Below are 46,879 nucleotides of genomic sequence, written 5' to 3'. Positions count from 1 at the left end.
TCGCGCCGCCTGCGCTGCGTCCTCTTTCCGCGAAAAGCAAAGTGCGGCGGACGACGCGGATTCAGGGGGCGGAAACCTGAAATGTTCCCGCAGCCCATAGAACCCGGTTCTTAACCGGGCGGGTGCAGTAAGATCAAGCCTTTACAGCCTCCCGTTCCGGGCGCTCGGAATTCCGAGGATTCTTTTTTCCGCGAAAAGCAAAGTGCGCCCGGCTAAAAGCCGGGTTTCAGGGGCGAAGGAGCGAGTGAATGGTTTCCGCAGCAATTCCGCGCCTCGACCGTCAAGGCGCGGAACTGTTTTTCATATTCATAAATTGTGCGGGGCGGCTTTGATTATTCGAGCGCGCCGGCGATCCGCTCGGCAAGGAAGGTCATCAGCGGCTGCCCGTCGCAGTGCGAGAGCGACGTGATGCCCCGGTGGTCGGTGAAGAAGAGCTCCTCGATGCGCCGCAGGTCCGCCGTTCCGAACGGCTCCTCGCGGAAGGTCAGTCCGACGGCCTGCACGGCCCGCCGCGTGATGGACCGCTCGACGCTCTCCGGACCCGGGCCCGCCGGAGCCGCCAGCACCGTGCGCCCCGTGACGGCGAAGAGCGGAGCGTCCTCGGCCGCGTGGAAATATCCTTCGAGGTCGCAGCGTATGGCAACCTCGGCTCCGGTCCGTTCGGCGGCCCGGCGGGCCCAGACCGCTGCGGCTTCGCGGACCGATGTCGGGAACTCGGAGAAGGGAACCTCATACGGGATCGTTGCCGCCGTCGGTTGCAGGCTCCGGTAGGCGTAGCCGTCGTAGAGCGACACGCCCGCGGGCAGGAGCCGTTCCAGCCCCTCCTCCGTGAGCTCGATGCGCACGAACCCCGAAACCCCGGTCGGGTAGCGCTCCGCCGCCGCAAGGGCCTCGATCCGGGCGGCAAGCGTCGCGGCAGCGGGCGTGTAGGGGCGCCCGAACCACTCGCGCGATGCGGCGTCGAGCACCGCGGCGTGCTCCGCGACGTGGAGGGCCCGGCCGCGGGCCACGTGCACCGTCTGATAGAGGTAGAGGTCGGTCACAGCAGGAAGATTTTCAGAAGCAGTTCGCGCAGCAGCTCGCCGTCCGAAGCGCCGCCCGACCCCATGCCCTTGCTCTTGGCGTCGTACTCGCGCAGCAGCCCCAGCACCTGGAAGACCTTCCGGTTGTCCCACAGCGCGGCGTTCTGCTTGATCTCCCCGAGAATGAAGGTGTTGTTCTTGCGCAGGAGGCGCATCAGCTCCTGATCCGACGGGAAGGGCTGGTTCCGACGCCGCGAGAGCCACCGCAGGTAGTTCACGACGAACAGGTCGCGGAACTGGCTGAACAACGCCATGACGGTCAGCAGCAGCGGGTTGTCCTTCGGGTTGCGGGCGAAGTGGTCGGCGATCATCAACGCCCGGGCCATGTCGCGCGTGACGACGGCCTTGCACAGCTCGAAGTTGTTGAAATCCTTCGAGATGCCGATGTTGGCCTCGATGTCGCGGTCGGTGATGCGCCGCGTCCCCTCGGGGAGCGAAACGGTGAGTTTCTGCAATTCGTTGGCGATCTTCGCGATGTCGGTGCCGAGGTGGTCGGTGAGCATCGAGAGCGCCTTGGGGTCGATCTCCATGCCGCGGCGGCGGATGAACTGCTGCAACCACGCCGCGATCTCGTAGTCGCGCGGACGAACCGATTCGAGCACCACGCCGTGGGCCGCACACCCCTTGTAGAAGGCCGAACGCCGGTCGACGTTCTTCTCCTTGTGGCAGATGACGAGGATCGTCGTCGGCGAGGGCTTCTGCGTGTAGAGCGCGAGCTTGTCGAGCCCTTTGAGCTGCTGGGCCTCCTTGACGATGACCACCTGGTACTGGCCCATCATGGGCATCTGGCGGCAGAGATTCACGACCTGCCCGGCATCCGAGTCGCGTCCGTAGACGGTGATCTGGTTGAAGGCCCGCGCGGCCTCGTCGAGGATCGACGCGGCGAGCTGCTCGGCCACGGCGTCGATGAAGTACCCCTCCTCGCCCATCAGCAGGTAGATGCCGGCGAATTTCCGGGCGGCGATTTCGCCCGTGATCCGTTCGAAGTCGGCGACCGAGTCCTTGAATTTCAGCGTACCTTTGGCCATGTCAGACAATCTCTTTGGTGATGCGCAGCACGTTCTCCGTCTCGGAGGTCAGGCGGTAGCGGTCGTCGATCCTCCGCCCGACGAGCCAGACGATCTCCTCGCCCGACAGCAGCACGAACTGCCGCTGTTTTTCGGGCAGCGATACCTTCGCGTCGATCAGAAAGTCGCTGACCTTCTTGCGGCCGGTCATGCCGAAGGGGATGAACCAGTCGCCCTCCCTCCAACGGCGCAGCGTCAGCGGGAATTGCAGCCGGTCGGCGTCGACCTGTGCGATCTGCTCCGGGACGCCGAAGTTCTTGATCGTGTCGATGTCGCAGTATTCGTAGTAGAGGACCGCATTTCCGCAGTAGCTGCGCGGGGCACCCTTTTCGACGGTCGTCAGACATTCGTCATCCGGGGCGATCGGCGCCACGAGGATCTTTCCGCGGTCGGTCACGGCCACGTGGTCGCGGGCATAGAAGCGGCGTCCGGAGGCTCCCTGCCCGAGGGCGCGGCACAAGGCGTCGATCACGTCGCCCTTGAATCCGTAGGCCGAATTGAGCAGTTCGTAGATCACGAACTCCTGCGGGAAGGCCGGGTCGATGCGGTCGAGATGGATCGTGTCGATCCCCTCCGAGGAGGTCACGGCCGTCTCGCGGATGCGCTCGATGCCGTGGTTGATGAAGAGCTGGGCGTCGGTCAGCCGCGCGAGGTTGCGGCACATCAGGCTTGTGAATTTGGGGTTGATTTCGCGGATGCGGGGGATCAGACCCAGCCGGATCTTGTTGCGCAGGTACTTGGTCGAGCGGTTCGACGAATCCTCGCGGTAGGGGATGTGGTTGGCGGCGGCGTATTCGAGAATCTCGCGGCGCGAGGCGAACAGCAGCGGCCGGACTACCTTGCCCACCTGGATGGAGATCCCCGTCAGGCCGCGCAAGCCGGTTCCGCGCAGCAGGTTGATGAAGAAGGTCTCGATCGAGTCGTCGGCATGGTGGGCAATGGCCACGGCGGTGTACCCTTCGGCATGGCTCAACTCGTCGAACCAGGCGTAGCGCAGCCTCCGGGCAGCCATCTCCATCGACTCGCCGGTGCGCTCCATCTCGGCCGCGGTCTCGAAGCGGCGGTTGTACCAGGGGACTCCGTACCGTGCGGCCTCGTCCCGGACGAGGAGTTCGTCCTCGTCGCTCTCGGCGCCCCGGAGCTGGAAGTTGCAGTGCGCGACGCCCACCGCGTACCCGCAGCGGACGAAGAGCGAGAGCATGACCATCGAGTCCACGCCGCCCGAGACGGTCAGCAGGATGCGGTCGTCGTGCGTCACGAGGTTGTTCTCGTCGATGTAGCGTTGAAAGGCTTCGATCAGTGTCATCTCTCTTACAGTATGTTCACTTCGGTGTCGATTTCGATTCCGAACCGTTCGCGGACCCGCTGCCGGACCCGGTGTGCGAAGGCGATGACCTCGCCGCCCGTAGCGCCGCCGTAGTTGACCAGCACCAGGGCCTGGCGCTCGTGTACGCCGACGTTCCCTTCGCGGTGTCCTTTCATCCCGGCGCGGTCGATGAGCCACCCCGCGGCCAGTTTCACGCGACCCTCGGGGGCGGGGTAGTGGGGCATGTCGGGGTATTCGGCCAGCAGGGCCTCGGCCACCGGGGCCTCCACGACGGGATTCTTGAAGAAACTCCCGGCGTTGCCCAGCACGGCGGGGTCGGGGAGTTTCGAGCGGCGGATGGCGCACACCGCCTCGCGGATGTTGCGCAGCGTGGCGCCGCCGCGGGCTTCGACCTCGCGTTCGACGTCTCCGTACCCGAGCCGGGGGCGGGGTGTGCGCGAGAGTTCGAGTTCGACGGCCGTGATGACGACGCGCCCTTTGAGGGCGTGCTTGAAGACGCTCTCGCGGTATCCGAATCCGCAGTGTGCGGCGTCGAGCGTGAGCATCGTCGCGGTTTCGACGCAGAACATCTCCACGCGGCGGATCGTGTCGGCGGCCTCGCATCCGTATGCCCCGATGTTCTGCACGGGGGCGGCGCCGGCCTTGCCGGGGATGAGCGAGAGGTTTTCGACTCCCCAGAGTCCTCGTTCGACGGCCCATTCGACCAGATCGTCCCATTCGACGCCGGCCTCGGCGCGCACGCGGATCGTCTCGCCGCGCTCTTCGAGGATCGTGATCTGCCGGGCGACGGGCGTCAGGAGCAGACCATCGTAATCCTCCGTGAAGAGGACGTTGTTGCCTCCGGAGAGGACCATCCAGCGCGGGGGGATGCCGCGGGCAAAGATTTCGCGCAGGTCGTCGGGCGTTTCGAACTCGACCAGATGCGCCGCCCGCTGTTCGACGCCGAAACTGTTGCGGTCGCGCAGGCTGATTTGGTGAAATTCTCGGATCATGATGCGCAAAGTTACGAATAATTTGCGTAACTTTATTGCACAAAACCCATAACCGATATGTTTACCGAACAGGATTTACAGCAAATTGCCGACCACGGGCTGACACTGGCCCGGGTCGAAACCCAACTGGAAAATTTCCGCCGCGGCTTTCCGTGGCTGAACGTGGTGCGTGCCGCCTCGCCCGGGGACGGGATCGCGGTGCTCGACGACGCGCAGGCCGAAGCCGCCGTGGCGCGATACGAAAAGGCGGCTGCGGGACTGGGGATCGTGAAGTTCGTGCCGGCGTCGGGGGCCGCGACGCGGATGTTCAAGGAGCTCTTCGAGTTCGTCAACGAGGGCAAGCGCGGCAAGGGCATCGACACGCTGCTGTCGAACCTCGACAAGTTCGCCTTCGCACCCGAATTGAAGGAGGTGCTTCCCGAGGGTGCCGACGACCGTGCGACGGTGAATGCCATCGTGAACGAGGGGCTCAACTACGGCCATAAACCCAAAGGACTGGTGACGTTCCACGCCTACCCCGAAGGGGCCCGCAAGGCCGTCGAGGAGCATCTGGTGGAGGGTGCCTCCTACGCATCGTCGAACGGCGTGGCGTGCATCCACTTCACCGTCTCGCCCGAGCACATGGAGGGCTTCAAGTCGCTGCTGGCGGAGAAGGTCCCCCTTTATGAAAAACGCTTCGGCATCCGCTACGACATTTCGTTCTCGGTGCAGAAGCCCGCGACGGACACCATCGCCGTGAACCCCGACAATACGCCCTTCCGCCAGGAGGACGGACGCCTGCTGTTCCGTCCCGCGGGCCACGGCGCGCTGATCGAGAACCTGAACGAGATCGACGCCGACGTGATCTTCATCAAGAACATCGACAACGTGACGACCGATGCGCAGCGCGGCGATACGGTCCGCTACAAGAAGGTGCTGGCGGGTGTGCTGCTCGACTTGCAGGAGCGGGCGTTCGAGTACCTGCGGGCGCTGGATGTCGAGGGCTGCGAGCTGGCTCCGATTGCGGAGTTCATCGAGAAGCGGCTGTGCGTGAAGCTGCCGGCGGATTACGATTCGGCGCTGCTGCGTGCGGTGCTCGACCGTCCGATCCGCGTCTGCGGCATGGTCCGCAACGAGGGCGAGCCGGGCGGCGGCCCCTTCTGGGTCGGGAACCCCGACGGCACGGAGTCGCTGCAAATCGCCGAGTCGAGCCAGATCGGTCCCGACGACATGCCGCTGATGAAGTCGGCTACGCACTTCAATCCGGTGGATCTGGTCTGCGGGGTGAAGACTTCGAAAGGAGGCAAGTTCGACCTGCGGCAGTACACCGACCCCTCGACGGGCTTCATCTCGTCGAAGTCGAGCGGCGGCCGCGAGTTGCGGGCCCAGGAGCTTCCGGGGCTGTGGAACGGTGCGATGGCGCGCTGGAACACGCTCTTTGTGGATGTGCCCATCACGACCTTCTCGCCGGTGAAGGTGGTGCAGGACCTGCTGCGCCCCCAGCACCAGTAGTCGGTTTAAGAAACCGCCCGGCTAAAAGCCGGGTTTCAGGGGCGGAGGGGCCTTTGCGGGGTTTCCGATCCGGTTCCGCGCGTCGACCGTCGACGCGCGGAACCGAATCCGATCCTTTCGTACATCCCTTCGCCCATAGAACCCGGTTCTTAACCGGGCGGATTCACGATCCGGAACCCCTTCACGGGTTCAGCAGCCCTTAAAACCGGTTTTTTAAACCGGTACCTTTTGGTGTCAAAAGGTACCCAAAACCAGCCGCAAGTTGCTTTTTGCGGGAATCCTCGGAACTCCTCGCTGAACGGGTGCAGTAAGATCAGGCCTTTACAGCCTCCCGTTCCGGGCGCTCGGTTTTCCGAGGATTCTTTTTTCCGCGAAAAGCAAAGTGCGGCGGACACCAAACGATGCGGATTCTGGGGACGAGAACCATTTTAGCAGGTTTGTGCGCTGGAAAATCTCCGGCTTGATGAAAAAACCGAAAAGAAAGATGCGGACTAAAAATGCGAGCGCCGAGGACGGTTTGCTTGCAAACCCGCGAATAGTCGCCCGCCCGGTTAAGAACCGGGTTCTATGGGCGGAGGTATGTCCGAAAGGTTCGGATTCAGGTCTGCGCTTCGAACGTTGGACGCGGATTCACGATTCGGAAACCTCGTGAGTTTCCGCAGCCCACAAATCCCCTTTCTTAAAGGGGCGGTTTTTGCGGCGCTTTTTGCCGATTCAAAAAGCGCCATAAAAGGCAACCGTTCCGGTTGCAGATTCTTGTACCTTTTGATGGCAAAAGGTACCCAAAACCAGCCGCAAGTTGCTTTTTGCGGGGCCGCAGTTTGGCGTCGCGGAAACGGGCGCCTGACGCGGGTTTGCAAGCAAACCGGCCCCGTTTCTTCTCGCGCCGCCTGCGCTGCGTCCTCTTTCCGCGAAAAGCAAAGTGCGGCGGACGACGCGGATTCAGGGGGCGGAAACCTGAAATGTTCCCGCAGCCCATAGAACCCGGTTCTTAACCGGGTTATTGGGCTACTTCGTTGTTTTTGGCGCGTTTGCGGGTGTTGATGGTCAGATACCGTTGCAGGGTCTGCTGCAATCGGGCCGGGTCGAGGTGCTGGCGGATGTCGCCGCCCTGTGCGATGGAGATCTCGCCGGTCTCCTCCGAGACCACGATGATGATGGCGTCCGAGATCTCGCTCATGCCGATGGCCGCACGGTGCCGGGTCCCGAACGACTTCGGAACGTCGCTCTGCGTCACCGGGAGGATGCATTTCGCCGCAACGACCCGGTCGCCTTCGATCACGACGGCTCCGTCGTGCAGCGGGGCATTCTTGAAGAAGATGTTTTTCAGCAGCGGTGTGGAGACTTTGGCGTCGAGGGCAATGCCGCCCTCGGCGATCAACCGCAGGTCGCTCTGCTGCCCGATGACGATCAGCGCCCCGGTCTTCGTGTCGGCCATTTCGCGGCAGGCCGTAACGATCGGGGCGATGTTCGTCTGCACGGTGTCCTCGCCCGTGGAGAAGATCCGCGTGATGAAGTTGAAATGCTTCTGCCGCATCCCGATCATTTGCAGAAACCGCCGCAGCTCGGGCTGGAAGACGATGATCAGCGCGATGGCGCCCACGGAGATCAGCTGTCCGAGGATGGTCGAGAGAAGCTCCATGTTCAGCGTGCGCACGACCACCCACAGCAGGTAGACGGCGATGATTCCCGAAAGGATGTAGGGTGCGTTGGTGCCTTTGGTCATGCGGTAGATCCAGTACATGATGAGGGCAACGAGGACGATGTCTATCAGGTCGACGAATGTGAACGGAACGAATCCCATCGCAAGCGTAGGTTTAATTGGTCGGGTGTCGGTATTGACAGCGCAAATGTATGAAAAAAAACCGACTTCCCGAAAGCGGGGGAAGCCGGTTTTTGTGCCAGTCGGGCGGAATTACTTCTTGGCGCTCTTCTGGTCTGCGGCGTAGAGCTCGTTGACCTTCGCCAGCACGGCGGGCGTGATGTTGAGCGTCGTGTCGGCGTCGATGAGTGCCGAAGCGTTGATGATGAGCTTGTATTTTCCGTCGGCGTTGATCTCCTTGACGGCGCGTTGGAGCAGGTCCTGGGCGCGGTTCGAGAAGACGAAGTTCTCCTCGTCGAGCGTCTGGGCCTCTTTCTGGGCGTTGGCCTGGTAGGAGGCGACCCGTTTCTGGATGCTCTCCTGCTGTGCCTGGGCGTCACGCGAGGTGATGAGCCCCTTTTCGTATTTCTCCTGCAACTGTGCGGCCTCGGCCTGGAGGCTCTTTTCGCGCTGGGCCCAGCTCTTCTGTGCCTTCTGGGTCTTCTCTTGCAGGGCCACGCCTTCGGTCTGGTAGAGATCGCACTGGGCAAGTACGGCTTCGACCTGTACATAGGCGATGTCGCTCGGCATCACCTGCCGGGTTTCGGCGGTTTCGGCGGTGTTTTCGGCCTGGTCGGCGGATTTCGTGCCGCAGGCCGTCAGAACGAGGGCGGCGGCCAGCGCCGGGAGTAACATTTTTTTCATGTCGTTATCGCAATGTTTGGTTAAAATTCGGCATCAGGTTCACAAAGGTAAAAAAAAATCTTTATTTTTGCCTTACGGATCATAAATTTATCGTTTGCGCGGGAATTTCGGCCCGGCAGCATCATTGTTGGAAGCATGTACGAATACATCAGCGGAACCGTTGCCGAGGTGGCGCCCGCCTACGCCGTGATCGACGTCGGGGGCGTCGGTTACTACCTGCATATCTCGCTCGAAACCTTTTCGGCGATCGAGCACGCCCCGTCGGCGAAACTCTTCGTCCACTACATCGTCCGCGAAGACGCGCAGCTGCTCTACGGCTTTTCGACGAAGGTCGAACGCGAGTTGTTCCGCCTGCTGATCAGCGTGTCGGGCGTGGGCGGGAACACGGCGCGGATGATCCTGTCGACCTACTCGCCCCGGGAGTTGCAGGGGATCATCTCGTCGGGAAACGCCGTGCTGTTGAAGAACGTCAAGGGCCTGGGACTCAAAACGGCGCAGAAGATCATCGTCGAGTTGAGCGGCAAGCTCATGACCCTGGGCGCGGAGGCCGGAAGCGCACAGTCCGCAGGCCCCGACGGCGGTGTGGTCGACGAGGCGCTGGAAGCGCTCGTCATGCTGGGCTTCTCCCGTGCGGCGGCCGAGAAGGTCGTCCGGGCCATTGTCCGCGAACAGCCGGACATCGCCGTCGAGGAGCTGGTGCGCATGGCGCTCAAACGACTCTGATAGGCCGGAAAGTCCCGTTTGCGGAACGTTCGGACATCCGGCTGCTTTTTCGGTCCCAAGCGATCCGGTTCGGTTTGCCGTGGCAAGGTAATTGCGCCATCTTTGGCGTGATTAAGTCGTAAAAATTTGCCATATGGAAACGTTCCCTTCCGGATTTCTGGTCATTTTGCTCGGCGTTTTCGCCGGAGCCGTCGTTCTGACGCTTCTCGCCCATGCGTGGAAACAGCACAAACTCCAACGCCTGAAAGATCCCCATCGGGATTACTACCGCAGATGAGAGGGTGGCGATGCCTCCCTCTCTCTTTTTTTGACTTCCCGGATACCGGGGAGTCGTTTTTTTGCGTTTCTTGTTCGTAAATCGGATTGTTTTTGTAAATTTGCACGATTATATGCCGATGAAACGCTTGCTCGTCATATCGTTTTTCGTGGTTGCGGCGCTGTCGTGCGGGTGCTCCCAGGAGGAGGATACGCTTTCGAATCAGCGCGAGAAACTCGTGTCGTATCTCGAACGCACCCACTCGCCGGCTCTGGTCGCGGAATCCTCGCTCGAAGAGGGCAGCCAGCTGCCGTATTACTCCGTCGCGGGCAATACGGTCTGCCGCTACATCAAGAACGTCTATGATCCGAACCGTGTCGGGCAGCCCGAGGTGGGGGAGCACTCGACGGTCTCGATCACCTTCCGCGCCTATGTTTTCGCCTTCTCGAACATCTCCGATTCGACGTTTCCCTTCTGGTCGAACGACCCGTTGCTGGAAAGCGCCTACGAAGGGTTGGGACTGACGGTCGCCGACGGCGTGTGGACGTTCGAGCCGTTGGTCCTTCAAATGGACGGCGATATACTAAAAGGGCTCCGGCTTGCGTTATTGGGGTGTCGGGAAGGCGACGACGTCGAGGTCTACATGACCTACAACATGGCTTACGGCGACGGACTTTTCAGCACCATTCCGCTCCAAAGTCCCGTGGCGTGGTTTTTTACGGTGGATGCCGTCGAATGATAAAATATTGATTTAGAACGCAGAACGAAATATGAAGCTGATCTCCCGTTTGCTGTATCTTCCGGTTGCCGGAATGCTGATGCTGGGCTCGTGCGCCAAGAACGAGTCTGAATCGTACGACAAGTTCGAGGACCAGGCCCTGGCGGCGTGGATAAAGCAGAATCACGAGGAATTGGAGCATAACTTGCAGTCCGAAGGTGGTTACTATGTGGATATCATCGAGGCCGGCGATGCGGACGCTTCGGTGATCCGGGATCAGGACTGCTGGGTGCGGTTCGACTTTTCGGGCCGGGATCTGAACGGGAACATCGTCCTGACGCGCCGCGCCGCAGAGGCCAAACTGGTCAATACGTTCACGCGCTATACGCACTATGTCCCGTTCTACCGCTATTGCGGCGCGACGAATACGAGCCTGCTCGAAGGCTCCTACCTGGCCATGCGCAACGTCCTGCACCTCGGCACGGAGTATGCCGAGCAGCGGGGGCTCGATCCGGAATTCAAGTTGCGCGTGGGTTCGAAGATCCGCCTTTACATGCCGTCGCGCATCGTGGGGTCCAGCGGCGTGGAGGGCGACGGCGGTTACGAAGGACAGTACTCGTTGAGTTCGAAGCGTCCGTTCATCGTGGAGATGGAGATTTTGAGCATGGTCGAGAACCCGTTGGAGTTCGAGGGCTCGGAGGTGGACTCCTTCTGCCAGGCCAACGGCGGGCTGTGGCTCTACACCGAAGAGGGTGACGAGGCGGGCTCGTCGAAGATCCCGACGGGCTACGACGACGAAAACCACCCCTACAAGCTCCGCGACAAGGGGTATCGTTGGGTGAGTGCCTGCGATACGCTGGCGCAGGTCTATGTGGATGTGCTTTTCGACCCGACAAAGAGCGATGCCGCGGAGAACGACTACCTGACGTTCGAATTCCCGATCCGGGACGAGGAGGGCAATTCGCTGGGTGATAGCCCCCGTTACGAGACGGGCTTCGCACCGTACGACGGGAGCAATCTGGAACAGGAGATCGCCGAGGCGCTCAAAGAGCGTTTCCATGCCGATGCGGATTACGTGCATCCGGGTGTGGACCATCCCGATGCGGACTCGGTGGGGATGAGCGGCGAGGCGAAGATCTGGTATATCGGGCGGTTCCTCGACGGCTTCATCTTCGATACGAACATCGACGAGGTGAAGGAGATCATCTACGGCGAGGTGGCGTCCGAGGGGTCGGCACTGACCTATACGCCGGAGAAGGACCAGAGCAGCCTGATTACGGCCTTCTACTATACGATTCCCAATCTGCTGTACGGCCAGTGGGCGGAGTTCGTGACGATTTCGAGCCAGGCCTACGGCGCCACGGGGCGTTCGGGCAGCACGACGACGAGCGGCGGATCGTCGGGCTACACGTCGAGTTATCTGGATTACCTGAACTATTACAACTACTACAACAGCTATTACGGGAACAGCTATTACGGCAGCTACTACGACAACTACTATTACAACTATTATAACAGTTACTACTACAACTACGGCTACAACACTTCGACGACGACGGAGACCACGACGAGTGTCTTGACGGAGATTCCGCCCTATACGCCGTTGATTTTCCAGATCTACATCGAGCCGGCCGACGAATAGCGGCCGGGGCCGGGCGGCCGGACCGGCGGAGGTTTCTCTTTTTTCCTCCCCTCCGGGCACGGGTACAATCATCTGCCGGACAATCGTCCGGGGCCGCAAAGCCCCGGACGATTCTTTTGCGGGAGTGAGGTGCCCCGACCCGCCGCATTCGCGCTCCGCCTCCCCCTCCCGCAAAAAAAGCCTGCGTTTCCGCAGGCTCATTTCCGGCATGTGCCGAACAAATCCTTTTATTTATTGCTGTTGCTCGCTCAGGATACGCATCGCAACATCGAGGATCGTCGTATCATCCAACGTGACGACACCGCCGTCCGGTCCCGGTTCGAAGTGCACGCCTACGCACTCTTTTGCCGCGTGGCTGCCCCCGAAATAGTTGCGGACCGTCTCGACATCGATTCCTAACTCATCTGCAATGCGCTGCGAACTGCCGCTGGGCAGCCGATCCTTGATACGGCGCAACTCGTTAAATGTGATAATCATATCCGTAGAATTTTTGGTTGATGGTTCTTGAACACTCTAAATTAATACATTTTTGCGGAATTGCAAAATTTCCGATTCAAAAAGCGCCAAAAAATGCAATACGAATGACAAGGAAATGTAATTGGGGACCCGAGGAAAGCGGAAGTCGCCGACGCGGAACTCCGGCGGCGTTAAATCGACAGATTCAGACGATCCCATGAAGCATCTCTGTCTGTTGGCAACGGCCGCAGTCGTGTACGACGATTCCGGATCCGCCGCCGAGTGGCTGACCGTCTCCCAGGGCCTGTCCGACGAGACGGATTTCTCCGCCCTGTCCGACCCGGGCTTTGCGCAGGCGTTGAAGGAACTGGAAATTATCTCCGATGCGGAAAATATCACGCGGCAAGAGATGGAGGAAATTGCCGCAATGACCGGACGACTGGATGTCGTGAACAGCAATCCGACCTCCCTGCATGGGATCGAGTATTTCGAATCGCCGACGGGGGCGGACTGCGCCCTCAATGAGCTGCTGTCGCTGGATGTGAGCAAAAACACGAAACCGTATCAGCTTTACTGTGAAGATAATCCCGGCAACGGTTCGACCTTCCGGGTGACGGTCTGGGATGATTTCAACCGGAACAATATTCCCTCCGGCTTCACCAAAGAGGGTTGGGAATACGGCGGCCAGACCATCGCCCCGTCTACGAGAAAGCAGAGCAACCCCGGTTTGGGAACGCGGCGGAATCCGATCCCGGTTTCCGTCGCTTTTTTTTGCGCCGACTTCCGGTTTTCAATCCGCTTTTCCGCGGAAATCCCTATCTTTGCATCGGAAAACAGCGCACGCCATGAAGGATTTTGCAGCCATCGACTTCGAAACGGCCAACGGCCAGCGCACGAGCGTCTGCTCGGTGGGCGTCGTGGTGGTGCGCGACGGGGAGGTGTGCGATACGTTTTACAGCCTGATCCGCCCGCGCCCGAACTATTACAGCCGCTTCACGACGGCCATCCACGGCCTGACCTACGAGGATACGGCCGAGGCTCCGGATTTCGCCGAGGTGTGGCGCGAGGTGGCGCCCCGCATCGAGGGGCTCCCGCTCGTGGCCCACAATTCGCCCTTCGACGAAGGGTGCCTGCGTGCCGCGTTCGATCTCTATGGCATGCCTTACCCGGGCTATACGTTCTACTGCACCTGCCGGGCTTCACGGCGTGTCTTCGGCCGTCAGCTTCCCAACCACCAGCTGCACACCGTCTCGGCCGCCTGCGGATTCGACCTCGAACACCATCACCACGCGCTGGCCGACGCCGAGGCCTGCGCCCGCATCGCACTGAAAATCCTATAATCCGAGTTCCAGCTGGAAGCGGAACTCCCAGCCGTCGCCGGGCAGCTTGCCCGCAGGGTTGGCCACCCGGTCGTAGAAGTGGTACGACAGGTCGGCCTGCACTTTCAGCGAATGGCCGATGATGTAGCGCGTGACGCCGAAGGTCGACTGGTTGCGCCGGCTGTATCCGGTCAGGGCATGGATTTCGCGTTCGGGGAAGAGCGTGGAGTTGCGCAGGGCGATCTCCCATTTCTTGTCGAAGAGGTAGCTGGTCTGGACGTTGAGCCCGCAGCCGCTGTACACGAAGTCGGAACTCCCGGTTCCGAAGCGCGGGTCGGCGCACGTGCGGCCCATGAAGTCGGTGTAGAAGGCGAATCCGCGGTATTTGAGGATGAAATCCACGAAATAGGAGCCGATGTTGCGGGTGGCGCCGTCGGGCATGACGTCGCCGCGCTGTCCGCCGAGGCGCGAGGCCTTGTGGTTGAAGGCGTAGGCGCCGGCCACGAGGATCCGGACCTGCTCCTCGCCGGCGAAGTCGCCTTCGATGACGTCGCCTTTGGCCGAGAAGTGCCCCAGCGGGTAGAGTTCCAGACGTCCCGTGTAGGCGAGTCCGCCGTTGTCGGTGGAGCCCCAGTTGCGGCCCTCGCCGAGCGTCACCGAACCCTTGAACGCCAGGTCGAAGCCCTCGGTGCGGTCGAGGTTGTACTCGCCGAAGAATCCGAAGTCGCGGTCGAGGTTGAACTGGCTGTTGACGATGCTGCGGTCGACGAATTGCAGGGCGCTCGACGAGTTGATCCGGGCACGGTTGGCCTTGATCTTGGTCTGTCCGAATCCGATGTTCCATTTCGGGCTGGGGACGTAGTAGACGATGGCGTCGCGGACGATGTTCATGTTGCCGTTGGGAAGCACCTCGGCGTCGTAGCCGGTGAATCCCAGCTGGATCGAATAGACGAGTTTCGGGGAGTAGACGTATCCGTCGAAGCGCAGGCGGAGGCGTTTGACGCGGGCGTCGGTCTTCGCGAGCGAGAGGTCGTCGTCGAACGTGAGGGCCAGCAGGTTCTGCATGCGGAAGCGCATGGTGAGCTCGAACCGATCGTTCTTGGGGCGGAAGGTGATCCCTTTCCCGACCTCGATGTTGGGCATGTTGCGCAGCTGTGCGAGGAGTTCGCCGGTGGAGTCGGTCTGAAAGAGGTCACCGGAGGGCGACTCCGTGCGGGCAGCGGCGGGAGCCGTGCAGAAGAGGAGCAGAAACAGCGTCGGAAGAAGGACGTGCGGCAATTTTTTCATCGTGGAATCTTTCTGTTGGTTTGCAGGTTCGGCCGGGAACAAATGTACAAAAAAATAGGCGAATCCCGGATTTCGTAGAGCAAAGATCGGGCTGGAATCTGAAAGGAATCTGGAATGGCGTTTTTTTGTCGCTTTTTTCGTCCGGGCGGAGCGGCGGATTGCTCCGGCGGCGGACCGTTTTTTCGGCGGAATGGTTATCTTTGTCGTACGAAAACACTTGAAACCATGCTTGCCTGCACCTATCTCGGACCCGGACGCATCGAACTGCGCGAAAAACCGAAACCCGAATTGCTGGATCCGCGCGATGCGCTGGTCCGCGTCACGCTGGGGAGTATCTGCACCAGCGACCTGCACATCAAACACGGCAGCGTTCCGCGGGCCGTTCCGGGCGTGACGGTGGGGCACGAGATGGTGGGGGTGGTCGAGACGATCGGGAGCGCCGTGTCGACGGTCCGCCCGGGCGACCGCGTGACGGTCAACGTGGAGACCTTCTGCGGGGAGTGTTTCTTCTGCCGGCACGGCTACGTGAACAACTGTACGGATCCGCAGGGCGGCTGGGCGCTGGGATGCCGCATCGACGGCGGACAGGCCGAATACGTGCGGGTTCCGCACGCCGATCAGGGGCTGAACCGCATCCCGGAGGGGGTGAGCGACGAGCAGGCGCTCTTCGTGGGCGACATTCTGGCGACGGGGTTCTGGGCGGCGCGGATCTCCGAGATCACGGAGGAGGACACGGTGCTGATCCTCGGGGCGGGGCCGACGGGGATCTGCACGCTGCTCTGCGTGCGGCTGCGGCACCCGAAGCGGATCATCGTCTGCGAGGCCTCGCCCGAACGGCGGCGCTTCGTCCGGGAGCACTGCCCGGAGGTGCTGGTGACGGATCCTGCGGCGTGCCGGGAGTTCGTGGCGGCGCACAGCGATCATGGCGGTGCCGACCGTGTCGTGGAGGTGGCGGGCGGTGAGGATACGTTCCGGATGGCGTGGATGTGCGCGCGTCCGAATGCGATCGTGACGGCCGTGGCGCTCTACGACCGGCCGCAGACGCTTCCGCTGCCGGAGATGTACGGCAAGAACCTCACCTTCAAGACGGGCGGGGTAGACGGCTGCGACTGTGCGGAGCTTCTGCGCCTGATCGGGGCGGGGCTTCTGGATACGACGCCGCTCATCACGCACCGCTTCCCGTTGAGTCGCATCGGGGCGGCCTACGAACTGTTCGAGCATCGGCGCGACGGGGTCATCAAGGTGGCGATCCGCGCCGACGAATAACTTGGAAGCGGAGCCCGTGCAGGCTCCGCTTCCGCAGTCTCCGGAGACCTTTCCCGGAGTTTTTTATGTTCAGAACACGATGGCCCGGAAGCTTCCGGTGCCGAATTCCGGGGTCTCCGTTGCGAAAGGGAGGTGCGTCGGGAGCCGTTTCTTATCTCCGGGATTTCGTCGCTCCGGGTTTTTGGGTGGCAAGGTATTGTCGCAGTACTCCGGACCAGATCCCATACCCCTCCTCCGTGAGATGGGTTCCGTCGGTGGTGTATCGGGCTTTCAGACCGTTGTCGTCCGTCAGTCCGCGGTTCAGGTCGAGCCAGTCGATTCCCTGTTCCGCGCACCACGCCGCAAGGTCGGTGTTGAGGCTCCGGATACGGGCATTGAGCGCTGCATTGCCGTGCACGAGGAGCACCGACTGGACGACGGGTTTGATCCCGGCCTCCCGCAGCCGGGTAACGATCCGCTGCTGGTTGGCGAGGATCCTCTCCGGCGGGATATCGTTGAACAGATCGTTGATGCCGCCCAGCACGAAGCAGATCGCGGGCCGGGCCGCCAGCACGCAGGTGTCCAGCAGCCAGCGCATCTGCCCGGTCAGAAAGCCGCCCTGCCCGGCATTGCGGACATCGTGGCGTCCGAGACGGGGATTCCAGTCCCCGCCGTTGGCTGTCAGGGAGTCTCCCAGCAGGACGATCCGCACCTCCCGGGGCGATGCCGCCAGGATGCGGCGGACAACCCCGTCGGCGAGGGCTGTGCAGGCTGTCGCCGGAGGCCTTGCTCCGTCGCCGTACATCGTCCGGAGGAAATCCCGCACTTCGACGACGAGGATCTCCTGCCCGGCGGCGTTGAGCATCATTCCGTCGGAGGTATATGCCGGGGCGAGCGTGCCCTTCTCGCAGAGCCGATCCGTAGGGTCGAGCCAGTCGATTCCCTGTCCGGCGGCCCACGATCGCAGGGTGTCGTTGAGTTGCCGGATCCGGGCATTTACGGCGGGATGTGCGGCCGAAACCGGCGTTGTCAGGAGCAGCACCGGCCGGATGCCCGTCGTGTCGAGCCGCATGCAGACCGAACGGAAGGCTTCCAGAATACGCGGCAGCGGCTGCCCGAGGAGGATCTCCGGCAGGCCCGCATGGAGAATGCACCCATCCGGCCGACGGTCCAGCAGGCGGCGGTCCAGATCCCAGTGCTGCTGGGAGAGGAGAAACTGCCCTTCACCGGCTTCCGTGACGTCGTATTCCGGAAGTCGTGCTTCCCAGTCGATGCGGCTCCCCTCTCCGTTCGTGAGGAATCCCACGACCGGTCGGGCCGCAAGGGCGTCGCCCGCGGCAAGCAGACTCCAGGCTGTCAGCATGAAAAACAGCAGACGTTTCATGATTCCTGTGCGTAAAAGGGAGGCCGGGCGGAACCGTTCCGCCCGGCCTCCGTGCCGGCTAATCGCGGTCGCGGACACAACGGACGTTGACCAGCATGGATGCCGTACCGTCGCCTTCGCTCCACGGACGCGAGTTGAACTGCCACGGTAGGATTTCGTTGCTCCATCCGAATACCTCGAACATCTGTGCCGTCGTGGCGTCGGCCTTGGTCGTGGTCCAGAAGCTTGCCTTGTCCACGGCATTGTCCGGAGCCCCGACGTTGCCATGCCAGAACTTGCCCGCCGGAACGATGTTCAATCCGAGTTCGTTCGTGCCGGTGTTCCCGGTCCAGTATTGTGCCGACTTGATCCGGGTGGCGTCGCTGCCCGCAGCCGTCTGCAAGGCCCGCCACTCCTGCATCGTCGATACGTGCCATCCGTCGGGACATACGCCCTGCATCCGGGTGTCTTCGGCATCGGTCGCCTCGTCGTAGGTCCGCAGGGCCGTCGGCCAGCTGTAATAGACGCCGCGGATCTTCGGATCGTCGATCAGCGCATCGGTGTAGCTCTTGGCCGCGGGATTTCCGTAGATCTCGTCGACGGTCGTGAAGGCCGTTCCGTCGCTGTACTTCATGGCCCGCAGGTTTTCGGCCATCCAGAAGTCCTCGCCGATCTTCACGACCTCGTATACCTCCGGATTCTCCGGATCGCGCAGGTCCGTGTAGGGACGCAGCATGCCGGTGAGCCGGAGCGAACGGATTTCGGACGGCGTCGTCTTGATGTTGACCGTCGAGGTGATGCGCCAGTAGATCGTGCGGGTGAGGTAGGCGCCGCCCAGATCGGAGAGCAGTTCGTCCAGCAGCGCGTGGGTCATCTCCACGGACTTCCCGGTCGTCAGCGGATGCATCTTCGGGGCATTCATCTCGGCGTCGAGGCTGTATTCGAGAGCATAGGTGACGTTGCGGGCGTTGCACTCCCAGGCGGCCGTCGCCAGCACTTCGTCCCGGCTGCCGTAGTTGAGCTGGTATTCCGCACCGTCGGCCGGACCCCCGGTGAGCGTGATGGGATCGGCTGCCGTCACGGCCTCGAACCGGCGGATGAATACCGTTTGTCCCTCCTCCTCGGCCGTGGCGCGCTCCGGGTCGCTCGGAACCACATTCCAGACGAACTTTTTCTTCTGGGAGGCCACCATGCCGAAGGTCTGTTCCAGCAGCAGGTCCAGATCGCTCTGCGAAATCTCGAAACGACACTCCTCACCTGTTTCGAACGTCGCCTCCTTCTCGAACTCCGCGTCGTAGAGACGCAGGGTGTAGTCGACGCCGGTCGTGTCGCACGACCACTCGAAGCGGACGCTCTCCTCGGCCAGATCCGCATCGAGCAGCACCTCGCCGTCGGCTTCGGGCGCAACGAGCGTCAGCGCCACCGGATCCTTCGTCACCCGGCGGATCGAGACTTCGCGGACCGAGCTGTTCTCGATCGGGTTGTTCAGGTCGCCCGTGCCCGTCACCTTCCAGTAGACCGTGGCCGCGGTGTTCTTTTCGACTCCGCCGGCCGCGAGCCATGCGTCCATCTCCTGCGTGGTGAAGGTGTGCGACGTCTCGCTTCCGCACTCCGTCGACAGGGTTCCCTCCTCGGGGAAGAGCGGGTCGAGGCTCAACAGCAGCTTGTAGTCGGGGACCGTCGAGGCGCATTCCCACGAGAAGGCGACTTCGGCCTCGGGGGTCTTCTTGTCGAGGAGGATTTCAGCCTCGTTTTCGGGACTTGTGAGCAGGATCAGCCCCGTGGGGAGATCGCAGCGCGTGATGGTCAGCTGCCGGACCTCGTCGCACCAGCCGACCGTCGGATCCACGACCGTCACGGTCCAGTAGAGACGGACCGTCTCGCCGATCCCGACCTTCATGGAGCTCAATACGGAGTCCAGCTGCATGGTCGTCAGTTTCCACGACTCGCTCACGCCGGGATCCTGTTCGCAGGAGGTCGTGAAGGCCTCGTCCAGTCCGAAATGCAGTTTGTAGTTGATGAAGTGCCGCCGCGAACTCCACGCGAAGGTGAAGAGCGAATCGGGGTGTTCGTAGTCGAGGATGATCACCGTGTCGGCCTGGGGCCGGGTCAGGGAGACCGGCTGCCGTCCGACTTCGTAGAAATCGTTCTCCTTGTTGCAGCTCGATGCCCACAGCGCACTGATGAACAGAGCCGCGATCGCGATATTTCGAATGAGTCTGTACATGGTCGAAGGTGTTTTTTAATGGTTGTAGGCTCCGATGTTGCGGGCTTCGCCGAGAGGCTCGCCCCAGAAGTCCGTGGAGAACGGGAAGATCGGATCCTCGGGAATCTCGATCCCGGCACCGATGCAGGGCGAACCCGTTGCCAGGCGCAGTCCTTCGAGGATCTCCTCCCGGTCGACGAGGTTGTCGTTGGACGAGAACTCCTCGATCAGACGGACGAATGCCGGGTCGGTCGGGATGTTGGCCGTGTTGTGCTCGCCGCTCCCGGGGATGGTCCCCTCCTGGTAGCCGCAGATGCAGTTGTTGCGCAGGATCAGCCCCTGATTGTCGATGAACTCCCCGGTTCCGACCTTCGTGAAAGGGTTGGCCGTGGCGGTCGTGTTGTAGAAGATGTTGTTGGTGAAGAGCAGCGAGCCGGGAATGTTCGTGTAGCTGTCGAACGTGATGGCCGTATTGTCCGCATGGGTTGCGGCCGAACGGGTCTTGATGATCGTGTTGTTGTAGAAGTGGCACGATCCGACGCGCCCCACGACGTCGATCGTCGACGAAAGGGTCTGTCCGTTGCCCTTCACGTAATCGCGCGTGCCGTCGTTGATGCTGACGTTGTAGCGCACGACGGTCCCCTCCTGCGAGACGTAGTTCTTGTCGAAGGAGACGTCGCTGGGGCACAGCATCAGCCATCCGCCGACGTTGTTGTAGGAGATGTTGTATTCGAAGAGCGTGTTGCGGCAGTTCTGGTCGCAGTCGAAAGCCTGTCCGTCCCACGTGGCCTTGTGGTCCTGCACGATGTTGTAGCGGAAGACGGTTCCGTCGCTGTGGATGCACCACAGCGCTGCGGCGGCCTCCATGCGGTTCGGGATGCTTTCATCGGCGAAGTCGCCCGGAGCGCAGTTGCGGACGATGTTGTATTCGACCAGCGCGTCGTCGCAGCCGTTCACGATGATCTGGTCGCCGGGAATCCCCTCGAAGACGTTGCGCCGGAAGACGAATCCCGTGTTGGCCTTGCGCTGGGTGCGGTCGCCGGTGGCCAGATAGCCCGTCAGACCGTCCCGCTGGCAGTTGACGATGCGGCAGTCCTCGACCACCAGGTCGTTGAACGACGAGGGGTTCGCGCCTCCGATGACGTTGTAGTAGAAGATGCCCGAACCGCCGCCTTCGTTGTGGTGGGTTTTCGTGCCGTAGACGTCGGCGATTTCGCACCGGCGGATGTGGATGTGGTTCATCACGCCGCCCTCGATGTTGTCAGCCTCGATCCGGATGCCGGCGATCTTGGCCCGGGGTTCATCCCCCTTGTTGGTGATTTTCAGATCCTGCAACACCCAGTACTGCACGTTGCGGATCAGAATGGTCTCGTAGCTTCCGCCGCCTGCGATTTCGGGCAGCGGCAGGCTTTCGTCGCCGTAGGATCCGAGGACGATCGGCGCTTCGGCCGTTCCGCTGCCGCGGAGCGTGAGCGTGCCGTTGTAGACCGTACCCCGTTTGATGAGGATCGTGTCACCGGCCTTCCAGGGCTGTTCCATGATGCGGTCCACGCTCTCCCAGGCCTGTTCCGGGGAGTGCCCTGTATTGTAGTAGGCTCCGTTTTCGGGGTCGATGTAATAGCGGTGCGGGTAGGAGACGCCGCCCTTGTCGTTTTCGTTTTTCCAGGTCTCCTCTTTCTGGCAGGCGGCCAGCTGGCTGATGCCCAGCAGCGCCGCGATTATGATGGTGTACATTTTCATTTTTTTTCGGATTTAGCGGATTACATCGGGTCCATCACGCAGCGGATGGGATACATGTGGTTCTCGACGGTCGGGACGACGCTGTACGACTGGATGTTGAGCGACGAGGCGTCGTCGTAGATCGACAGCAGTACGGCTTTCGTCGGGTCGTCGGCCGATGCCGTGTCGCCGTAGGCGAACTGCATGCCCGCCAGCCGGGGCGTCGAGCTCCAGAAGCGGGCCGTGAAGGTCGGGTCGGTGAGGAACGTGAGCCCCTCGTGCCAGTAGAATCCCGACACCACGATGTTCATCTTGGCGCTGTTCGTGATGGAGGCCGTCGTCGGCCAGTAGGAGGGATCCTTCACGGCATCGGCGCCCGTGTCGGCCCCGAGGTATTCGCGCAGGGCGTTGAATTCGTCGATCGACGGCAGGTGCCACCCTTCGGGGCAGACGCCCTGAACCGGCTCGCCGGCTTCGTAGGCGGCCTTGGCCTCGTCCCAGGTCATGCGTGTTGCGGCAGCCCACGTGTAGTAGCGTCCGACCTTCTGCACATAGAGCGGATCGCTGCAATAGCCGTCGCCCATGGCGGTCTTGGCCTCGTCGGGCAGCGGCTCCCCGTCGGCGTAGGTCGTGGCGCGGAGGTTTTCCGACATGATGGTCATCAGCGAACCGTCGTTGAGAATGAACTGGCAGGCCCCGTAGGTCTGGTTGTCGCGGGGGTCGGTGAAGCTCTCGACGAGCGGAATGGCGCTGAAATGGCGCCAGACGCTGCGGACCTCGCCGTTGCGGGTCTGCTCGACGCGCCAGAAGAAGCGCTTGTTGCCCGAGAAGTCGGGCCATATCTCGCGCAGCATGTCGAGCGTCTCGGCATTGGTCAGCACGAGCGAATCCTTGTTCCCCATGTCGAAGGTGACGGCGTTCTCGAAGTACATGTTCACATCGAACGAGATCCGGTACGTGGCACCGGGCCGTACCTCCCAGGTGAAGACCTGTTTGTCGTCGGGTTTGAAGAAGTCGATTTTCAGCGTCGCGCCTTCGGCGGGCGAGATGGCGCGGGCCCAGGTCGGATTGACATAATCGACCTTCTGTTCGCAGGAGGTCGCCGCCAGGGTGAGCGCCGCAGCGAACGGAATGCAGTATGTTGCAAGTTTTTTCATGTCTGTTCGGATTGTGGATTAGTAGCCTGGGTTCTGGTCGTTGCGGATCAGCGGGTTGGCATTCAGCTCTTTGAGCGGAATGGGCCACAGGTAGTCGCGGTCCTTGTTGAAGGAGCGCTTGTCGACGACCACTTCGACATACTGCCAGTAGGGCGTCGGTTCGCCGCTCACGGGGTAGTATTGGAGTTGGGAGACGTCGAGTCCGTGGGCGTCGGTCATTACCTTTTCGGCGATCTTCCAGCGGCGGATGTCGTGCCAGCGCTGCCCTTCGTGGAAGAGTTCCACGCGGCGTTCGTTGCGGATCAGCTCCCGCATGGTCTCCTTCGTGAGGTTGGGCAGCGACTCCGTGAGCGTGATCATGCCGACGCGCCGGCGCAGCGGGTCGATCAGCTCGTAGACGCCTGCCGGACCGTTCAGCTCGTTCTCGGCCTCGGCCCACGCCAGCAGCACCTCGCCGTAGCGCATCAGGATCTTGTCGCCGCCGTCGTTGTCGAGATTCAGCAGCGTTTCGTTGGCGCCCTTCTTGGCGGCGAACCCGGTCTTGTTGTCCCAGTTGGCGGGCTGCCAGTGGGCCTGGTAGCGGGAGGTTCCGTCGCAGCGGTACTCGTCGCCGGGGCAGAGGACGGAGAGTTTCAGCCGCGGGTCGCGGTTGTCGAACGGATGATCCTCATCGTAGGTCGGGTCGGCCGGAATCGAGCCTCCGTTGTCGGCTTCGAGCGGTTTGACGGGCAGTCCGTTGGCCGTGAAGAAGCTGTTGACCATTTCGAGGGTTGTGTTGAACGAGAACCAGTTGTACCACAGCTGGGTCATGTAGCTCGATTGGAGATCCTCGGCGTAGTTGACCTTGAAGATCACCTCCCGGTTCGCCGGGTCGTTGATGCCCTCGTCGAGGAACAGTTTGCGGAAATCGCCGTAGAGGTCATATCCCAGCGCCTGGATGGCCCTGGCGCATTCGATGACCGTCTCGTGGTCGTACTCGTACTGGGCGATTTGGAGTTTGAGCATCTGCGCCGAACCCTGGCAGGCCACCTCGCCTCCGAGAATGTTGTCGAGATAGGTGACGGCGTACTTCACATCCTCCTTGATGAAGGCCAGCACCTTGTCGAGATCTTCGCGGGGTGCGTTCTCCTGCGGGGAGTTTTCGTCGACGAGCGGCACACGGCCGTAGAAACGAACCAGATCGAAATAGAACCAGGCGCGGAGGAACCGGGCTTCGGCCAGGATCTTCCGGCTGTCCGTCTCGCTGATGCCCGACGCCAGGGCCATCGATCGGATCAGTGCATTGGCCCGGGAAATGGCCTGCCAGTCCTTGGTCCATTTGAGTTCGGCCCACCAGCTGGCGGCGGTCTGCGTGCCCTGTGCGAATTCGGCGCTGAACTCCCAGGTGTGGTGGTTGTAGGAGTTGTCGCACATGTTCTCGTAGGTGTAGGGCGTGATGTAGGCCGGGGAGTCGTCGTAGAAGCAGTAGTAGATGCCGGCGAGCATGCTTTTGGCCTGTTCGATGCCTTTGAGGAAGGTGTTGGGCGAGGACTTGTCCACGGGAATCGTGTCGAGATACCCGCTGCAACCGCCCGCGACGCCGAGCAGCAGCGTCAGGGCGAACATCTTGAATGTATTCAGGTTTTTCATGGTCGGAAAGGCTTAAAAAGTGACGTTGAGTCCGGCCGTGAAGGTGCGGACCAGCGGATAGTCGTAGATGTTGGTGGCGTTGACGCCGGCGCGTTCCGGATCGAAACCCTTGTAGCGGGTGAGCGTGAAGAGGTTCTGCCCGCTGACGAAGACGCGCAGCCCCGAGATGCGGATCTTCGCGAGCCACTCCCTGGGGAAGGTGTAGCCGATCTCGAAGTTTTTCAGCCGCAGGTAGGAGAGATCTTCGACGTAGTATGCCGACTTGATCGCAGCGCGCTGGCTGTCGATGTAGACCCGCTGGTAGGTGTTGTTCGGTTTTTCGGGGGTCCAGCGCTTGGTCATCCACGCCGCGGAGTTGTATCCGTTGAAGAAGGGCGACACGAGCTCGCCGGAACTCCAACCCTCGCCGCCGTAGACGCCCTGGAAGAAGGCCGTGACGTCGAGTCCCTTCCAGCGGGCCCCGAGGTTGAACGAATAGAGGAAGTCGGGATTGGGATCACCCAGCGCGACGCGGTCGTGGTCCATGTCGATGATGCCGTCGCCGTTCTGGTCCTTGAAGCGGATGTCGCCGGGTGCGGCGATCAGCCCCGAGTAGGAGTTCACGGGATTTCCGTCGCGGTCGAACGTTTGCAGATGGTTGTGTATCTCCTCGTCGCTCTGGTAGATGCCTTCGACGGCGTATCCGTAGAGGGTGTTGATGGGCCGCCCCTCCTCGAGGAGAATGCCCGTCGTGGAGTTGAGGATCGGGCTCTGGCCTTTCAGGTCGAGGATCTCGTTGCGGTTGAACGAGATGCTGGCCCCGGCCGAGAACTCCCATTCGCGGAAGGTCTTGTTGTAGGCGAGGGCGAACTCGCAGCCGACGTTGCGCATGCGTCCGGCATTCTTCCACGGGTCCTCGGTGAATCCGAAGATGCCCGAGACGGGGAGCTGCATCAGGATGTCGTCGGTCTCCTTGACGTAGAAGTCGCCGGTGAAGGAGAGCGATCCGAAGAGGCGGAAATCGACTCCGACGTTGTATTGCGTGGTGGTCTCCCAGGTCAGGTCCTTGTTGGCGATGTAGGAGGTGGCGGCTCCGGTGACCTGCTGGTTCTCCCAGATGTAGTTGCACGAGCCGATCGAGAGGATGTCGATGCCGGCGTAGGAGCTCCAAATCTTCTCGTTGCCGAGTTGCCCCCACGATGCGCGGAGTTTCAGTTCGTCGATCCAGCGGACGTCCTGCATGAACTTCTCCTCGGAGATGCGCCATCCGGCCGAGAACGAGGGAAAGAGACCCCACTTGTGCCCGGCGGCGAATTTCGATGATCCGTCGTAGCGGACGTTGGCCTCGAAGAGGTACTTCTCCTTGTAGTCGTAGTTGAAACGTCCGAACAGGGAGAGGCTCGTCACCTCGGTCTCCCAGCTGGAATTCTTCTGCGTCGCGGGGTCGCCGACTTCGAGCGACGGGAGGTTGGTCGTCAGGCGCGTGCGCGAAGCCTTGTAGTACTTGTTGTTCCACTGTCCCTGCTGCCATCCGGCCATTGCCTTGAAATGGTGGTGTTCGCCGGCCGTGGCCCAGTAGGAGAGGGTCACATAGCTGGACAGATTCCCGTATCGGTAGGTCGACTCGGTGATCGACGATTCGCGGGAGTTGCTTTCGCCGATGGTCTGCGATCCGTCGGCGCCGGTGAAGACCGTATAGAGTTCGACGTCCGGGGCGTAGATCTGTCCGGTTTCGGTCGTCCGGTCGAAGTTTACGGCCCCTTCCAGTTTGAGGTTTTTCAGCAACGAGAGCTGGATGTTGATGTTGCCGCTGAAATTCCCGATGTCGGTCTGGTTGTATCCGCCGGCTTCGCGTGCGGCGTCGTCGTAGAACCAGTCGGTCCATCCGTATCCCTCCATCCTGGCGTTGACCATCGGGGTCATGGCGACGATCCGGTAGAGCGTGTTCCCGGTGCCGTCCACGAGGTCGGTCCGGACGCCCGAATAGCCGGCGATGTTGGTCGAGATTTTCAGCCGGTCGTTCAGCAGCGAGCTCGAAGCGTTCATGCGGAAGCTGTACTTGTCGAACTCCGTCCCTTCGAGGATGCCGTCCTGCCCGAGATAACCCATCGACAGCGTGTAGGCCAGCTGTTCGGAACCTCCGGTGAGTTTGATGTAGTGGTTGTGCATCACGGCGGGCTTGAAGTAGAAGTCCGCCCAGTCGCGGTCGGGGTAGAGTGCCGGATCGCTGCCGTCGAAATGGTCGATGTAGCTCTGGCTGTACCGGAGCTGCTGTCCCGAGTTGAGGCACGCCTCGTTGTAGAGCGTCATGTAGTCGACCGCCCCGAGGAGCTCGGGATAACGGGTCACCTGCTGGACGGAGACATAGCCGTTGTATTCGACCGAGAGCTGCCCCGAGCGCCCCTTTTTCGTGGTGATCAGGATGACGCCGTTGGCGGCCTTGTTGCCATAGATGGCGGCCGATGCGGCGTCTTTGAGCACCGAGATCGACTCGATGTCCTTCGGGTCCACCTTGTCGAACGAGGATTCGAAGCCGTCGATGATGATCAGCGGCGACGAGTCGTTGAGCGTGCCGATACCGCGCACGGTGATCGTACCGCTGTCAGCGCCGGGCTGTCCGGAGGTCTGCGTCACCTGTACGCCGGTAACCTTGCCTTGCAGGGCGAGGGAGACGTCGGTGATCGGGCGGTTCTTGAAGTCGGAGGTCGAGACGGTGGCGATGGCGCCGGTGAGTTTCTCCTTGCTGGTCGAGCCGTATCCGACGACCACGACGTCGTCCAGGGAGAGGGCATCCTCCTCGAGGATGATGTCCAGACCGGTGAGGGCCCGGGTCACCTTGAACTGCTGTTTCTTGTACCCGAGGTAGGAGACTTCCAGCGTCTCGCCGATCCGGGCCAGGATCGAGAAGGAGCCGTCCGATGCGGTCGTGGTGCCGGCCTGCTGCTCCTGCACGGCCACGACGACGCCGACGATGGGGTTGAGCTGTTTGTCCGTCACCTTGCCCTGGATGCGGACCTCCGCGCCGGGTTGTGCATGCGCGGCCAGGATGAAACATCCAGCCAGTGTCGCGAGCCACAAACGCAGGTGTTTGGAATAGCTGAATTTCTTCATTTTCGATTGGTTTTAGATTGGTAAATTTTGCTCATATTCTGTTTTTTGGGTGGATCATTCCTCTTCCCAGCGCCAGCGGTCGTGCCACTCGACGCGGAAACGGTCTCCGTCGAACCGGACGGGAAGCCAGACATAGCGTCCGTCGGCGGCATTTTCGGGGTTCCAGCGGTCGCCCATGTAGATGCAGCGGTCGGTGCCGGCGACGGTGAACAGGAAGGTGCTCTGCGAGTCGTAGGTCGTTTCGGCCAGCGGTCCGGAGCAGGGGTTCCCGCACTCGGTCCACGGGCCCCAGATCGAGTCTGCCACGGCCGACCGGGCGGCATTGGGAGCCCAGCCCGTGCAGCCGGACATCATCATCCAGTAGCGGCCGTCGTGCTTGACGATGGCGGGGGCCTCCATGAACCTCCCGACGAAGAAGCGGGCATAGCGGCCGCTGTGCGAGAGGTAGTCGTCGGAGAGTTCGGCGATGTGGAGCGTGCTGTTCTCCTCGGACGAATAGATGTGGTAGGCGCGGCCGTCATCGTCGACGAAGAGTGTCATGTCGCGGGCCATCTGTCCGCCGGCCATGTCGCGCCCGACGATGTTCAGCGAGTCGGGATGTTCGGGCAGGCTGCCGCCGTCGAACCGCATTCCTTCGGCGCGGCTGGGGCCGGCGTGCTGCGGCAGGGCGTTCATCGGGTAGTGCCCGGCGTTGGGCCGCACGGCTTTCAGAAACCGGTATGGACCCGTCGGGCGGTCGCTGACCGCCACGCCGCTCATCGCACCCGTATACCCGGCCCCTTTCGGTTCGAGGTGGAACCACATGACATACTGCCCGGTCCGGGCGTTGCGGATGACCTTGGGGCGTTCGAGGATACAGCCCTTCTCGATGGGGCTTCCGGAGCCTTCGGGCTCCACCGGCAGGACGATGCCTTCATCCTGCCAGTCGTAGAGGTTCGTCGACGAATAGCAATGGACGCCGACCTGGGCGAGGTTTCCGGCCGTACCTTCGACCTTGTGCTCGCCGAACCAGTAGTAGCGGCCGCCGTCGTAGAGGATGCCGCCTCCGTGGGCGTTGATGACGGCGCCGTCGGTGTCGGTCCAGACCGCTCCGGGGCGGAATTCCGGACGCGAGCACCCTCCGAGCAGGAGAAGTGTTGCGAGGAGTGCCGTGAATCTGTTCATGCGCATGGCGTTCGTGTTTTCAAGTGGTTTCTTATTGCTTGTAGAAGAAGGTGTTGGGCTTGTTCACCACGGCGAGTGCGAATCCTGCCTGACGGGGATCCAGCCGGACCGTGTCGCAGGCCACGGCGCTGACCTCGACCGTGCGGTCGCCCTCGAAGCGGTTGCCCGAGATGTCGGCCTCCCGGCAGTATTGCAGGTCGATGTAGGAGAGCCCGTCGAAGATCGGCGGATAGTCCCGGCTCTGGATGAAGCGGTTGCCGGTGATTTCCAGCCGGTCGACGCTCAATGCGTAGATGACCTGCGAATCGAAGGTGCGGACCGTATTGCCGGTGAATACAATACGTCCGTGGTAGCGGAAGTCGCCGTTGCGGCCCGCGGTCGGGATTTCGGGGGATATTTGCAGTACCGACTGGGGATTTTCGCCGCCGGTACCGAAGTTGACGAAGGTGTTGTTGCGGATGAGCACGTCGCGCACGCTGCCCGACTCGAACCAGGAGTTGGCGTCACCGGCGATCAGTACGCCGGCCATCATCGACGAGAAATAGTTGTCCTCGATGACGACCCGGCCCGGTGTGGAGATCAGGATGCTGCGGGCGCGGTTGTTGCGCACCGTGCAGCGGCGCATCACGACGGCGGGCATGTGGCAGGGGTTCTCGACAGCGAGGAGCTCGGGCAGCGAGTCGGGAAGTTCGGCGGCGGAGCGGATCTCCCAGGTTTCGTCGTCGAGCGGCCGGGCCTCTTCCGCTACGAAGGTGCACTGCGGGCGGAGCGAGATGCGGTCGATGAGCCGCAGCGTGTCGCCCTTGCGTGCGAAGTCGAATCCCTGCTGCTGGACGTGCCCGAAACGGGCCGTCAGGAGCCGTCCTCCGCGGATCGAGTCGACGCGCAGATAGGTCCCGTGAACGTTCGTCGCATCGTCGAGCATATTCTCGAAGAGACAGCCGTCGAAGCGGATCGTGCCGCGGCAGTTGACGAAGTGGGTGGCGTCGGCCGATGCGGAGATGAAGCGACCGGAACCCTCCCGCAGGCGGACGTCGAAGCCGTTGAGCGTGATCTCCTCCGAATTTTCGCAGATCAGTGCCATGGCGCCCGAGGCGTGGATGACGGTCCGCTCGATGGTCAGGCCGCGCGTGGCGTGCACGACGATTCCCGGGCAGTGGCGGTTTTCGCGGAACGGGCCCTTGTCGGCGAAGATGGAGCCCACGGGCGGGAGCTCCGGCGAGAGGAACCCGAAGAGCCGCACCGTATCCTTGCCGGGCATTTCGGCCTTCAACCGCCCCTTCCAGTAGGGGTGCAGGAAGCGGGCCGTGTTGTAGTAGGGGGCGCGGGTCTCGGGATCGAAGACGATGTTGTCGCCCTGGGTGCGCTCCCAGTCGTATCCGGAGAAGTGCAGGACACCGTCGACAACCCGGACGGGATTCCCGCTGGTGATTTTCAGATCGACGCCCCGGATTTCGGGATGCCGGGCGATCACGCGCCCTTCCAGCACGAACGGGAGGTCGTAGTCGAACGTCAGGCCGCGGAGCGTTACCTCCTCGCAGTCGGCGATGTAGAAGGGAACGATCGCTCCGTGGAAGCGGAATTCGGTACCGTTGCCGCAGATGGCGACCCGGCGCATGCCGTTCAGCACGAAGGCGATGCGTTTGGTTCCGTTGTCGTTGTTCGAGACCCGGAGGAAGCGCTCTTCGGCCTCTTCGGGGTAGAAGTCGTAGACGCCGGATTCGAATTCCAGCCGGATCCCGCCCTGCGGATGCTCCCGGAGGATTTCGCGGATGACGGAGGTGTAGTCCGTGCGTCCGTCGAGCGGGACGGTGATCTGCCGCACGTGTTGCCCGCCGCACCCCTGAAACAGGAGGCCGAAAAGGGCTGCGAGATGCAAAAATATCGTTTTCATGGTTATCGGTCGGTTTGTTTGTGGAAGATTTCGAAGGTTCGGGCCCCGGGCTGTATGATCTCCGAGGCACGCATGTGGTCGATGCGGATGTTGCGTCCCGGGAAGTCGGGACTCAACCGGTTGCGGCCGATCCGGACTTTGCGGCAGCCGTCCAAACAGAGGTTCCAGGGACGGTAGAAGGGCTTGAACGTGCGGGTCCGTTCCAGCGTGTTCCGCGAGAAGGTCAGCCCCTCGACCGAACGGGCGAACAGCACGGCGTAGTCGAAATGGCGGAACGTGTTGCGTTTGATGCGGATGTTGCGGTGGTAGGCAGGGGTCGTCTCGTCTGCCGGCCGGAAGGAGGGCGAGATCGAGATGACACCCTCGCCCCAGCCCCACGGTGCGTCGATCAGGTTGTTGCCCGAGGTGTAGCAGTCCTCGAAGAGGTTGTCGCGGATGACCACATTCCCGACGGCGCCGGATTCGAACCACAGCTCCGTATCGCCTTCGATCAGCACGGCGGCGCCGGCCGAACGGAAATAGTTGTGCTCGATGCGTACTTTGGCGGGGGTTGTCACCAGTATCGACCGTCCTCGGTTCTGTTTGAGCATCCGGCAGTTGCGGACGATCAGCTTCGGGCAGAGCGAGGCGTTTTCCAGAATGTGCCCCGCTGCGATCCGCCCGGCGACGGGCTCCTTGAAGTGCAGGAGATAGTCGTGCGATCCCTCGATCGGAGTTGTGCCGGCGGCCGTCAGCGGGCGGCTGCGCTGCATGGTGGCCGTGTCGAGCGCCCAGACCCGTTCGCCGGGGCGGAACCCCGAGTCGCGGCCCGTGGGGGCGATCCGCACGGTGTGTTCGTCGCAGACCTCCGTAACCGGGGCGTACATGCCGTGGACGTTGGTGAAGTCGTCGCCCGAACCGCTGACCGTGCAGCCGTCGAAGCGGATCGTTCCCGTACAGCCGATGAAATGGGTGGCGTCGGCAATGGTGCTGAACATCCGTCCGGCACGCTCGTCGGCCACGATGTCGAGTCCGATCATCGCGATGTCGTGCGAGCGGACGCCGGAGACGCCGCAGCTCAACGTATGGTGGATGGTGACCTCCTCGATGCGGACCTGCTCGCTGTCGAAGATCTCGATGCCGTTGACGATGTAGCGTCCGTGGTGGAAGACGATGACCGTTCCGGAATCGGGCTTCATGGCCGGGCGGCAGTGGAACCGCACGCGGTTGCCTCCGAGGTCGGAGACCCGGGCTCGGAACATCTCCCGACCCAGCGGTACGTCGCGTGTCTGATAAACCAGTTCGCGGGTCGTTCCGTCGTAGAGATTGGCGTATTCGGGAACGATGCGCTGGATGCCGTATTCGCCGATGAAGACGAGCGAATCGCCCTGTACGGCGTAGGGATAGCGGAGCGTGTCGATCTCCATATCAAGATAGGTATCCGTGGCCCGGATGATCGTAGCCTGCGAGTTGTAGGGGTGCTGCCAGTCGATCCGCAGGTTCCGGATCGTGACGTTCCGGGACTCCATGAGCCGCAGGGGCTTCATCAGCCCGTGGAAGATCCAGTCGCAGCCCTGCCCGTCGATTTCGATGTTCCGCATCCGTTCGAGGTTCAGCGCCGTGGTGGGTTGCCCGGCGGCCTGTCTCTGCGGATCGGGGAAGAAGTCGTAGCGCCCCGGTGCGAACCGGATCTGCAATGCCTTGTCGTTGCAGTGTTCGTCGAGGATCTTCCGGATGATCGGAAGCGCGTTCTCGCCCGTGCCGGGTTGCAACCCGTAGTCGGCGACGCGGACGATCCGCCGGCCAGCGTTGCCGGCCGTGGCGTGCGGACATCGGCCGAAGAGTCCGGCCGACAGCAGGAGCAGCGAGCAAAGAAGGGTGCGCTGTGTGGAATTCATGGTCTGGTTGGGGTTTTGTTTGTAACAAAATTAAAAGAACTCCGGCGGCTCATGCTATCCCGGTGTTTAGAAAGATTGCGGCTTCGGTTAGGAGTTTGTTCGGCGGTGCGTTTTGAACAAACAGATATGCTTCGTGAACAAAAATACAAGCTTCGGATGAGCGAAAATACAAATTTATAGCTTAACTTTCGAGAAAAACCAACCGGATGAAACACTTTTCGGCCCTTTTTCTCTGTCTGCTCCTCCGCCTTCTGCCCGTCTGTGCGCAACACGAAGGCGAGATCTGGAACTACGAACATTTGAGCAAGAACGACGGGCTTTCGAGCAATCGCATCACGGCGTTGAGCGACGACCGCTACGGCCGGATCTGGGTCGGAACTTCCCAAGGACTCGATATTTACGACAGCCGTTCGCTGAAAAAGATCGAACCCTATGCCGGGCTGGAAATCTGTTCGCTCCACGATGCGGGCGATCGGATCCTCGTCGGAACGACGCTTTTCGTCGAAGCCTACGACTATGCGAGCGGCCGTTTTTCGCGCCTGACGTGGAACGACCGCGATGTGGGATATGTCCGTACGATTCTGCAAGTCGACAGTACGGTGCTGCTCAAAACCCTGAACCGGATTTTTCGCTGCGACGGCGACCGGCTGACGCTCGTCGCCGACGGTACGCCCTACGAATACATGTGCTGCGACAAGTTCGGACAGTTGTGGGGCCTGTCGAAGGACCGGGTCTATCGGATCGACCGCTCGTTCGGGGTTGCCGCGACCTACAAACTGTCGAGTGTCGACCGCTCTCCGCTGGTCGGTGTCCAGCTCTACGCCGATTCGAAGGGGTGCGTCTGGGTCGGAACCGTCAAGGACGGCCTCTACCGCTACAACCGGACGAAGGATGAGTTCCGCCGCGAACCGATCGCCGCCCGTTTCGGGGTTCCGGAGATCGAGAATATCGGCAGCATGAACGAAGATCGTTACGACCGCCTCTGGATCGGCCACAACAACGGCGTTTCGGTCTACGACTACAACAACGACTTTTTCTGCAACTACGTCTGCGAACACAACGACAACGCGGTTCTGAACACGGTGGTCGCCATCTTCCGGACCCGGCGTCAGGACATGCTGCTGGGGACCTATTTCGCCGGACTCTTTTCGATCGGCGAACTCGAATCCGGCGTCGAGTGCCATACGCTCGGATCGGCCGGGACGCACCGCTCCCGGAACGTGACGGCGAACGGCATCCTGCGCGACGAACGGGGTAACTGGTGGGTGGCGACCAACAGCACGGGAATCGACGTGCTGGATCCTTCGGGCAACCTCATCCGGCGCATTTCGAGCACGACCCGCGGCATCAACGACAACATCCTCGCCTTACGGCAGGATCGGCGCGGAAATCTCTGGGCCGGGTCGTTGTCCAGCGGGCTCTACCGGTTCCGGGCGGACGGCTCGGTCCGCCACTACACGCGCCGTGCCGATCGTCCCGGATCGCTTTCGGGAAGCAACGTTCTGGCGCTGTGTCCGCTGAATGCGGATACGATGTTCGTGGCGCACGAGAAGGGCATCGACGTCTACCGCTATGCCACCGACGACTTTTCGGTGCTGTGCGGATGCGGGTCGGAGGATTTCGCCTTCTACGACGTCTTCACGCACGGCGATACGGTCTGTTTCGTCAATTTCAAGTCGGTCGTCTGTTTCGATCGGGCCTCGGGGCGGGTTTCCGAATACACGGTACCCGAGTCGGAGGGGATCACACCCTATTTTCAGTGCGGATGGATGGACGCCTCGGGTCGGTTGTGGCTGGGAACGACCAAAGGGGAAGTGTGGCGCTTCGAGTCCGGGCACTTCGCTCCGGTGGTGCAGGGCCATCCGAAGATCAACGGCGGTATTGCCGGCATGCGCGGCGATGCGGACGGTCATCTGTGGCTGGCGGCGGGCAATGACCTGCTCCGATTGGATTCCCTCGGAGGGCTGCGCCGTTACAGCCTCGCAAAGGGAATGGGAACCAACGAATTCAACGTCCGTTCGGCCTACGTCGGGCCGGACGGCGGAATCTGCTTCGGAACGACAAACGGGCTGGTCTGTTTCCGGCCTGCGATGTTGGAAAACCGACCCCAGCAGCCGGTGACCCTGTTCCTCTCCGGGTTGAAACTCGCCGACCGTCCGGTGCCGGTGGGCGACGGCGTGCTGGACCGTCCGCTCAACGAGACCGGGGAGATCACCCTGGCCCACGACCAGACGTTCGTGACCTTCGAGGTCTCGGTGGTCGACTACGACGTTTTCCGTACGTCGTCCTATGCATGCCTCTACCGGTTGGAGAATTTCGATGACAACTGGTATGAACTGGGGCCCCGGCAGGAGATCTCCTATACGGGCTTGGCGACGGGTCGTTACCTGCTCTCGGTGCGTCTTGTGGCCGATGACGGGACCCTGCTCGAAGAGCGGCGGATCGCCGTCCGGGTCCGGCCTCCGGTGCTGTTGAGCGGGCCGATGATCGGTTTGTATGTCGTCGTGCTGGGGCTTGTGGCCTGGCAGTTCGTGCGGCTGCTCCGGCGGCAGCGTTTCGCCCGTTCGCTTGTCGAGAAGGCGCGCCGGGAGCAGGAGACGCGATCGCGGATCAACGCCCTGAAACTCGATTTTTTCAGTTTCATCACCTACGAGTTCAAAACGCCGCTGTCGGTGCTTTCGACCTTGCAGGACTCCGTGCTCCCTGCTCCGTGCGGAGATCCCGGCAGCGATCCGGAGATCTTCCGGCGTAATATCGAACGGCTCGGCTTCCTGGTCGATCAGTTGCAGGATTTCCGCAATATCGAATCGCGGAACATCGCGCTCTCGATCCGCAAATACGACTTCGTACCCTTCCTCGACGGCATATATCGGAGTTTCGAGCCCCTTTACGACCGCAAGCAGATCGTGCACGGATTCCATTCCGAGGTCGGGAGCCTGCCGATGTTGTTCGATGCGGCGAAGATGGAGATGATGCTGGGCAACCTGCTGGGCTATACGTTCAGATCGGTCCAGACAGGCGGCGAGTGCCGGCTGCGGCTTGCGGTCGACGGAGAGCGGGCCGTGATCGAGCTCTTCAACAGCGGTCCCTGCATGAACGAGGAGCAGCGTCAGGCCGTTTCCCGCTCCTATGATGCCGGAGGGTTGCCGGAGAGCGGGATCGGGCTGGCTCTGGTCAAGAGCATTGCGCAGCTGTTCGACATGCGGCTTTCGGTCGAGGCGGTTCCGCAACAGGGCAACCTGTTCCGGATCGAGATTCCGGTCGTTCCGGACGACGGGTCGGTGACCGAACGTCCGGGTGTCACGACGGGGATCGTCGACCGGATCGTGGATCATACGATCGGTTTCGAGGAGGCATCGCAACCCTGTTTTCTCGATGCCGGAGGACATCGGAAATTCCGGATCCTGCTCGTCGAGAACGATGCGGACTCCAAGCGGGTGCTGGCCAAACGTTTGCAGAAGCATTTCCATGTGTCGAGTGCAGCGACGGCCGACGAGGCGCTGTTGCTGCTCAAATCCCAGAATATCGACGTGGTCATCTGCGACATGCAGCTGTCGGGCACGAGCGGCGCGGATCTGTGTGCGATGATCAAGCAGTCGAACCGCACGCGCCACATCCCGGTGATTCTGGAAAGTTTCGAGTTCTCGGGCGAGAACCGGATTCGGGCGTTGCAGTGCGGAGCCGATGCGATGTTCCAGAAACCGATCAACTTGCAGGAGCTGTTCCTGCAACTGAACAACCTGCTGCGCACGAAGGACGTGCTGCGGGACTACTACCTGGCGGCGGGGAGCGCAGGAGTTCCGACCGGCGAGATGAACAGTACCGACGAGCGCTTCATCCTTTCGGTTACGAACTACGTTTACGGCCATCTGGACGATCCGAATCTGTCGGTCAACGATCTGGCGCAGCACGTGAACGTGAGCCGCACGCAGCTGTATCTGAACATGAAGCGCCTGTTCGATCAGACCCCTTCGGTATTTATTCTGCAAATCAAGATGCGCGAAGCAGCGAAACTGCTCCAAACGACGGACAAAACCTCGTCGGAGATCTCCTACCGGCTGGGATATTGCAATCCAAATCATTTCAGTCGTCAGTTCAAGGAGTATTACGGGGTCTCTCCGAGCGAATACAAGCGGACGCATACCCAATCGTAGCCGTGCGGGTTGAACTTCTTGCGGAGTTGCACCGGCAGGTCGGTTCCGGCGTATGCCATCGGGCAGGGTTCGGCGTTCGTCATCCATCTGACGCTCACCTTCGCAACACCGTTGCCGGAGGGGCTCGATGTCGGGGATATTTTGGAAAATAAAACGTGGAATACGGAGGAATATATCGTAAAAAACACTATCTTTCGCAACCACAGGGCCCGGAACCTGGTCATCAAGACACCGGGGCGGGTCGTTGTCCGCAACAATCTCTTCTCGTCGATGATGGCGGCAATCCTCGTCAAGACCGATATGTCTTTCTGGTACGAGTCGGGAGCCGTGGATGACGTGGAGATCGCGGACAACCGCTTCGAGGAGTGCGTGTCGGGCGGCGGAAAGTTCGGTGTGATTACGGTCGGCAACTCGCGGGAGAAACGCTTCCCGGACGGGATCATGCACCGCAACATCCGGATCGAGGGGAACCTGTTCCGCACCTTCGACAGCAACATCCTCGATGCCGAGTATGTGGACGGGCTGGTGTTCCGCAACAACCGCATGGAGCGGACCGATACCTGGGCTCCGATCAGTCCCGAACGCCCCGTGCTGCTGTTGAGGCACAACCGGAACGTGACGATCGGGGGAAACACGTACGACGGAAAAGAGAAATTTACCCAAACCATCCAATAACTCTGAACCTATGAATCGCAACCATCTGCTTTATGCCCTGCCGCCTTTGGCTCTGGCGGCCTCGTGCAGCGAACACCCCCAGGAGCCCACGCGGCCGAACATCCTGCTGATCGTGGCCGACGACCTCGGCATGGGCGATTTGGGCGCCTACGGAGGTACGGCCATCCAGACGCCGCACATCGACTCGCTGGCCTCGCAGGGTATCCGCTTCGAGAACGGCTACGCCACCTCGGCCACCTCGACTCCGAGCCGCTACGCCCTGTTCACGGGCCTCTACCCGTGGCGGAATGCCGACGCCAAGATCCTCCCGGGCGACGCCCCGCTGCTGATCCCCACCGACATCCCGACCCTTCCGAAGATGATGCAGGCGGCGGGCTACAACACGGCGGCCATCGGCAAGTGGCACCTGGGCATGGGCGACGGCAACGTCGACTGGAACCGCGAGATCACGCCGAGCGCCAACACCGTGGGCTTCGACTATACGAACCTGATCGCGGCGACGAACGACCGCGTGCCGACCGTCTACGTGAAGAACGGACTTGTCGAGGGACTCGATCCCGAGGATCCGATCCAGGTTGACTATGAGAAGAACTTCGAGGGTGAACCCACGGCCCTGACCAACCCCGAGATGCTGAAAATGAAGTGGCACCACGGGCACAACTGCTCGATCGTCAACGGCATCCCGCGCATCGGCTTCATGAAGGGCGGAGAGAAGGCCCGCTGGGTCGATGAGGAGATGGCCGACTATTTCGTTGCCGAAGTGGAGAACTTCCTCGACCGGCAATCCTCTGAAAAACCCTTCTTCCTCTACTACGGGCTGCACCAGCCGCACGTGCCGCGGGCTCCGCATGCCCGGTTCGTGGGCAAGACCGACCTGGGGCCGCGCGGCGATGCCGTGGTCGAGGCCGACTGGTGCGTGGGTGAGGTGATCGCCCACCTCGAAGAGAAGGGGCTGTTGGAGAACACGTTGGTGATCTTCACCTCGGACAACGGCCCGGTGATCAACGACGGCTACTACGACGATGCCGAGGAGCGTTTGGGCGACCACGACCCGAAGGCCGGGACGCGCGGCGGGAAATACAGCCTCTACGACGGCGGCACGCACGTCCCGATGATCGTCTGCTGGAAAGGCCACATCGCCTCGAAGGTCTCGCCGGCGCTGGTTTCGCAGCTTGACTTTTTTGCATCGCTGGGCAAGCTCGTCGGAGGAGAGGTTCCGGAGGGGCTCGACAGCCGGGACTATCTGGATGTTCTGCTCGGAAAAACCGATGCCGGACGTGAGGATCTGGTGCTCGAAGCGCAGGGCAAGCTGGCCTACCGCAGCGGGCAATATGCGCTGATCCCGCCCTACGAGGGTCCGGAGCGGAACATCACGAAGAACGAGCTGGGCAATGGCCCCTCGTGGCGGCTTTATGACCTCACGGCGGACCGCGGACAGCAGAGCGACCTTGCTGCGGAGCATTCCGAGGAGGTGGAGCGTCTCAAAGCGTCGTTTCTGTCGATCGTCGGCGACTACTACAAGCCCGCGGTGGAGGAGGAGCCGCTGAAATAGATTTTGAAACGAGAGAAACGGATGATACGGCGATAAATCGGCCGGGATTACTGTTGTTGACGCTTATGCTGACCGGCTCCTGTTGCCGGGAGCAGGGGAGCAGGAGTCGGTCCCCGGGGGCCCCGGGAGTTCGGACGAATGGTTCCGGGTGCCGTGTAATCCGCCCGTAATGGATGTCGTCCCGAATTATTGTACCTTGCAGTCCGTAACTCCGATGGCAGTCATCGGTCGCTGTAACGGCCGTCCGCACTTTACGATCATGAGCGATCTGTTTTTCGATATTTTTCGCATTCCGGAGCAAAACGCCCCCCCCTGCAAACAGATGTTTGCAGGGGGGTCCTCATTTCAGAACCTTTCCGGCCCTTTGAGTGGAGAATACGATAACTGAACCAATATCGTAATCGTCAATATGTCAACGTGTTAAGATTGTAAAAATTTTCAGATACACCGAATAGGCCACAACCTATTTTCGCTGTTTTCCCTTGTATTCACTTGGCTGTTACAAAGTTACGAAAAATTCCTGATTTTGCAACCGAATTGGAAACGAACCTGCGGATTTTTTTGCCGATTTTTGTGTGTAATATACGGTGTGTAAATATAAATAAATCAATAGATTATATTTTTGTTTGGTCCTGGATCCCAATCGGATATTTCCAAATCAAGTGATCCTGCGCTTTTCGAACAAGCGAACATCATGCTTGCTACCTTTCGGCTACCGAGGACCTTTTGTGTCATCTTGTGGAGCACACATAGGTGATGCTGCATGAGTGGTTCATTTTTTCAGACGAGTGTACTAATTACAGCTGGTTGCTGGGCTTTCGTTCTGTAGGCAATTGTATTGAGATTGAGAAACTGATTATCGGTTTTCGGCAAAAACCTCCACGGCCTCGACCAGATCAAGTTTGATGTCGCTCCAGTCCAGTCCCCGCAGGCAAACCGGATCAGGATCCTCATCAGCCATGCGAAAGTCTGTCAGACGCTCTAGAAGTTCGTCTGCGTTGTGCTCCCATTCGTGTCTGCGAGCGTGTAGCGCAAACATCTCTGCCAGCGGATATTTGGTCAGCAACATGTGCAGATCCCAGAAATCCTTTTTGCGTCCACCTCGCGATACAACATTCATCTTCATGGCAATCATGTCCTCGATGCTCGCCATCCGAACACCATCAATACAATCTGCAACTTTGAGAAACGGATCGGTATACATCAAATCAAGTTTGATGGCTTCTTGTTCCGACGGTCCGATGTAGTATCCGCGGCCGAATCCAATAATAGAGGTTGTGTCACTGCAATCATAATATGGAAAATGAGATTGCAGAAAGCGTTCGAATACCCGAAAATCGAGACTGCGATACTCGGCATCGGTAAACAGGTCGATGTCGACCGATTTTCGGTGTCCGTAGCGAAGACTTAGGTTTGTACCTCCGACCAGACGGAAGGGTGCAAACGATTCCTCGATCATCAGTATTCCGAGTGTCTCTTTCAACAGCGGCGTTACCGTTTCATAGTGCAGGTGGCTATTGTCGGCCATTTTGCGATGTCGTGTTTATGCGGTATGAGCTTTTCAGAGAATCGGTTTCGAGGGCCGCGAGAGTGGTGCCGTAGAATCGGGCAATCTCCGCTTTTTCTGCGTCATTACCTCGCTCCAGGACGCGGGCAATGACCGACTCACGGTATCGTCCCCAGTCCAGTGTGTCGAAATCGGTATCCCAGAACAGCGACCGACGAATTGCCGGTGTCCCGGATATGGCACGGCTCTTTTGACCATTCTTGTATTCGGCGATCTCGTAGTATGTCTGAAGCAGCAGCAGGAATCCCTCTTCGTATCCGAATGCCTGCTCAATCTTCAACGCCATTTCGACCGTCAGATTGCGTCGCCCCGTAATGACGGCATTGAGCGTCTGACTGTGTTCTCCGATGGAGGCAGCAAACGACCGCTGACTGAGATTGCGTTTCTTCAAATCCCTGCCGATTATCTTGCCCGGATGGATGCCTTTCAATATGTCAATTCTGCTTTTCATGGCTTCATCTGCAAATATACAAAATGCAAACGGATTTGTTTGCAAATTTATTATATTTTTCTGATTTTGGAAGATCGTTTTAGTCTGAAAAGTTGGTTACAAAACATCGTGTTGTTGTCGATGATGTTGGAAGCAATACCGCTCGCCATACTTTCTTTGAACAGCATGAACCTTCAGATGGTGTCCTTGCCGAACTTTGCAGTAAGAACCGAACCTGAAAAGCTATGGTCTTATCGACAAGTTAAGTGGTGATATCCAATTCCAAAATGATGATTTTTGCCGATACCGGCATATTATGGGAATTTTGTCCTGCTCTCTGAAGGACTGCCGGAGGCAAGCGTTGTCCGGGTTTCGGATACGGAAAAACATATAATTGATTCAAACACTGATAAACGAGTTCCGGGGTTGTCCCATTTTTGCCGTGGAAACCAAACCCGACAAAGATGGAAAATCAACACACGGATGACCTGTCCCGCATTCTGCGAACGGTCGAAGAGATCCTCGAGATCGTACACTTCATGAAGGATCATCGGAGCCAGCTCGAAGGCGATCCGATCCTTGATTTTGCGGAGGTCTGCCAGTTGCTCCGCCAGAGCGAACGCCAGGTGCGCCGCTTCCGCGAACAGGGGCTGCTCGTCGGCTTCAACATCGGAGCCCGGCGCATGTACCTGCTCTCCGAGGTGCAGGAGTTCATCCGCAAGATGCGCCGCCGCGGAAAACTCGAATCGTTGAATCAATAAATCTGTTACCCATGGAAAACAAACAAAATCCCCGGATCTATCGGCTTGTCCCCTCCGAACAGCTCGAACGTCTCATCAAGACGAACTTTCTGTTGAGTAAAGGTCTGCTGCTTTTTGAATACCTGTGCAGTCAAAGCGACGAACCGCTCTTCCTGACGGCCGATGCGGCCTGCGAAGTCCTCGACATTCGTCCCGAAACGCTGACCCGTTACCGCCAAAAACGGCTGATCCGCCCCAAGATCTATCGGCGGCAATTCCTGTACAGCGCCTATGATCTGCTGATGCTCGTTTACCGGATCAACCAGCGCAATCTGCAAAATGCGCTGCGGCGTACTCCCCGGATTGTGGTTGGAGCGGATGAGCAAAAAGTTTGACAGTGGGGTAGAAGGTTATTCCACAAGTGCCGACCTCGGGCCAAGATAGCGGCGTGCCTGCACCTTGAAGTCCCTTTTCGCACGATCTCCACCCGTCCGGGTTTGTCGTCCGAAAAAGGACTTCCGGTTTGTCCCGCCACTGAATATCGGCCCGTGGTCGGCACCTTCGTTTCTGAATGGGACCGGTCCATGAACCGTATGCCAAACTTCAAAATGGATTTGATATGATCGACCTTCAAAAACACATCCGGGAAGGCTGGACCGTCAGTGACTTTGTCGAGCGTTTGGCTCCCGAGTTGGATCGTATTATGTCGGGGCACAGCTGGCATCCTCCCTTTACCTCAAAGCAGGAACTTGCCACGTGGTGCCGGGAGAATCAGCCCTATTACAAAAAGCACATTCCGGGCGTTGTCGCCTATTTTGCCCGGAGGTATCGTTTACGTTGACAGCAGCAGGAGATGATTTACTACCACCGCTTTTATGTTGAGAGCCTGTATCCTGAGAACCGGCGGAGGATTCTCCGCTGGTTGTTTCGCTCTTTTAGTGTCTACTTGTGTGAAGCGACGCCTGCGGGTTATATGGGGCGATTCTACACGCAGGACATTCGTTTTCCGAAAGCAGCTTTCCGAGATTTAACATTCAGCCTTCGAGGTGACCACTCGTTATGTCTGTGGGTCATCTCATATGACCTGCACACGCTCTATCTTGAGCGGAATATTTATATCTATGGAAAGTGGCTCGATAGATAGCTGTCTTTCTTTGTGGCTATTCAAGCAACATATATCCACATGTGGCAACATGTGGAGAAGAACTAGTTCTGGTAGAGAACGAAGTTATTACTCTTCTGAAAAAATGTGTTGAATCTTCTCCGATGTTATCTTTAAGGCGGTTAGTCTTGTAGCGCATTATTATTGTGCCTTGACGATCTCAGAGAGGGATTATTGGCTTTATATACTAAATCCTGATAATTGCGCTCTCCTGCAATTTGAGCGATAGATTTTCCGAAACAAGAAAGCGTCTGCGGAGGATGCCTGCAGAAACTTATCCAAACCGGCTTCCAGGCGTTCCTTTTTTGCTTCATGGACATAGCGCGTTCATACTCGGCATACAGCTTCTGGTACTCCTGATTTTGACAATAGTCGTGCTCTATGACCGGCTGGGAAGTGAAACTCGGTAGGTGACTCTTATTGGCTTCGGGGCGTCCGATCAGTGCTTTATACAGAATGGGACTTTCCAGCGGGTTGCGCTTCACCTGCACCAGATGAAAGTAAGGATAGCTGCCGCACCATAATCCACGGGATAGTCCTGACAATCGTGCAAATTGCTAATGATACGCTGAATCTTGATAGGAAAGATTTCTGTCGGGAACTCACTTCGGGCATCTTGGCTCCGGGACGCACTGTCTTGCCGATAATACCTTCTGCTGTTAATTTTGAGGGTTCCATAGCTATGCAGATCAAAAGATATAGCCTTCCTTTGGTTTGCGCCTTGCTCCATGTACTATTTGCGTCGCCTGTACCTGAAGTAACATTGCTTGCTTCTGCTTGTACCCGGACTCAATCCATTGCAGCAATTCATCTTCATAGAGTAGGCTTCTTCCCTCATTTGTAAGCCGGAATCAGTCCTTTACGCGCTAACGTGTAAAGTGTAGGTTTCGCCTTTCATGTGATTTTATAGACTTCGTCAATTTCAATAAGACGATGCTTATTAAAAGAGGTTTGCGGTTGTAATGCTGCTATTTGCCGGATTGGTTTCATCTGTTCTATGAGATAACCTACCGCCTGCGGCAGCTTATCAAAAGTGGTTTGTTCATTTGCCATGCGTATTTGTTTTTAATTGTTCTTTTTAATTGTTTGCTGGCAAAGGAAATTGGTGTTCTGATGATGGAAAACATCATCGGAATATAACTGTGAGATAACTTAAGATGGTGTTAAATTGTTGACTAATTAGTATAGTAATATGCGCTTGAATGCTATAAATGATTATTCTTGATAAGAAATAGCCTTGTTTTTCGTAAATGTGTAATATATGGTGACAAAACATATAGAGATAAAATATTCAGTATTTTGCTAACTTTATACTATTTAATTCAACTTATTATGGAATATGTTAGACATTTTTCATAAAAAGACATGAAAAGACATGAAAAGATAATTATAACCACCTAATGATAAAATTGTTTTTGTATGTTGTATTTTGATGAATCTGGATATACTGGATCTGATTTGGTAAATAGTAAACAACCATATTTTTCATTGGCCTCTATTAGGATGACAGATGAAGAAATTGCTCAAATAAAAAAGGATGTTAGTTATTGTGAATGGGGAAAAGAACTTCATTTCAAAAGTATGTATAAAAGTTATCAAGGTCAAAAAATGCTGGATAAGATATTTAACCACCCTCTGATGGATCATTATCACGTACTTCCATCGTTTGCGAACAAACGCTACTGTATCTATGCCTATATTGTGAATATTCTAGTAGAAACAATGTGCCACATCAATGGTATAAATCTATATGAAGGAGCAAAGAATCTGATTCTGGCTAATGGCTTGCATTGTTTTGCTATATTGCATCCTAATAAGGATTTGGTTACAGAATTTGAGAATAATTTTGTTGGTATGGTAAGAAACCCGTCAATAGAATCCGTTGCAAACTTTTATAGGACCACAGACAAGTTGAGATATGATGTTGATACAAGAGAGGAGTTCTTCAAGATGCTGTCAGAGATACCTCCTACAATGCAATATATTAAAGACGCTTTAAGCAATAACAAATTTTATATTGATTTAACATTACCATTGTTTTCCGAGTCAATTCAAGAATGGTATAAAAGAACTAAGGAAAAAGAGAATGTACATTTTGATTCCTCGGAACCATTTTTTGCATACATAGAGTTTATGGAAAGTCTAAGAGATGTGGAAGTACCAGAAACTGTTGTTGGGTATGGTAAAGGAAAGCACGTATATCCTCTGCCTGTTGGCAATATGAAAATTGCAAAGTCTCATGAAGAATTCGGAATACAGTTAGCAGATGTGTTTGCAAGTGCATTATGCTTTGCGCTTACACCGCGAAATGATAAGTTCGTAAAGTATCAAGAGAAGATAAAGTCGCTGCCAATATTCCAGAATATTAAGGTTAATATAGCTCCTTCTACAATTGATTTTATTGAAGAAAGAATGAAGGAAACAGCAGAGATTGATCCTTTGGATTTTCTATGCGAACATAGCGATCGTATAAATATAAACAAAAGCCAAAATATTTAATCATGGATTATACAGAGGTTAGTAATAGCATCAGAATGATGATGAAAGCTCAAGGCATAGATGACATGTATATTGATAAAGAGGAAACTTTATACTACGATGAATCAGGTAATATAAAACACTTGATTGTTAAAGATGGCAAGCTCAATGCAAATCCAGATACTGTATTTGTGTTGGGTGGTGTTCAGGCAGATGATATTATTTCTTTGGAAGAGTTGAAAACGGCATTAGGTAAAAACTTAGAAAAAGAAATAAAATCAACAAAGGATCTAAAAGGAACTTTTATTGAAATATTGCGCAAGGATAATTTTAGAAAAATACTCCAAATAATTCAAGACAAAGGATGGCATATTCATTTTTGTATTGTGCAGGTTTTCTATTATGGATTTGTGGATATTATTGATTCAATAAGTGGACTAGAGTGTAATCCTTTGGCATTCAAGGCTGAACTATACAAAGTCTTGAAAAGGAATCCAAATACAACAATCTCAATATTCAAAAAATATAAGTATCCAAATGTTGGAACAAAGTACATTAAGAATTTCTTGTCAGAACTTATAATCCTTATTGATGGTATTATTGCCGAAGATGCGAAAAAATACCGTTTAAATCCGTTGCTAGTCTTTCTCAAAAATTCTCTAGAGAAGGCTAAAGAACAGAAAGAATTGATTTTTATTCAGAATGAAACTACTCATGAATGGGTCGGAAATTTTGTGCAATTTTATAGGCAACAGATTCTTAGCTTCCCAAAGAAAACCTTGGTGTTTGATGAAGAAAAGCAAGTTATGAGCCAGATTGCAGAGGACAATATTATTATTGGAGGTAAAACTCCTGATAATTATAGTTTTAAGGAGTCTGAATCAGATGCAATGATACAAGTCTGTGATTATGTAGTTTCTATTTTACGTAAATATATGATTTTCCTCGACAGATTGGAACCAGAGGTTGATGCTGATATTCAAAATTTTGATGAAAATCAAATGAATAATTACAAACTCTTAAACAGAATACTTGCTGATTCTCTGAACTATAATCCATCGTTTGTGCATTTCGTTGCTTGTAAGTATACAGTTGCCAAATATCATAAGTATATGCAAAAGTATGGTGGTTACAGAGCGAATGAGTGACTTTATAATATGTTATTTTCATATTATGCATCACTAGGAGTTTTTAGTGTTTAGATAATCATAAGTAACTGATTATTACGTGATGTGAAGCTATAACTACAATTATTGGAAAGAGTTGATGTTGGAAAGTTTAATTTGATTGGTATAGAAAATACTTTGAGATTGATATAGCATAAAAAATTTAGCTGCTGTCTCAAGACGGTAGCTAAACCTTGTAATATAAGGTGAGTAACAATAAAATTTACGCTATTTTACTTTCCAGTTTAATCTCGGTCCGGCAAATGCTGTTTTTATTTTGGTTGTCGAGTTATTTTAGGTTCATGTCAAAGAACGGTAAAGTTCTGTTAGTTCAATTTAGTGTAGACTGTAAAGTTTTTCAGAACAAGTCAAGTCAAATCAAGTATGCTAGTATATCTAAATATGTATCTGAACATTTCTGATTCTTTTTTGAAAAACTTACCTTTCCTTAAAAACCTTATAAATATATGAATAGGATTGATTTTCTAATTCCCCTGCAACAACGTAAGCAACCGGTGAATACCGTATTGATTTGACAGAGAATATTACTATTAGGTCCGACTAGGTCCAACTTGTATAAAATTGGCTCAAGTCGGACCTAGTTTGTACTACTTGGGAGTGATTTGGTTTGATACTGTTCCCAAAAGTGTGTCTGGAGAAGGATAAATAAAAAAGTCTACAGATTTTTTAGATTTGTATAGGGAATCAACAAAAAACTAAAAAAGAGTAGACTTATGGTGTTGAC

Annotated in this window: 35 protein-coding genes and 1 pseudogene; 15 read left to right on the top strand and 21 right to left on the bottom strand. The window is 58.2% G+C overall.

All coding sequences use genetic code 11. The features are described 5' to 3' along the window. Nucleotides 1-332 precede the first annotated feature (332 nt). From B5G16_RS11460 to murB, 4 genes are read right to left on the bottom strand one after another with little or no spacing between them, the layout of a single operon-like run. Nucleotides 333-1,043, bottom strand: a complete 711-nt coding sequence (locus tag B5G16_RS11460) for an aminotransferase class IV (protein WP_087263969.1) — start codon at nucleotides 1,041-1,043, stop codon at nucleotides 333-335. Continuing rightward, on the bottom strand, nucleotides 1,040-2,110 hold the full coding sequence (gene holA / locus B5G16_RS11455) for a DNA polymerase III subunit delta (protein ID WP_087263966.1): 1,071 nt from the start codon (nucleotides 2,108-2,110) through the stop codon (nucleotides 1,040-1,042). Before holA ends, B5G16_RS11460 begins: the two co-directional genes overlap by 4 nt. 1 nt (nucleotide 2,111) lies before the next feature. After that, nucleotides 2,112-3,455 (bottom strand): tRNA lysidine(34) synthetase TilS, encoded by a 1,344-nt coding sequence (gene tilS, locus B5G16_RS11450; protein WP_087263964.1) that lies wholly within the window; start codon nucleotides 3,453-3,455, stop codon nucleotides 2,112-2,114. Nucleotides 3,456-3,460: 5 nt separating this feature from the next. Further along, nucleotides 3,461-4,468 (bottom strand): UDP-N-acetylmuramate dehydrogenase, encoded by a 1,008-nt coding sequence (gene murB / locus B5G16_RS11445; protein ID WP_204228093.1) that lies wholly within the window; start codon nucleotides 4,466-4,468, stop codon nucleotides 3,461-3,463. Nucleotides 4,469-4,525: 57 nt separating this feature from the next. On the opposite strand from murB, the gene B5G16_RS11440 reads away from it, so the two are divergent. After that, entirely contained in the window at nucleotides 4,526-5,959 is a 1,434-nt protein-coding gene (locus tag B5G16_RS11440) for a DUF4301 family protein (RefSeq protein WP_087263959.1), read from the top strand. A gap of 1,000 nt (nucleotides 5,960-6,959) precedes the next feature. Here the strand turns inward: B5G16_RS11440 and cdaA are convergent. Next, nucleotides 6,960-7,763: a diadenylate cyclase CdaA gene (gene cdaA, locus B5G16_RS11435; RefSeq protein ID WP_087263957.1), complete on the bottom strand. Its 804-nt coding sequence runs from the start codon at nucleotides 7,761-7,763 to the stop codon at nucleotides 6,960-6,962. A 111-nt stretch (nucleotides 7,764-7,874) separates the two neighbouring features. After that, the gene (locus tag B5G16_RS11430; RefSeq protein ID WP_087263955.1) at nucleotides 7,875-8,465 is read right to left on the bottom strand and encodes an OmpH family outer membrane protein; all 591 of its coding nucleotides are present in this window, start codon (nucleotides 8,463-8,465) and stop codon (nucleotides 7,875-7,877) included. 135 nt (nucleotides 8,466-8,600) lie between these two features. On the opposite strand from B5G16_RS11430, the gene ruvA reads away from it, so the two are divergent. The 4 genes from ruvA (at nucleotide 8,601) to B5G16_RS11415 (ending at nucleotide 11,804) form a co-directional block, all read left to right on the top strand. Continuing rightward, nucleotides 8,601-9,188 (top strand): Holliday junction branch migration protein RuvA, encoded by a 588-nt coding sequence (gene ruvA, locus B5G16_RS11425; RefSeq protein ID WP_087263954.1) that lies wholly within the window; start codon nucleotides 8,601-8,603, stop codon nucleotides 9,186-9,188. Between the two features lie 133 nt (nucleotides 9,189-9,321). Then, complete coding sequence (locus B5G16_RS12795) at nucleotides 9,322-9,465, top strand: hypothetical protein (protein ID WP_204228089.1); 144 nt, start codon at nucleotides 9,322-9,324, stop codon at nucleotides 9,463-9,465. Nucleotides 9,466-9,583: 118 nt separating this feature from the next. Beyond that, complete coding sequence (locus B5G16_RS11420; RefSeq protein ID WP_087263977.1) at nucleotides 9,584-10,183, top strand: hypothetical protein; 600 nt, start codon at nucleotides 9,584-9,586, stop codon at nucleotides 10,181-10,183. A gap of 31 nt (nucleotides 10,184-10,214) precedes the next feature. Beyond that, nucleotides 10,215-11,804: a hypothetical protein gene (locus B5G16_RS11415; protein WP_087263952.1), complete on the top strand. Its 1,590-nt coding sequence runs from the start codon at nucleotides 10,215-10,217 to the stop codon at nucleotides 11,802-11,804. 231 nt (nucleotides 11,805-12,035) lie between these two features. On the opposite strand, the gene B5G16_RS11410 is transcribed toward B5G16_RS11415, so the two are convergent. Together B5G16_RS11410 and B5G16_RS11405 are read right to left on the bottom strand one after the other, a co-directional pair. Further along, nucleotides 12,036-12,281 (bottom strand): DNA-binding protein, encoded by a 246-nt coding sequence (locus B5G16_RS11410; RefSeq protein WP_087263950.1) that lies wholly within the window; start codon nucleotides 12,279-12,281, stop codon nucleotides 12,036-12,038. Between the two features lie 184 nt (nucleotides 12,282-12,465). After that, nucleotides 12,466-12,735: a hypothetical protein gene (locus tag B5G16_RS11405; RefSeq protein ID WP_087263948.1), complete on the bottom strand. Its 270-nt coding sequence runs from the start codon at nucleotides 12,733-12,735 to the stop codon at nucleotides 12,466-12,468. Nucleotides 12,736-13,105: 370 nt separating this feature from the next. On the opposite strand from B5G16_RS11405, the gene B5G16_RS11400 reads away from it, so the two are divergent. Beyond that, nucleotides 13,106-13,600: a 3'-5' exonuclease gene (locus tag B5G16_RS11400; RefSeq protein WP_087263945.1), complete on the top strand. Its 495-nt coding sequence runs from the start codon at nucleotides 13,106-13,108 to the stop codon at nucleotides 13,598-13,600. On the opposite strand, the gene B5G16_RS11395 is transcribed toward B5G16_RS11400, so the two are convergent. Next, the gene (locus tag B5G16_RS11395) at nucleotides 13,595-14,866 is read right to left on the bottom strand and encodes a porin (protein WP_087263975.1); all 1,272 of its coding nucleotides are present in this window, start codon (nucleotides 14,864-14,866) and stop codon (nucleotides 13,595-13,597) included. The two genes, B5G16_RS11400 and B5G16_RS11395, sit on opposite strands and share 6 nt — an antisense overlap. A gap of 225 nt (nucleotides 14,867-15,091) precedes the next feature. Here B5G16_RS11395 and B5G16_RS11390 point away from each other — a divergent pair, with 225 nt between their 5' ends. After that, a complete protein-coding gene (locus B5G16_RS11390; protein WP_087263943.1) occupies nucleotides 15,092-16,132 on the top strand; it encodes an alcohol dehydrogenase in 1,041 nt (346 codons plus the stop codon). A 151-nt stretch (nucleotides 16,133-16,283) separates the two neighbouring features. Here B5G16_RS11390 and B5G16_RS11385 read toward each other — a convergent pair whose 3' ends face one another. Genes B5G16_RS11385 through B5G16_RS11345 form a run of 9 tightly spaced genes read right to left on the bottom strand, consistent with a single transcriptional unit; the run spans nucleotide 16,284 to nucleotide 32,210 of the window. Beyond that, nucleotides 16,284-17,495, bottom strand: a complete 1,212-nt coding sequence (locus tag B5G16_RS11385; RefSeq protein WP_087263941.1) for a GDSL-type esterase/lipase family protein — start codon at nucleotides 17,493-17,495, stop codon at nucleotides 16,284-16,286. A gap of 58 nt (nucleotides 17,496-17,553) precedes the next feature. After that, nucleotides 17,554-19,701, bottom strand: coding sequence for a SusE domain-containing protein (locus B5G16_RS11380; RefSeq protein WP_087263939.1), 2,148 nt, complete (start codon nucleotides 19,699-19,701; stop codon nucleotides 17,554-17,556). A gap of 15 nt (nucleotides 19,702-19,716) precedes the next feature. After that, entirely contained in the window at nucleotides 19,717-21,414 is a 1,698-nt protein-coding gene (locus B5G16_RS11375; RefSeq protein WP_239406093.1) for a xylose ABC transporter, read from the bottom strand. A 26-nt stretch (nucleotides 21,415-21,440) separates the two neighbouring features. After that, on the bottom strand, nucleotides 21,441-22,556 hold the full coding sequence (locus B5G16_RS11370) for a fibrobacter succinogenes major paralogous domain-containing protein (protein ID WP_087263934.1): 1,116 nt from the start codon (nucleotides 22,554-22,556) through the stop codon (nucleotides 21,441-21,443). Nucleotides 22,557-22,574: 18 nt separating this feature from the next. Continuing rightward, nucleotides 22,575-24,185, bottom strand: coding sequence for a RagB/SusD family nutrient uptake outer membrane protein (locus B5G16_RS11365; protein ID WP_087263932.1), 1,611 nt, complete (start codon nucleotides 24,183-24,185; stop codon nucleotides 22,575-22,577). A 12-nt stretch (nucleotides 24,186-24,197) separates the two neighbouring features. Beyond that, on the bottom strand, nucleotides 24,198-27,275 hold the full coding sequence (locus B5G16_RS11360) for a SusC/RagA family TonB-linked outer membrane protein (RefSeq protein ID WP_087263930.1): 3,078 nt from the start codon (nucleotides 27,273-27,275) through the stop codon (nucleotides 24,198-24,200). Between the two features lie 54 nt (nucleotides 27,276-27,329). Next, nucleotides 27,330-28,439: a glycoside hydrolase family 43 protein gene (locus tag B5G16_RS11355; protein ID WP_204228097.1), complete on the bottom strand. Its 1,110-nt coding sequence runs from the start codon at nucleotides 28,437-28,439 to the stop codon at nucleotides 27,330-27,332. Between the two features lie 31 nt (nucleotides 28,440-28,470). Then, nucleotides 28,471-30,333 (bottom strand): alpha-1,3-galactosidase-related protein, encoded by a 1,863-nt coding sequence (locus tag B5G16_RS11350; RefSeq protein WP_087263927.1) that lies wholly within the window; start codon nucleotides 30,331-30,333, stop codon nucleotides 28,471-28,473. A 2-nt stretch (nucleotides 30,334-30,335) separates the two neighbouring features. Continuing rightward, on the bottom strand, nucleotides 30,336-32,210 hold the full coding sequence (locus B5G16_RS11345; RefSeq protein ID WP_239406092.1) for a hypothetical protein: 1,875 nt from the start codon (nucleotides 32,208-32,210) through the stop codon (nucleotides 30,336-30,338). 206 nt (nucleotides 32,211-32,416) lie between these two features. Between B5G16_RS11345 and B5G16_RS11340 the strand changes: the two genes are divergently transcribed. The 3 genes from B5G16_RS11340 to B5G16_RS11330 are packed head-to-tail and all read left to right on the top strand — an operon-like array spanning nucleotide 32,417 to nucleotide 38,591. Next, on the top strand, nucleotides 32,417-36,364 hold the full coding sequence (locus B5G16_RS11340; RefSeq protein WP_087263925.1) for a two-component regulator propeller domain-containing protein: 3,948 nt from the start codon (nucleotides 32,417-32,419) through the stop codon (nucleotides 36,362-36,364). 9 nt (nucleotides 36,365-36,373) lie between these two features. Then, the gene (locus B5G16_RS11335) at nucleotides 36,374-37,039 is read left to right on the top strand and encodes a hypothetical protein (RefSeq protein ID WP_087263923.1); all 666 of its coding nucleotides are present in this window, start codon (nucleotides 36,374-36,376) and stop codon (nucleotides 37,037-37,039) included. Nucleotides 37,040-37,049: 10 nt separating this feature from the next. After that, nucleotides 37,050-38,591, top strand: a complete 1,542-nt coding sequence (locus B5G16_RS11330; RefSeq protein ID WP_087263920.1) for a sulfatase-like hydrolase/transferase — start codon at nucleotides 37,050-37,052, stop codon at nucleotides 38,589-38,591. 856 nt (nucleotides 38,592-39,447) lie between these two features. Here B5G16_RS11330 and B5G16_RS11325 read toward each other — a convergent pair. Both B5G16_RS11325 and B5G16_RS11320 read right to left on the bottom strand, forming a co-directional pair. Further along, nucleotides 39,448-40,119: a nucleotidyl transferase AbiEii/AbiGii toxin family protein gene (locus tag B5G16_RS11325; RefSeq protein WP_087263918.1), complete on the bottom strand. Its 672-nt coding sequence runs from the start codon at nucleotides 40,117-40,119 to the stop codon at nucleotides 39,448-39,450. Continuing rightward, on the bottom strand, nucleotides 40,106-40,609 hold the full coding sequence (locus B5G16_RS11320) for a HigA family addiction module antitoxin (RefSeq protein WP_087263973.1): 504 nt from the start codon (nucleotides 40,607-40,609) through the stop codon (nucleotides 40,106-40,108). The genes B5G16_RS11325 and B5G16_RS11320 overlap by 14 nt, the downstream gene beginning before the upstream one ends. A 443-nt stretch (nucleotides 40,610-41,052) precedes the next feature. Here B5G16_RS11320 and B5G16_RS11310 point away from each other — a divergent pair, with 443 nt between their 5' ends. The 3 genes from B5G16_RS11310 (at nucleotide 41,053) to B5G16_RS11300 (ending at nucleotide 42,169) form a co-directional block, all read left to right on the top strand. Then, the gene (locus B5G16_RS11310) at nucleotides 41,053-41,349 is read left to right on the top strand and encodes a helix-turn-helix domain-containing protein (RefSeq protein ID WP_087263913.1); all 297 of its coding nucleotides are present in this window, start codon (nucleotides 41,053-41,055) and stop codon (nucleotides 41,347-41,349) included. An 11-nt stretch (nucleotides 41,350-41,360) separates the two neighbouring features. Continuing rightward, nucleotides 41,361-41,723: a hypothetical protein gene (locus B5G16_RS11305; RefSeq protein ID WP_087263911.1), complete on the top strand. Its 363-nt coding sequence runs from the start codon at nucleotides 41,361-41,363 to the stop codon at nucleotides 41,721-41,723. A gap of 224 nt (nucleotides 41,724-41,947) precedes the next feature. Further along, the gene (locus B5G16_RS11300; protein ID WP_087263971.1) at nucleotides 41,948-42,169 is read left to right on the top strand and encodes a hypothetical protein; all 222 of its coding nucleotides are present in this window, start codon (nucleotides 41,948-41,950) and stop codon (nucleotides 42,167-42,169) included. Between the two features lie 1,010 nt (nucleotides 42,170-43,179). On the opposite strand, the pseudogene B5G16_RS11290 reads toward B5G16_RS11300, so the two are convergent. Continuing rightward, nucleotides 43,180-43,543: pseudogene (locus B5G16_RS11290) on the bottom strand (helix-turn-helix domain-containing protein). Nucleotides 43,544-43,909: 366 nt separating this feature from the next. Here B5G16_RS11290 and B5G16_RS11285 point away from each other — a divergent pair. Both B5G16_RS11285 and B5G16_RS11280 read left to right on the top strand, forming a co-directional pair. After that, on the top strand, nucleotides 43,910-44,989 hold the full coding sequence (locus B5G16_RS11285) for a DUF3800 domain-containing protein (RefSeq protein ID WP_087263907.1): 1,080 nt from the start codon (nucleotides 43,910-43,912) through the stop codon (nucleotides 44,987-44,989). A gap of 2 nt (nucleotides 44,990-44,991) precedes the next feature. Further along, nucleotides 44,992-46,116, top strand: coding sequence for a DUF3800 domain-containing protein (locus B5G16_RS11280; RefSeq protein ID WP_087263905.1), 1,125 nt, complete (start codon nucleotides 44,992-44,994; stop codon nucleotides 46,114-46,116). Nucleotides 46,117-46,879 lie beyond the last annotated feature (763 nt).

It is taken from the genome of Alistipes sp. An66, assembly GCF_002161445.1.
Lineage (GTDB): Bacteria > Bacteroidota > Bacteroidia > Bacteroidales > Rikenellaceae > Alistipes > Alistipes cottocaccae.
This window is presented reverse-complemented; position numbering and strand designations above follow the sequence as displayed.

What these genes read in the sequence shown, in the direction of transcription:
- holA (WP_087263966.1), bottom strand. Translation starts at nt 2,110, where the DNA reads ATGGCCAAAGGTACGCTGAAATTCAAGGACTCGGTCGCCGACTTCGAA.
- tilS (WP_087263964.1), bottom strand. Translation starts at nt 3,455, where the DNA reads ATGACACTGATCGAAGCCTTTCAACGCTACATCGACGAGAACAACCTC.
- murB (WP_204228093.1), bottom strand. Translation starts at nt 4,468, where the DNA reads ATGATCCGAGAATTTCACCAAATCAGCCTGCGCGACCGCAACAGTTTC.
- B5G16_RS11440 (WP_087263959.1), top strand. Translation starts at nt 4,526, where the DNA reads ATGTTTACCGAACAGGATTTACAGCAAATTGCCGACCACGGGCTGACA.
- cdaA (WP_087263957.1), bottom strand. Translation starts at nt 7,763, where the DNA reads ATGGGATTCGTTCCGTTCACATTCGTCGACCTGATAGACATCGTCCTC.
- B5G16_RS11430 (WP_087263955.1), bottom strand. Translation starts at nt 8,465, where the DNA reads ATGAAAAAAATGTTACTCCCGGCGCTGGCCGCCGCCCTCGTTCTGACG.
- ruvA (WP_087263954.1), top strand. Translation starts at nt 8,601, where the DNA reads ATGTACGAATACATCAGCGGAACCGTTGCCGAGGTGGCGCCCGCCTAC.
- B5G16_RS12795 (WP_204228089.1), top strand. Translation starts at nt 9,322, where the DNA reads ATGGAAACGTTCCCTTCCGGATTTCTGGTCATTTTGCTCGGCGTTTTC.
- B5G16_RS11420 (WP_087263977.1), top strand. Translation starts at nt 9,584, where the DNA reads ATGAAACGCTTGCTCGTCATATCGTTTTTCGTGGTTGCGGCGCTGTCG.
- B5G16_RS11415 (WP_087263952.1), top strand. Translation starts at nt 10,215, where the DNA reads ATGAAGCTGATCTCCCGTTTGCTGTATCTTCCGGTTGCCGGAATGCTG.
- B5G16_RS11410 (WP_087263950.1), bottom strand. Translation starts at nt 12,281, where the DNA reads ATGATTATCACATTTAACGAGTTGCGCCGTATCAAGGATCGGCTGCCC.
- B5G16_RS11405 (WP_087263948.1), bottom strand. Translation starts at nt 12,735, where the DNA reads ATGCAGGGAGGTCGGATTGCTGTTCACGACATCCAGTCGTCCGGTCAT.
- B5G16_RS11400 (WP_087263945.1), top strand. Translation starts at nt 13,106, where the DNA reads ATGAAGGATTTTGCAGCCATCGACTTCGAAACGGCCAACGGCCAGCGC.
- B5G16_RS11395 (WP_087263975.1), bottom strand. Translation starts at nt 14,866, where the DNA reads ATGAAAAAATTGCCGCACGTCCTTCTTCCGACGCTGTTTCTGCTCCTC.
- B5G16_RS11390 (WP_087263943.1), top strand. Translation starts at nt 15,092, where the DNA reads ATGCTTGCCTGCACCTATCTCGGACCCGGACGCATCGAACTGCGCGAA.
- B5G16_RS11385 (WP_087263941.1), bottom strand. Translation starts at nt 17,495, where the DNA reads ATGAAACGTCTGCTGTTTTTCATGCTGACAGCCTGGAGTCTGCTTGCC.
- B5G16_RS11380 (WP_087263939.1), bottom strand. Translation starts at nt 19,701, where the DNA reads ATGTACAGACTCATTCGAAATATCGCGATCGCGGCTCTGTTCATCAGT.
- B5G16_RS11375 (WP_239406093.1), bottom strand. Translation starts at nt 21,414, where the DNA reads ATGTACACCATCATAATCGCGGCGCTGCTGGGCATCAGCCAGCTGGCC.
- B5G16_RS11370 (WP_087263934.1), bottom strand. Translation starts at nt 22,556, where the DNA reads ATGAAAAAACTTGCAACATACTGCATTCCGTTCGCTGCGGCGCTCACC.
- B5G16_RS11365 (WP_087263932.1), bottom strand. Translation starts at nt 24,185, where the DNA reads ATGAAAAACCTGAATACATTCAAGATGTTCGCCCTGACGCTGCTGCTC.
- B5G16_RS11360 (WP_087263930.1), bottom strand. Translation starts at nt 27,275, where the DNA reads ATGAAGAAATTCAGCTATTCCAAACACCTGCGTTTGTGGCTCGCGACA.
- B5G16_RS11355 (WP_204228097.1), bottom strand. Translation starts at nt 28,439, where the DNA reads ATGAACAGATTCACGGCACTCCTCGCAACACTTCTCCTGCTCGGAGGG.
- B5G16_RS11350 (WP_087263927.1), bottom strand. Translation starts at nt 30,333, where the DNA reads ATGAAAACGATATTTTTGCATCTCGCAGCCCTTTTCGGCCTCCTGTTT.
- B5G16_RS11345 (WP_239406092.1), bottom strand. Translation starts at nt 32,210, where the DNA reads ATGAATTCCACACAGCGCACCCTTCTTTGCTCGCTGCTCCTGCTGTCG.
- B5G16_RS11340 (WP_087263925.1), top strand. Translation starts at nt 32,417, where the DNA reads ATGAAACACTTTTCGGCCCTTTTTCTCTGTCTGCTCCTCCGCCTTCTG.
- B5G16_RS11330 (WP_087263920.1), top strand. Translation starts at nt 37,050, where the DNA reads ATGAATCGCAACCATCTGCTTTATGCCCTGCCGCCTTTGGCTCTGGCG.
- B5G16_RS11325 (WP_087263918.1), bottom strand. Translation starts at nt 40,119, where the DNA reads ATGGCCGACAATAGCCACCTGCACTATGAAACGGTAACGCCGCTGTTG.
- B5G16_RS11320 (WP_087263973.1), bottom strand. Translation starts at nt 40,609, where the DNA reads ATGAAAAGCAGAATTGACATATTGAAAGGCATCCATCCGGGCAAGATA.
- B5G16_RS11310 (WP_087263913.1), top strand. Translation starts at nt 41,053, where the DNA reads ATGGAAAATCAACACACGGATGACCTGTCCCGCATTCTGCGAACGGTC.
- B5G16_RS11305 (WP_087263911.1), top strand. Translation starts at nt 41,361, where the DNA reads ATGGAAAACAAACAAAATCCCCGGATCTATCGGCTTGTCCCCTCCGAA.
- B5G16_RS11300 (WP_087263971.1), top strand. Translation starts at nt 41,948, where the DNA reads ATGATCGACCTTCAAAAACACATCCGGGAAGGCTGGACCGTCAGTGAC.
- B5G16_RS11285 (WP_087263907.1), top strand. Translation starts at nt 43,910, where the DNA reads ATGTTGTATTTTGATGAATCTGGATATACTGGATCTGATTTGGTAAAT.
- B5G16_RS11280 (WP_087263905.1), top strand. Translation starts at nt 44,992, where the DNA reads ATGGATTATACAGAGGTTAGTAATAGCATCAGAATGATGATGAAAGCT.